At 68.0% G+C, this 47,574-nt stretch carries 44 protein-coding genes and 1 pseudogene (1 of these 45 cut by a window edge); 18 read left to right on the forward strand and 27 right to left on the reverse strand.

All coding sequences use genetic code 11. The annotated features are described in order from the left end of the window. On the forward strand, positions 1-755 hold the final stretch of the coding sequence (locus tag AC3WUT_RS25475; protein WP_492349860.1) for a xanthine dehydrogenase family protein molybdopterin-binding subunit. The gene continues 1,492 nt to the left of window position 1, outside the view; the window shows 755 of its 2,247 coding nt (coding positions 1,493-2,247); its start codon lies beyond the left edge, outside the window; the stop codon is at positions 753-755. A 20-nt stretch (positions 756-775) separates the two neighbouring features. Here AC3WUT_RS25475 and AC3WUT_RS25480 read toward each other — a convergent pair whose 3' ends face one another. The 8 genes from AC3WUT_RS25480 to AC3WUT_RS25515 form a co-directional block, all read right to left on the reverse strand. Next, entirely contained in the window at positions 776-2,476 is a 1,701-nt protein-coding gene (locus tag AC3WUT_RS25480; protein ID WP_492349861.1) for a diguanylate cyclase domain-containing protein, read from the reverse strand. 74 nt (positions 2,477-2,550) lie between these two features. Further along, positions 2,551-3,540 carry a ribose-phosphate pyrophosphokinase gene (locus AC3WUT_RS25485; protein WP_492349862.1) on the reverse strand — a complete coding sequence of 330 codons (990 nt, stop codon included), beginning with the start codon at positions 3,538-3,540 and terminating at the stop codon, positions 2,551-2,553. Beyond that, entirely contained in the window at positions 3,521-5,104 is a 1,584-nt protein-coding gene (locus AC3WUT_RS25490) for a thymidine phosphorylase family protein (protein ID WP_492349863.1), read from the reverse strand. Before AC3WUT_RS25490 ends, AC3WUT_RS25485 begins: the two co-directional genes overlap by 20 nt. A gap of 126 nt (positions 5,105-5,230) precedes the next feature. Then, positions 5,231-5,782, reverse strand: coding sequence for an outer membrane lipoprotein YfiB (gene yfiB / locus AC3WUT_RS25495; RefSeq protein WP_492349864.1), 552 nt, complete (start codon positions 5,780-5,782; stop codon positions 5,231-5,233). 35 nt (positions 5,783-5,817) lie between these two features. Continuing rightward, a complete protein-coding gene (gene dgcN, locus AC3WUT_RS25500; protein ID WP_492349865.1) occupies positions 5,818-7,137 on the reverse strand; it encodes a diguanylate cyclase DgcN/YfiN in 1,320 nt (439 codons plus the stop codon). Further along, positions 7,134-7,730 carry a YfiR family protein gene (locus AC3WUT_RS25505; protein WP_492349866.1) on the reverse strand — a complete coding sequence of 199 codons (597 nt, stop codon included), beginning with the start codon at positions 7,728-7,730 and terminating at the stop codon, positions 7,134-7,136. Before AC3WUT_RS25505 ends, dgcN begins: the two co-directional genes overlap by 4 nt. Before the next feature lie 175 nt (positions 7,731-7,905). Next, a complete protein-coding gene (fahA, locus tag AC3WUT_RS25510) occupies positions 7,906-9,222 on the reverse strand; it encodes a fumarylacetoacetase (protein ID WP_492349867.1) in 1,317 nt (438 codons plus the stop codon). Positions 9,223-9,297: 75 nt separating this feature from the next. Then, positions 9,298-9,837, reverse strand: coding sequence for a VOC family protein (locus tag AC3WUT_RS25515; RefSeq protein WP_492349868.1), 540 nt, complete (start codon positions 9,835-9,837; stop codon positions 9,298-9,300). A 149-nt stretch (positions 9,838-9,986) separates the two neighbouring features. Between AC3WUT_RS25515 and AC3WUT_RS25520 the strand changes: the two genes are divergently transcribed. Continuing rightward, positions 9,987-10,892, forward strand: a complete 906-nt coding sequence (locus tag AC3WUT_RS25520) for a LysR family transcriptional regulator (protein ID WP_492349869.1) — start codon at positions 9,987-9,989, stop codon at positions 10,890-10,892. 36 nt (positions 10,893-10,928) lie between these two features. On the opposite strand, the gene AC3WUT_RS25525 is transcribed toward AC3WUT_RS25520, so the two are convergent. From AC3WUT_RS25525 to AC3WUT_RS25545, 5 genes are all read right to left on the reverse strand, one after another. Next, positions 10,929-11,969, reverse strand: coding sequence for a PDDEXK nuclease domain-containing protein (locus AC3WUT_RS25525; protein ID WP_492349901.1), 1,041 nt, complete (start codon positions 11,967-11,969; stop codon positions 10,929-10,931). Then, entirely contained in the window at positions 11,966-12,103 is a 138-nt protein-coding gene (locus tag AC3WUT_RS25530; RefSeq protein WP_492349904.1) for a hypothetical protein, read from the reverse strand. Before AC3WUT_RS25530 ends, AC3WUT_RS25525 begins: the two co-directional genes overlap by 4 nt. 146 nt (positions 12,104-12,249) lie before the next feature. Then, positions 12,250-12,453, reverse strand: coding sequence for a DUF2783 domain-containing protein (locus AC3WUT_RS25535; protein WP_492349870.1), 204 nt, complete (start codon positions 12,451-12,453; stop codon positions 12,250-12,252). A 20-nt stretch (positions 12,454-12,473) separates the two neighbouring features. Further along, positions 12,474-14,165, reverse strand: coding sequence for an FAD-dependent monooxygenase (locus tag AC3WUT_RS25540; RefSeq protein WP_492349871.1), 1,692 nt, complete (start codon positions 14,163-14,165; stop codon positions 12,474-12,476). Between the two features lie 43 nt (positions 14,166-14,208). Beyond that, positions 14,209-15,201 carry a Bug family tripartite tricarboxylate transporter substrate binding protein gene (locus AC3WUT_RS25545; protein ID WP_492349872.1) on the reverse strand — a complete coding sequence of 331 codons (993 nt, stop codon included), beginning with the start codon at positions 15,199-15,201 and terminating at the stop codon, positions 14,209-14,211. A 316-nt stretch (positions 15,202-15,517) separates the two neighbouring features. On the opposite strand from AC3WUT_RS25545, the gene AC3WUT_RS25550 reads away from it, so the two are divergent. The 12 genes from AC3WUT_RS25550 to AC3WUT_RS25605 all read left to right on the forward strand — a co-directional run bounded on the left by AC3WUT_RS25550 (position 15,518) and on the right by AC3WUT_RS25605 (position 26,858). Further along, the gene (locus AC3WUT_RS25550) at positions 15,518-16,543 is read left to right on the forward strand and encodes a sulfate ABC transporter substrate-binding protein (RefSeq protein ID WP_492349873.1); all 1,026 of its coding nucleotides are present in this window, start codon (positions 15,518-15,520) and stop codon (positions 16,541-16,543) included. Between the two features lie 75 nt (positions 16,544-16,618). Continuing rightward, positions 16,619-16,834 (forward strand): TOBE domain-containing protein, encoded by a 216-nt coding sequence (locus tag AC3WUT_RS25555; RefSeq protein ID WP_492349874.1) that lies wholly within the window; start codon positions 16,619-16,621, stop codon positions 16,832-16,834. A 38-nt stretch (positions 16,835-16,872) separates the two neighbouring features. Continuing rightward, positions 16,873-18,264: an LLM class flavin-dependent oxidoreductase gene (locus AC3WUT_RS25560; protein WP_492349875.1), complete on the forward strand. Its 1,392-nt coding sequence runs from the start codon at positions 16,873-16,875 to the stop codon at positions 18,262-18,264. A gap of 66 nt (positions 18,265-18,330) precedes the next feature. Then, on the forward strand, positions 18,331-19,236 hold the full coding sequence (locus tag AC3WUT_RS25565; protein ID WP_492349876.1) for a TauD/TfdA dioxygenase family protein: 906 nt from the start codon (positions 18,331-18,333) through the stop codon (positions 19,234-19,236). A 22-nt stretch (positions 19,237-19,258) separates the two neighbouring features. After that, positions 19,259-20,296: an ABC transporter substrate-binding protein gene (locus tag AC3WUT_RS25570; RefSeq protein ID WP_492349877.1), complete on the forward strand. Its 1,038-nt coding sequence runs from the start codon at positions 19,259-19,261 to the stop codon at positions 20,294-20,296. Between the two features lie 13 nt (positions 20,297-20,309). Further along, on the forward strand, positions 20,310-21,152 hold the full coding sequence (locus AC3WUT_RS25575; RefSeq protein WP_492349878.1) for an ABC transporter ATP-binding protein: 843 nt from the start codon (positions 20,310-20,312) through the stop codon (positions 21,150-21,152). Then, on the forward strand, positions 21,149-22,033 hold the full coding sequence (locus AC3WUT_RS25580; protein WP_492349879.1) for an ABC transporter permease: 885 nt from the start codon (positions 21,149-21,151) through the stop codon (positions 22,031-22,033). The genes AC3WUT_RS25575 and AC3WUT_RS25580 overlap by 4 nt, the downstream gene beginning before the upstream one ends. Positions 22,034-22,185: 152 nt before the next feature. Then, positions 22,186-22,656, forward strand: coding sequence for a rhodanese-like domain-containing protein (locus tag AC3WUT_RS25585; protein ID WP_492349880.1), 471 nt, complete (start codon positions 22,186-22,188; stop codon positions 22,654-22,656). Between the two features lie 41 nt (positions 22,657-22,697). Then, positions 22,698-23,669 carry a serine O-acetyltransferase EpsC gene (epsC, locus tag AC3WUT_RS25590; RefSeq protein WP_492349881.1) on the forward strand — a complete coding sequence of 324 codons (972 nt, stop codon included), beginning with the start codon at positions 22,698-22,700 and terminating at the stop codon, positions 23,667-23,669. After that, a complete protein-coding gene (locus AC3WUT_RS25595) occupies positions 23,666-23,938 on the forward strand; it encodes a helix-turn-helix domain-containing protein (protein ID WP_492349882.1) in 273 nt (90 codons plus the stop codon). Before epsC ends, AC3WUT_RS25595 begins: the two co-directional genes overlap by 4 nt. Positions 23,939-24,007: 69 nt before the next feature. Continuing rightward, the gene (locus tag AC3WUT_RS25600; protein ID WP_492349883.1) at positions 24,008-24,937 is read left to right on the forward strand and encodes a family 2A encapsulin nanocompartment shell protein; all 930 of its coding nucleotides are present in this window, start codon (positions 24,008-24,010) and stop codon (positions 24,935-24,937) included. After that, positions 24,912-26,858, forward strand: coding sequence for a family 2A encapsulin nanocompartment cargo protein cysteine desulfurase (locus AC3WUT_RS25605; RefSeq protein ID WP_492349884.1), 1,947 nt, complete (start codon positions 24,912-24,914; stop codon positions 26,856-26,858). Before AC3WUT_RS25600 ends, AC3WUT_RS25605 begins: the two co-directional genes overlap by 26 nt. 85 nt (positions 26,859-26,943) lie before the next feature. Here AC3WUT_RS25605 and AC3WUT_RS25610 read toward each other — a convergent pair whose 3' ends face one another. The 11 genes and pseudogenes from AC3WUT_RS25610 to AC3WUT_RS25660 all read right to left on the reverse strand — a co-directional run bounded on the left by AC3WUT_RS25610 (position 26,944) and on the right by AC3WUT_RS25660 (position 39,054). Next, on the reverse strand, positions 26,944-27,954 hold the full coding sequence (locus AC3WUT_RS25610; RefSeq protein WP_492349885.1) for an ABC transporter substrate-binding protein: 1,011 nt from the start codon (positions 27,952-27,954) through the stop codon (positions 26,944-26,946). Between the two features lie 38 nt (positions 27,955-27,992). After that, positions 27,993-28,976 (reverse strand): D-isomer specific 2-hydroxyacid dehydrogenase family protein, encoded by a 984-nt coding sequence (locus tag AC3WUT_RS25615; RefSeq protein WP_492349886.1) that lies wholly within the window; start codon positions 28,974-28,976, stop codon positions 27,993-27,995. Beyond that, on the reverse strand, positions 28,976-30,355 hold the full coding sequence (locus AC3WUT_RS25620) for an LLM class flavin-dependent oxidoreductase (RefSeq protein ID WP_492349887.1): 1,380 nt from the start codon (positions 30,353-30,355) through the stop codon (positions 28,976-28,978). The genes AC3WUT_RS25615 and AC3WUT_RS25620 overlap by 1 nt, the downstream gene beginning before the upstream one ends. A gap of 123 nt (positions 30,356-30,478) precedes the next feature. Beyond that, positions 30,479-31,537, reverse strand: coding sequence for a CysB family HTH-type transcriptional regulator (locus AC3WUT_RS25625; protein ID WP_492349902.1), 1,059 nt, complete (start codon positions 31,535-31,537; stop codon positions 30,479-30,481). Between the two features lie 238 nt (positions 31,538-31,775). Then, positions 31,776-32,924 (reverse strand): acyl-CoA dehydrogenase family protein, encoded by a 1,149-nt coding sequence (locus AC3WUT_RS25630; RefSeq protein ID WP_492349888.1) that lies wholly within the window; start codon positions 32,922-32,924, stop codon positions 31,776-31,778. Continuing rightward, entirely contained in the window at positions 32,921-33,736 is an 816-nt protein-coding gene (locus AC3WUT_RS25635) for a class II aldolase/adducin family protein (RefSeq protein ID WP_492349889.1), read from the reverse strand. Before AC3WUT_RS25635 ends, AC3WUT_RS25630 begins: the two co-directional genes overlap by 4 nt. Positions 33,737-33,749: 13 nt before the next feature. Beyond that, positions 33,750-34,853 (reverse strand): LLM class flavin-dependent oxidoreductase, encoded by a 1,104-nt coding sequence (locus AC3WUT_RS25640; protein WP_492349890.1) that lies wholly within the window; start codon positions 34,851-34,853, stop codon positions 33,750-33,752. Between the two features lie 129 nt (positions 34,854-34,982). Further along, complete coding sequence (locus tag AC3WUT_RS25645) at positions 34,983-35,999, reverse strand: c-type cytochrome (RefSeq protein ID WP_492349903.1); 1,017 nt, start codon at positions 35,997-35,999, stop codon at positions 34,983-34,985. A 190-nt stretch (positions 36,000-36,189) separates the two neighbouring features. Beyond that, positions 36,190-36,995, reverse strand: a pseudogene (locus AC3WUT_RS25650) (ABC transporter ATP-binding protein). After that, positions 36,989-38,014: an ABC transporter permease gene (locus AC3WUT_RS25655; RefSeq protein WP_492349891.1), complete on the reverse strand. Its 1,026-nt coding sequence runs from the start codon at positions 38,012-38,014 to the stop codon at positions 36,989-36,991. Before AC3WUT_RS25655 ends, AC3WUT_RS25650 begins: the two are co-directional and overlap by 7 nt. Before the next feature lie 11 nt (positions 38,015-38,025). Continuing rightward, positions 38,026-39,054: an ABC transporter substrate-binding protein gene (locus AC3WUT_RS25660; protein ID WP_492349892.1), complete on the reverse strand. Its 1,029-nt coding sequence runs from the start codon at positions 39,052-39,054 to the stop codon at positions 38,026-38,028. A 222-nt stretch (positions 39,055-39,276) separates the two neighbouring features. On the opposite strand from AC3WUT_RS25660, the gene AC3WUT_RS25665 reads away from it, so the two are divergent. Together AC3WUT_RS25665 and AC3WUT_RS25670 are read left to right on the forward strand one after the other, a co-directional pair. Beyond that, a complete protein-coding gene (locus AC3WUT_RS25665; protein ID WP_492349893.1) occupies positions 39,277-39,906 on the forward strand; it encodes a cysteine dioxygenase family protein in 630 nt (209 codons plus the stop codon). Positions 39,907-39,964: 58 nt separating this feature from the next. After that, positions 39,965-41,572 carry a rhodanese-related sulfurtransferase gene (locus AC3WUT_RS25670; RefSeq protein WP_492349894.1) on the forward strand — a complete coding sequence of 536 codons (1,608 nt, stop codon included), beginning with the start codon at positions 39,965-39,967 and terminating at the stop codon, positions 41,570-41,572. A 58-nt stretch (positions 41,573-41,630) separates the two neighbouring features. On the opposite strand, the gene AC3WUT_RS25675 is transcribed toward AC3WUT_RS25670, so the two are convergent. Genes AC3WUT_RS25675 through AC3WUT_RS25685 form a run of 3 tightly spaced genes read right to left on the reverse strand, consistent with a single transcriptional unit; the run spans position 41,631 to position 45,041 of the window. After that, on the reverse strand, positions 41,631-42,620 hold the full coding sequence (locus AC3WUT_RS25675; RefSeq protein WP_492349895.1) for a Bug family tripartite tricarboxylate transporter substrate binding protein: 990 nt from the start codon (positions 42,618-42,620) through the stop codon (positions 41,631-41,633). A 47-nt stretch (positions 42,621-42,667) separates the two neighbouring features. Then, positions 42,668-43,933: an acyl-CoA dehydrogenase family protein gene (locus AC3WUT_RS25680; protein ID WP_492349896.1), complete on the reverse strand. Its 1,266-nt coding sequence runs from the start codon at positions 43,931-43,933 to the stop codon at positions 42,668-42,670. A gap of 40 nt (positions 43,934-43,973) precedes the next feature. After that, entirely contained in the window at positions 43,974-45,041 is a 1,068-nt protein-coding gene (locus AC3WUT_RS25685) for a phosphotransferase family protein (protein WP_492349897.1), read from the reverse strand. Positions 45,042-45,169: 128 nt separating this feature from the next. On the opposite strand from AC3WUT_RS25685, the gene AC3WUT_RS25690 reads away from it, so the two are divergent. Both AC3WUT_RS25690 and AC3WUT_RS25695 read left to right on the forward strand, forming a co-directional pair. Next, positions 45,170-45,922 (forward strand): FadR/GntR family transcriptional regulator, encoded by a 753-nt coding sequence (locus tag AC3WUT_RS25690; RefSeq protein ID WP_492349898.1) that lies wholly within the window; start codon positions 45,170-45,172, stop codon positions 45,920-45,922. A gap of 132 nt (positions 45,923-46,054) precedes the next feature. Beyond that, positions 46,055-47,308 (forward strand): GGDEF domain-containing protein, encoded by a 1,254-nt coding sequence (locus AC3WUT_RS25695; protein WP_492349899.1) that lies wholly within the window; start codon positions 46,055-46,057, stop codon positions 47,306-47,308. Positions 47,309-47,574: the final 266 nt, after the last annotated feature.

Raw genomic sequence — 47,574 nt, forward strand, 5'->3', positions numbered from 1 at the left:
TGGCAGGCTCGCCCTTCGAGCCCATGATGGTCAAGAACGGCATCGACGGCACCGCAGTGGAAGGCATGAAGGAGCCCTACGAGATCCCGATGCGCCTGACCGTGCAACACCCCAAGGTGAATGTGCCGGTGCTGTGGTGGCGCAGTGTGGGCTCGACCCACACCGCCTTCGTGATGGAAACACTGATCGACGAGATCGCCCGCACCACCCGGCAAGACCCCGTGGCCTACCGCATGAAGCTGATCGGCGAACAACACCCGCGCCACAAGGCCGCGCTGCAACTGGCGGTCGAGAAGTCAGGCTACGGCAAGAAGAAGCTGGCCCCGGGTCGCGCCTGGGGTGTGGCGGTGCACGAGTCGTTCAACTCGGTGGTGGCCTATGTGGTCGAAGCCTCGCTGAAAAAGGGCGTGCCCACGCTGCACAAGGTGACGGCCGGCGTGCACTGCAACCGGGTGATCAACCCGCGCAGCCTGGAAGCCCAGGTACAGGGCGGCGCGCTGATGGGCCTGTCGATGTGCCTGCCCGGCGCCGCCATCACCCTGAAGGACGGCCAGGTCGAGCAGAGCAACTTCGGTGACTACGCCGTGCCCCGCATCACCGCCATGCCGCAGATCGCCGTGCACACCGTGCTCAGCGACGACGCCCCCACCGGCATGGGCGAGCCGGGCCTGCCACCGCTGGCCCCGGCCTTTGCCAATGCCGTGGCCCGACTCAGCGGCAAGCCCGTGCGCGAACTGCCCTTCAAGCAGGGTTGAGAAAGGGCCGGGCCGCCCCCTCAACCAGGGGGGCGGGCCTGTGCCTTCTTGCGGGCGTACATCGCCAGATCGGCCTGGCGCAGCAAGGCATCGGCCTGGTCGGCATCGTCAGGGCACAGGGCCACGCCGATCGAGGCCCCCACCTGGAAGGCCCGCGATTCCACGCTGATCGGCTGGCTCAGGGCCTGGTGCACCCGTTGCACCAACTGGCGCGCCTGCTCGCGGCTTTGCACCCCGCGCTGCAGCACGGCAAATTCATCGCCCCCCAGGCGGGCCACAAAGTCGGCCTCGCGGGCGATCGAGTTCAGGGCCTTGGCCACCCCGACCAGCACCAGGTCTCCCACCGCATGACCGTATTGGTCATTGATGGGCTTGAACCCATCCAGATCCAGGTAAAGCACCGCGCAGCCCACGCCGGTGCGACGGGCCAACGAGACCTCGGCCTCCAGGCACTCCATGAACATGGCCCGGTTGATCAGGCCGGTCAGCGCATCATGGTGGGCGGCAAAGCGGATGCGTTCCTCGTCGAGCTTGCGCTGGGTGATGTCGGTCACGGTGCGCAACAGGCCGCCGTCCTCAATCGGAAGGTTGCGCACCTCGATCACCCGACCATTGGCGCGCCGGCGCTCATAGCGTGGCAGATGAGGCGAACGCCCGCCCGCCTGGACATACTGCTGCACCCTGTCAGGCGCCCCCTCAAACTCATGGTGGGCACGCTGGTAGTCCAGCACCTCGGACAGGCTCATGCGCTGCCCCATCCACTGCCGGGGCAGCTCAAGCAAGTCCAGGAAATTCAGATTGCACAACTCGATCATGCCGTCGGCGCCAATCAGGGCAATGCCCTGGTCCAGGTTCTCGACAGTGGCCTCCAGCAGCACCGACTTGTGACGCAGTTGCTGCTCGCGCTCACGCGCCAGGCGCTCAGCCGCTTCCAGGCGCTGTTGCTGGCGCTTGATCTCGGTGATGTCGACGTGGGCATAAAAAGCCTCGCCGCCCCCGGTGGGACGGGCAATCACACGGCAAAAGCGGTTGCCCGGCAAGGGCAGCTCAAACGGCGCCCCCGAAAAACGCAAGTGGTCCTTCAGCACCTGCAGGCCGGCGGCATACAGTTCGTGCTGGGACGTGTTGAGCGCCAGATCCTGCTGCCAGGCCGCCTCGAACACCTGCTCGAAACCGCTGCCCAGGGCCGAATGTCGATCACGCAAGCCATACATCAGGACAAATGATTCATTGACCCACTCGATGCGCCCGCCATCCAGCCCACACACCATCAAGGCATCAGGCACCTTGTCCAGCAGCACAGGCCCGCCGACCGGGAGCACGGCGGGCGATCCCTCCGGCGCGGCCGCCTGAGGGGCCAAAGGTGCTTCGCTGCGCCACAGGCGCATGCGCCCCACCCCGGGCACCGGCAGCGACGACACCCGCAGGTGCCGCCCCAGGTGCTCAAACTCATACGGTTGGTTCTGTTGCTGGTGGCGCGCAATGCCTGCCTCGATGTAGTGCTCGATGCCGCAGAGTTCTTGCGGGCTCAGGCGCCCGCTGTAGAAACGCCGCAGGTTGAGGCTGTAGTGCTCTCCCTCGTGCACCTGCCCATCGTGCTCCGGAAAGAAGCGAAAGAAGCAGCGATTCCAGGCCAGGGCCCGGTCCTGGTCGTCGAAGACGCACATGGCGATCTCCAGACCATCGAGAATTTCGCCAAAGGTTTTCAGTTGCTGCAGCATCGGGTTCCCGGTCCGAAGGACCCCAGGCCGGTCTGCCGGGGGTTTGAGCCCCATGATAAGCGCCGTTCGTCGGTTCAGGTCTCAGAAATGACCCTCTGTCCATCATCGCGTGGCACCAGGTCCAGGCGCTGATAAAGCCCGGCCAGGGCCTGGGCCACCGCGCCCACCACCGAGACGGCGTTGCTCGGGTGGGCAATGCAGTCGGTGCTCCAGACCTGGCCCACGCCGGCGGCCTGCAGGCGCTGCAGCGCGTCGCCGGCAAACAGCGCATGGGTGACGGCCACATCCACCGATTGGGCGCCGGCCGCCAGCAGCAGTCGGGTGGCCTCGATCAGGGTCTGGCCCGAGCTGGCCACGTCGTCCATCAACACCACCGCCCGCCCGGCCAACGCCGGCGCCAGCCCCGCGGGCAGCGCGATCTCGACATGCCGGTCGCCGTGGCGCAGCTTGCGGCACACCGCATGGGCCCAGCCGTGGGCCTGGGCTGCGCTGCTCACCCATTGCAGCGATTCTTCATCGGGGCCCAGCAGCAGCACGTCCTGGCGCTGCGAGGCGATCCAGGCCCCCAGCAAGGGGGCGCCACTGAGCACGATGGCATCGGCCAGCGGCACAGCCTCTTGCAGCGTGGCGACCCGGTGCAGGTGCGGGTCGACCGTGATCAGGGCATCGAACAGGCCGGCCAGAAAGCGGCCCACGATGCGCTGGCTGACGGCCTCACCCGGCTGGAAGGCGATGTCCTGGCGCATGTAGGCGAGGTAGGGGGCCACCAGGCACAGGTGCCGGGCCCCGAGCTGGCGTGCGGTGTCGGCCAGCAGCAGCAGCTCGACCAACTTTTCGTTGGGCTGGTGCAGCGAACGCCACACCACCACCCGTGGCGGCAGGGCGGGCGGCAGGCGCAAGCGCCACTCGCCGTCCGGAAAGCGGTGGCGCTCCACCACCGCAAGCGGCAGGCCGGCGGCCTCGGCAGCGCGGCGGGCCACGTCCTGTTCATCGTCAAAACAAAGCAGCACCGGGGTGTCTTCTGCAAAGGGCATGGTCGGGTCCTCAGGATTCAACAAAGACATGAGGCACGGCCTCCACCGCACCGATCTGGTAGCCATGGCCGCGCTGGCAGGCCTGACGGGCAAACTCCAGGTCGGCACCAAAGCCCGCGTGCACCCGGTACAGCAAGTCGCCCGGCGCCACCGGATCACCCAGTTGGCGCATCAGGTCCACCCCGGCCCCCTGCACATGAGGTGCCCCGGCCAGGCGGGCGATGCGCGCAATCTGCAGGTTGTCGATGCTGGTGACCACACCCGCCTCCGTGGCCCGAGCCTCAAAGCTCAGCGCCCCCAAAGGGGGGTTCTGGTAGTCGAAGGCGCAGGCGCCCTGGGCCTCGATGATGGCGTTCATCTGGGCCAGGGCGCGGCCGGACTCCAGGATGTCACGCGCAATCGCATAGCCCTCGCCCCCGCGCACGTCGGGGTGGCATTCGATCAGCCGGCCGGCCAGGCGCAGCGATTTCTGGCGCAGGTCCTGCGGGGCCTCGGGGTCGTTCTGCAGCACCTGCATCACGTCGCGCGCCTCCAGCACCGGCCCGATGCCGCGGCCGATGGGCTGACGCCCGTCGGTGATGACCACGTCCAGCGACAGGCGCATGCGGGTGGCCACGTACTCAAACAGGCGGCGCAGGCGCTGCGCCTCGGGCATGGAGCGTACCTTGGCGGTGGGGCCGATGGGGATGTCCAGCACCAGATGGGTGGCCCCGGCGGCGATCTTCTTGGACAGGATGGAGGCCACCATCTGCCCTGGCGAGTCGATGGACAGCGGCCGCTCGACCGAGATCAGCACATCATCGGCCGGCGACAGGTCGGCCGTGCCGCCCCAGGCCAGGCAGCCGTGGTGCTGGCGCACGATGTCGGTCAGGCGATCGAAGGGCAGCTCGACCCGGGCCAGCACCTCCATGGTGTCGGCCGTGCCCGCGGGCGAGGTGATGGCTCGTGACGAGGTCTTGGGAAACACCAGCCCGTAGGCCGCCACGATGGGCACCACCAGCATCGAGGTGCGGTTGCCCGGAATGCCGCCGATGCAATGCTTGTCCACCACCACGGGCTGGCGCCAGTCGAGCCGGCGCCCGGTCTTGACCATGGCTTCGGTCAGGAAATAGACCTCTTCGCGGTCCAGTTCGCTGCGGTTGCTGGCCACCACGAAGGCGGTCAACTCGATCTTGGAATACCGGTGCTGGGCGATGTCACGGATGATGGCGTCGAAATCGGCCTGCCCCAGGCGCTCGCCGTCCAACTTGCGGAACAGCGCCGGGATCGACTCGGGCGGTTCGGCCTGCGACACCGTGGCCGGGTGCCCGTCCTCGACGCCCAACTGGGCAAAGGCATCCTGCGACAGGCCCACCTCGCCGCAGCCCACCAGCCCGGGGTCGTCCACCACGTTGAGGGTGGCCAGGATGCGCCGCCCGTTGGTGCGCACCTCGACCTTGGACAGGGCCTGAAAACCCTCGGCGCGGTAGACCTCGCAGTCGCGGTGGAGGTAGGCGACGTTCTCGCGGTAGGTGTCGATGGCCAGGCGCCGCAGCTTGAGGCTGGGGCTGAGGGGCACTGTGGCCGTGGCCGGTGCAGACACGGATTCGCTCATGCGGACTCTCCTTGAATGGCCCGGGCCTGCTGCCCGGCACCCGTCCATTGTCCACCCGGAAAACCGACGAACGGGCCTAGCATGGCACCCACGTGACGCGCCGGGCGCGCCTCAGGCCGATACCGCTCAGAGTGAGCTCACGATGATGGTGACGCGGCGGTTCTGCTGGCGCCCGGCCTCGCTGCGGTTGTCCTCGATCGGGCGGCTGAAGCCGAAGCCCTGGTGCCGCACCTGGGCCGGTTCGAAGCCGCGCTCCACAAAGGCCTGGGCCACCACCTGGGCGCGCCGCTCGGACAGGCGCTGGTTGTAGGCCGCCGCACCCTGGTTGTCGGTGTGCCCTTCGACGGTAAGGCGGGTGATACCCAGGCTTTGCAGCGTGCGGGCCAGGCGCTCAATCGCCGCGATGGCGTCGGCGGACAAGGAAGCGTCGTTCACCGGGAACACCACACGCCCGGCCAGGTCCAGCTCCCAGCCCTGCTCGGTGGGCCGGAAGCCCAGTTCGCGCAGCGCCGTCTCGCGGGCCTCAGGGGCCGCCACGGCCACCGGCGGACCCAAGGCGGGCGTGGGGCCGGCACAGCCGGCCAGCAGGCTCGACAAGCCGACCAGGGCAGTGACCAGCCCCAAGGACAGGGTGGCAGGGCATCGGATCGGCGGGTTGGATTGGCCAGCCAAGGTCATGGGGGTCTCCAGTCAGATCAGGCAGGGGCCCAGCGTCATGGTGACGCCGGCTCGGCTTGGGGCATGGCCCGGTCATGCGCCACGGAGGGACGCACCTTGTCTCGGTACATGGCGGCATCGGCGGCGCGCACCAGCTCGTCCACGCTGGTGCCCTGGGCCGGGAACAGGGCCACGCCGATGCTCACACTCAAAGGCAGGGTGAGGCCGTTGTCCAGCTGAAGCGGCTGGGCCAGGGCGCCGCGCAGCCGGTCCACGCACAGGCGCACCTCCGCCTCGTCCCCAACCGGGAACAGCACCGCCAAAAACTCGTCGCCACCGTGGCGGGCCACGAAATCGGACTCGCGCACGGCCGACTGCAGGCGTTGCGCCAGCTCGACCAGCAGCGCATCGCCCACCGCATGGCCCAGGGTGTCGTTGACCTGCTTGAACCGGTCCACGTCGATGAACAACACCGCAGCCTGGCCACCCTGACGCTGGCAGCGCTCGAACACGGCCGCCAGGTGTTCAAACAGGTGGCTGCGATTGGGCAGCCCGGTGAGCACGTCGTGCTGGCTGGCGTGGCGCAGCGATTCATTGCTGCGGCGCAGATCGTTGTGGCGCGCAGCGATGCGCCGCTGCTGTCGCTGCAGTTCAACCAGCAGCGCGTTGAAATCGTCGGCCAGGGCATTGAGCTCCAGCACCGAGGTGGGCGCCGCCCGGCGCTCGAAGCTTCGGCTGGCCCGCACCGCCCGGGTCAGCTCCACCATGGCCCGCAGGGGCTGCACAATCAAGGCGGTGAGGCGGCGCGACACCGCCCACACCGCCAGCGCTGTCACGGCCACGCAACCCAGCAAGGCGAGCAGCAGCCAACCCAGGTCAGCGAGCAGAACGCGGCCATCCGAGCGCAGCTGCACTTCGCCCAGCCCGCCCGCGCCGGGCCCACCGCCCTCCACCGGGGCCGTCACCGGCTGGGGCAGAAACACGGCGGCCACCCGACGCGCCAGGCCGTCGAAGGCGCCCAGCCCGGGGCGCTCCACCTGCAGCAGGCGCTGCCCGCGCGCATCGAGCACCGTGACCGAGGCCAGTTGCTCGCGTTCGGCCAGTTGCTCGGCCAGCTCACGCAACGCTTCAAGATCACGAAAGCGGATCGCGGGTTCGCCCGCAAAGGCCAGGGAATGGGCAGCCATGACCAGGGCATGCCGGGCGTATTGCTGCAGCGAATACAAACTGGCCGCACTCATGAACAGCCCGGCACAAGCAAGGGCCACACCGGCGCTGCGCCACTGCCCCAGGCGCACCAGGCGGGCCACGCTGCGCACTGGGCGACGACCTGAGCGCAACGGCCTGCTGCGGGGGGTTGGCAGGGGTTGGCTCATGGTCGCCCCCCTGTCGGTCTGACGGTCAGTTGCAACAGCCGGGCATTGACCCGCAGGCCGCCATAAGCGATCGCATCGAGGTTGGCCTTGATCTGCCAGCCCTGCGGCCCCTGCAACAGGCAGAACTTGCCGCCATAGGAGCAGAAGTCGTCGCCCAGCCCCAGAGTCAGGATGGGGTGGCGGTTCAGGCGCAGCAACAGCGGCTGCAGACCGCGCACCGGCAGGGCGCCAAAGTAGATGGCCTGGCAGTCGAGCAGGCTGTCGGCCAGCTCGGCGCGCAGGCTGCGCAAGCTGCTGTGCACCGGGGGCAGGGCCTGGGCGCCCAGGGCATCCAACTCACGCGCCAGGGCCACCGAGTCGGCATCGACCTCGTTGAGGCACAGGCGGTGGCTGGCCAGGGGCTGAGGCCAACGGGTGTAGTGAAGAATGCCCAGCAGCAGCTCGGGCAAGGCCGGCGGGCGGGCCGTCGGTGAAACCGGGCCGGCCGGGGCCGCCTCAGGGTTGACCTGGGCGGGGGCCGGCGTGGCACAAGCCGACAGGGCCATCGCCAGGGTGGCCCATCGCCAGGTCAGGGATCGCAAACGGGTCAACATCAATCGGAACCAGGCCCGGGGCGGAAGCCCGGGCATCTGTTGCCGATTCTAGGAAGGCCCCCTCAGAAACCACCCCCAGCCACGCGAAGGAAACGGGCCGCCATGCGCACAAGTTCACGCAGAAAGGCGCCCTTTGGCGCTCTGTGGCGGCCAAAGCCCAGGCCAGGGCCCAGGCTCAGGCCCGGGCCGGCAGCACCGTGCCCACGCACTCGCCGAAGCCGATGCGCGCTGCACCCGCCTTCTCGCACCAGCCACGCAGCACCACGGCATCGCCGTCTTCCAGGTACACGCGCTGCTCGCCATTGGGCAGTTGCACCGGGTTCTTGCCGCCCTGGGTCAGCTCGATCAGTGCACCGGCCTGGTCCAGCGTGGGGCCCGACAGGGTGCCACTGCCAAACAGGTCGCCCGGCTGCAGGTTGCAGCCATTGACAGTGTGGTGCGCCACCATCTGGGCCACGGTCCAGTAGGCATGGCGGTAGCTGGTGCGGCAGATCACGGCCACGGCCTGGGCGGCCTCGCGCAGGCGCGGAGTCTGCAGGCCGACCTCCAGCTGGATGTCGAAGGCGCCTTGCTCGCGGTTGGGGGCCGAATCCAGGTAAGGCAGCGGCTGCGGATCCCCTTCGGGCCGCGTGAAGGCCACCCGGTAAGGGGCCAGGGCCTCCAGGGTGACGATCCACGGCGAGATCGTGGTGGCGAAGTTCTTCGACAGGAAGGGGCCCAGCGGCTGGTACTCCCAGGCCTGGATGTCGCGCGCCGACCAGTCGTTGAGCAGGCAGATGCCAAACACGTGCTGCTCGGCCTGGCCCATGGCCACCGGTTCGCCCTGGGGGTTGCCGGCGCCCACGAAGATGCCCAGCTCCAGCTCGATGTCGAGCCGCTTGCAGGGCCCGAAGCCGGGCTCGGTGGCGCCGGGCGCCATCGTCTGCCCCTTGGGACGCGGGAAGGCCTGACCCGAGACACCGATGCTCGACACCCGGCCGTGGTAGCCGATGGGCACCCACTTGTAGTTGGGCAGCAACGGGTTGTCCGGGCGGAATTGCTTGCCGATGTTGGTGGCGTGGTGCACCGAGGTGTAGAAGTCGGTGTAGTCGCCGATGCGGGCGGGCACGTCGTATTCGGCCTCGGACTGGGGCACCAGGGCCGGCTGCAGCGCAGCCTGCTCGGGTGCGCCTTCGCGCAGCGCACGCGACAGGGCCAGGCGCAGCGCGCTCCAGGCCGGGGCACCCAGGGCCATCAGGGCGTTGAGTTTGTCCTGGGCAGCGGCCTGCAAGGCCTGGGCGGCCGCACCTTGGAACACGCCGCTGGCAGCCAGCGCCGCCAGATCGACAATCTGGTCGCCAATGGCCACGCCACCGCGCCAGGCCTCCTGGCGCCCGGTGCGACGGAACACGGCAAAGGGCAGGTTCTGGATCGGAAAATCGGTCCCGGCCACCTGGGCCGAGGCGACCCAGCTGCGCAGGGCCGGGTCATGGGTTTCGTTGAGAAGGGTCATCGTTCAGTGCAGGTTCGCCTGGGGCGGGTGCGGGTGGGTGGGGTCGGAGAGCAGGGATGGCCAGCGCCCAGGTCTTCAGGCCTGGCTCATGCTGCCGTCGTGCATCCAGGCGGCGTGCTTGGGCGCGCGCTTGGTCTGCGACCATTCTTCGATCATCTCCCACTTCACTTCGTCGAGCTTCTTCATCATCTCGGGGGTACCGGTGTCGGCGGCCAGTTCCAGGCGGTGGCCATTGGGGTCGAAGAAGTAGATCGACTTGAAGATGGTGTGGTCGGTGGGGCCGATCACCTCGATGCCGGCGGCCTCCAGGCGGGCCTTGGTGGCGATCAGGGTGTCCACCGAATCGACCTTGAGGGCCAGATGCTGCACCCAGGCCGGGGTGTTGCGGTCACGGTCCATGGGGGGCTGGCTGGGCAGCTCGAAGAAGGCCAGCACATTGCCGTTGCCCGCGTCCAGGAAGATGTGCATGTAGGGATCAGGGGCCTTGGTCGAGGGCACTTCGTTCTCGGCGATGGCGAGCACGAACTTCATGTCCAGGTGCTTTTCGTACCACTGCACGGTTTGCTTGGCATCGATGCAGCGGTAGGCGACGTGGTGAACTTTTTGAACCAACATGGTGAGGTCTCCGTGAGCGTTGTGTCTGGCGATGATCGTCGGGGGTTTTGTCGTCGGGCACTCGCCATGAGGCCCGGGGCAACGCCATTGGACTGGATCACCAACTATCATGCAAGCCGTTTTATTCGATCAATTTATAGGTTAATCCGATGAATGTGACCTTGCGGCAGTTGCGGGCCTTTCTGGCGGTGGCGCGCACCGGCAGCTTCACCCTGGCGGCCGAAAGCCTGTACATCTCGCAATCAGCCTTGTCGGGCCTGGTGAAGGAACTGGAGCAGTCGATGGGCGTGCGTTTGATCGACCGCAGCACACGCCGCGTGCACCTCACCGAGGCTGGCGAGCGCCTCAGCCCGATGCTGGCAACCGTGCTGCATGACCTGGACGAGGTACTGCACCGCGCCGTGGATGACACCACCAACAAGAAAGGGGTGGTGCGGGTGGCGGTGTCGCAGTTGCTGGCCTCCACCCTGATGCCCGAGCTGATCGCCCGCTTCCAGGCCGATCACCCGGGGGGCTCGGTGAAGCTGGTGGACGTGCCGGTCGAGGATGTGATGGCGCGGGTGTTCTCGGGCGAGGTCGACATCGGCATCGGCCCCGAACGCGAGCCCAACTCCGACATCACCTCGGCCCACCTGTTTGACGGGCCCTTCATGGCCGTCTTTCCGCCCGGCCACCCGCTGGCCCAGAAAGCCAGCCTGCGCTGGGCCGATCTCAAGCCCTACCCCGTGATCGGCCTGCAAGGCCAGTTCACCGAGCGCCTGGCCCAGGACCTGCGGGCCGCCGACCCCGACTTCCAGTTTGCGCCGAGCACCGAGGTGGCCTACATGTCCACGGCCTTGTCGATGGTGCAGGCCGGTCTGGGCGTGGCGCTGTGCATCCCGTACGCCGCGCCGCTGGTCTCGCTGTATGGCCTGAACATGCAGCCGCTGCGCCAGCCCGAGGTGCGCCGCAGCTTCGAGGTCTTCACCCGCCGCGGCCGATCACTGTCCCCCCTGGCCCAGGCCTTTCTCGACGACATCGGGCCGCAGATACGGGGGATGGCGTATTTGGGGTGAGGGGGTGCCGGCGGCTCCCTCAAAAAACCACACCGATCAGGCCTCACCGCCTTGCAATTCGCGCTCAATCTGTTCGATGCTGGGCAAATTGGTTCTGAGTGGATCAGGGAGCGATTCGATCAGCTTGTATTCGGCGATGCCCATCGGTTGGCTTTTATCGCCCAAGGCGTATTCGGCAACCACCTTGTTTTTGCTTTTGCACAGCAACAAGCCAATGGTGGGGTTGTCGAGATCATGCTTCACCTGCCGGTCTATCGCCGTCATGTAAAAGCCCAGTTGCCCAAGGTGCTCCGGCTTGAACTTGCCGCCCTTGAGTTCAATCACGACATAACAGCGCAACTTCAGGTGGTAGAACAGCAGATCGATGAAAAACTCGTCGCCGCCGACATCCAGCAAAACCTGCCGCCCGACAAAAGCAAAGCCCGCCCCTAATTCCAGCAGGAATTCGGTGACATGTTGGGTCAGCGCATGCTCCACCTCGTGCTCTTGCGCCTCGTCGGTCAAGCCCAGAAAGTCGAAGCGGTAGGGGTCCTTCAGTGATTCGCGCGCCAGATCGGACTGTGGTTTGGGCAGACTCACTTCGAAGTTGGTCACGGCTGAGCCGCTGCGCTCCAGCAAGCGGGTTTCGATTTGCATCACCAGCACATTTCGAGACCAGTTGTGCTCGATGGCCTTGGCGGCGTACCAGCGACGCGCGTCAGGGTGGGATAGCTTGTCCAGCAGCGCCAATTGGTGGTACCAGGGCAATTGTGCAAGCACCGCTTGCACAAATTCGGTGTCGGGCCAAGCTTGGGCAAAGGCGCGCATGTATTTGAGGTTGCGCGGCGAAAACCCTTTCATGTCAGGGAAGGCGCTGTGCAAATCATGCGCCAGCCGTTCAATCACCTTCGCCCCCCAGCCTTGCTCATGTTGCTTGGTCAGTATGTCGCAGCCGAGTTGCCAGTACAGCAGCACCAGTTCGCGATTGACCGCCAGCGTGGCCCGTTGCTGAGCGCTGTGGATTTTGATTTTCAGCTCGCTCAGCCAGTCAACATAGCCCGTGGGCGTGGGCATCAGAGAGGTGGGTTGATCACTCATCCATTTGCTCCCCTGTTTTCGATTTTGACCAAAATGACATGCTTGGAATCCCAGCCGTCGACGGCGCCACACACGTCGTTGGCAATTTGCCAGTTGCGGCACTGCAGTTCGGCGCGTTGTTGGGTGCTTGTCATCGTCAATGTCCCGTTTCGATTCGGTTCAGGCTGAGAGCATGAGGCAACCAATGGCCTGGCCACACCCTGCTCCAGTGCTGTTGCCAGCGATTGTTACCCCAATCCAGAGGCCTTCTGGCGAATCCCCCCTCCACCGGCACCGAGCCTCAAAGATCCCTCAACGCCGCCTCAATGTGCTCGCGCACCAGGCTGGCGCTGCCCAGCCGCTGCGCGTTCAGCAAGGCCAGCTTGACCAGGAACAGCTCGGCCTTGTCGGGGCCGGCCTGGTCGATGGCGGTGGCCAGGGCGTCGTAGACGTCTTCCAGGCCGGGCAGTGAGAGGATGTCGGGTTGGGTGGATTGGGCGGTCATGGCAGCGATCTTGGGTGGGTTCATTGCGGCAGGGCGGTGTGCAGGGCGGCCTGCAGGCGGTGGGCATCCAGCGTGAGCCAGCGGGCGCACACGTGCTGGTCGGGGCGCAGCAGGTAGGCGGCGCCGCTGGCGGGCACGCCATAGCCCTGGCGGAAGTGGCCGTCGGCATCGGGCAGACAGAGGTCAGCACCGGCCACCGGGCCCGTGGCGCCCACGGCGATCACCTTCAGGGGCACACCCCGGGCCCGGGCGGTGGACACCACCTGCTGCAGGGCCTCGGGCAGGGCCGGGGCTTCGGTGAAGTACAGCAGGTCAAAACCGCCGCCCAGGTGGTCGAGCAGAAAATCATCGGCCGAGAGGCGAATGTTGCGTGGCGGCGCGCCGTGCGCCGGGCCGGCGGTGAACAGGGCGTTGTCGTCGCCCATGCTGTTGAGCGCCGAGGCGCTGTACTCGTGCGGGCGTGAGGTGCGCCAGTGGTAGAGCGGGCGCACAAAATCCTGGCTCAGCGACAGCGACAGCACGGCGTCGCGCAGCAGGCGGAAGCCGCGGCTGGGCGGGGTCATGAAGCGGGTGCTCTTGCCCGCCTCGTCGATGATCTCGCGGGCGGCGCCCACGCGCTCGGCGCTGTAATTGGCCAGCAGTTTCTCGCCGGCCAGGCCCTTGACCACCAGGCCCAGTTGCCAGCCCAGGGCCTGGGAATCCTGGAACGCAGTGTTGGCGCCGCGCACCCCGAAGATGGGCAGCAGGTGGGCCGCGTCACCGGTGAACAGCACGCGCCCGTGCACGTAGTCGGGCAGCGTGAGGGTGCGGGCCGAGTAGACCGAGCTCCAGTCCATCTCCCAGGGCGTGCCGGCGTGGCCGATCATGGCCAGTTGCGCATCGATGCGGGCCTTGAGCGACTCGGGCCGCAGCGCCTGCTCGGGCGTCTCGCCCGGGGGCAACTGGTAGTCGACGCGCCAGATACCGTGCGGCTCGCGGTGCATCAGGATGGTGTTGCCGGGGTTCCACTCGGGGTCAAAGAAGGCCAGGCGCTCGGTGGGCAGGGGCAGGTCGATGCGGATGTCGGCGATCACGAAGAAGCCCTCGTACGAGGCCCCTTCCATCTTCAGGCCCAGGGCGGTGCGGATCTCGGAGCGCCCGCCATCGGCTGCCACCAGCCAGTCGGTGTCCAGGGCATACGGGCCCTCGGGCGTGTCGATCTGCAGGTGGGCCACGCCCTCTTCCTGGGTGATCTGCACCAGCTTGTTGCCCCAGCGGAAATCAATCAGGGGCTGGGCCGCGCAGGCGTCCAGCAGGTACTCCTCCATGTACTGCTGCTGGATGTTGAGCATGGGAAAGAAGCGGTCGTCGCTGTCGTGCGGCGCTTCCATGCGGAACACGCGTTGGCCCCGGTAGTACGAGTTGCCGAAGCGCCAGGGCAGGCCCTGCTCGCTCATGCGGTGGGCCACCCCGACCTGCTGCAGGATCTCCATCGAACGGCGCGTGAACACGATGGCCCGGCTGCCCTGCGACACCTGCAGCTCGCTCTCCAGCACCACGCTGGGCACGCCATGGCGGGCCAGCTCCAGCGCCGCCACCATGCCGGCCGGGCCCGAGCCCGCGATCACCACGCGCTGGCGCGCCTGGGGCGGGTGGGCCGAGGGCAGCCAGGGGGCAAACACCTGGTAGGGGTAATAGATCGAGGGCCGGGCTTCGGTGGTGGGCTGGTGCATGGTGATGTCAGTGCTCAGAAAAAGGAAAGGGCGGGCAGGCGGCTCAATCCAGCTTGATGCCGCTGGTCTGGATGACCTGGCCCCACTTGGCGCGCTCGGCGGCGGCGTAGTCGGCCATCTGCCGTGGCGTGCCGGGAATGGACTCCAGCCCCAGGGTCTGCAGGCGGGCCTTGATGGCGGTCGAGCCCAGGGCGCCGAGCAAGGCGCTGTTGAGCTTGGCGATCACCTCGGGCGGCGTGCCCGCCGGGGCCACCAGGCCCTGCCAGGCGTAGGCCTCGAAGCCCTTGAGCCCCTGCTCCTGCAGCGTGGGGATGGTTTCGAAATTGGGCACCCGTCGCGGGCTGGCCACGCCGATCGGGCGCAGCTTGCCGGCGGCAATGAACTGGTAGCCGCTGGCCGTGTCAACAAACATGAACGGCACCTGGCCGGCCACCACGTCCTGCACCGCCGGGGCAGCGCCGCGGTAGGGCACATGGGTGAGCTGCAGGCCCGCCTGGGCCCGGAACAGCTCGGTGGCCAGGTGGTGCGGGCTGCCGGCGCCCGGGGTGGCGTAGTTGGCGCCGTTCTGGGCCTTGGCCCAGGCCTTGAACTCGGCCAGGGTCTTGACCGGCACCTGGGGATTGACCACCAGGATCATCGGAAAGCGCACCGTCAGGCCGATGGGGGCGAAGTCTTTTTCGGCGTTGTAGGCCAGCTTGGTGTACAGAAAGGGGTTGGCTGCCAGGGTGGCCGTGTCGGCCGACAGCAGCACGTGGCCGTCGGCCTTGGCATGGGCCACGTACTCGGCCCCGATGTTGGTGGCCGCGCCGGGCTTGTTGTTGATGATGATGGGCTGCCCCAGCGCCTTGCCCATGGCCTCGGCCAGGGTGCGGGCCACCACGTCGGTGCCGCCACCAGCCGGATAAGGCACCACCCACTCGATGGGCTTGGAGGGATAGGGGTCGGCCGCCAGTGCGGGCGTGGCCGGGGCGGCCACGCCGGCCAGGGCCAGAAGCAGCCAGGCGCGTCGGCGCAGGGTTGGGTGGGGCAGGTGCATGGTCAGTCTCTTGTGTGGGTGGGGAAAGCTGGGTCTTGCCGTTCGCGCCCACGGCGTTCTGCCCTGGATCAAACGACAGGCTGAAATTTAAGCCATTTAGTTGCGTGTGCAACTAGGTGATTGCCCTGATGGTTGCGAGCACAACTTGAATCGTGATGCTCAACCGACCAGATCGCCCAAAAGACCGCTCCTCTTCGTTAACTACAAAACCGCATAAGAACCATTGTTCTTATTCGTTCACGTTTGGATCGGGGGTTTTCAGAATCAAGGCCAGTCACCAAAACAACCCAACCCCCATTCGATCGGAGCCTCCACCATGTCCAGCCGCCGCTCTTTCTTCCGCGTTCCCCTGCTCGCCGCCGCCGTGCTGGCCGCGGGCACCCTGACGGCCCTGCCGGCCGCCGCCCAGACCGTGAACCTGCTCAATGTGTCCTACGACCCGACGCGCGAGTTGTATGTGGAGTACAACGCCACCTTCGCCAAGTACTGGAAGGCCAAGGCCGGCCAGGACGTGTCGGTCAAGCAGTCGCATGGTGGCTCGGGCAAGCAGGCCCGCTCGGTGATCGACGGCATCGATGCCGACGTGGTCACGCTGGGCCTGGGCGGCGACGTGGATGCCGTGGCCAACCACGGTGGTCTGATCGCCAAGGACTGGGTCAAGCGCCTGCCGCACAACAGCTCGCCCTACACCTCGACCATCGTGTTCCTGGTGCGCAAGGGCAACCCCAAGGGCATCAAGGATTGGGACGACCTGATCAAACCCGGCGTGGCCGTGATCACCCCCAACCCCAAGACCTCGGGCGGCGCCCGCTGGAACTACCTGGCCGCCTGGGAATACGCCAAGCGCCAGTACGGCGGCGACGCCAAGGCCAAGGAATTCGTCGGCAAGCTCTACAAGAACGTGCCGGTGCTGGACACCGGCGCCCGCGGCTCGACCATCACCTTTGTGCAACGCGGCGTGGGCGACGTGCTGCTGGCCTGGGAGAACGAAGCCTTCCTGGCGCTGAAGGAGTTCGGTGCCGAGAAGTTCCAGATCGTGGCCCCCTCGATCAGCATCCTGGCCGAGCCCTCGGTGGCCGTGGTCGACAAGAACGTCGACAAAAAGGGCACCCGCAAGGTGGCCGAGGCCTACCTGAGCTACCTGTACTCCGAAGAAGGCCAGGACATCGCGGGCCGCAACTTCTACCGCCCCACCGATGCCAAGGCCAAGGCCAAGTACGCCTCTCAGTTCCCGCCGCTCAAGCTGTTCACCATCGACGAGGCCTTTGGCGGCTGGACTGCGGCCGACAAGGCCCACTTTGCTGACGGCGGCTCGTTCGACCAGATCTATTCACCGCGCTGAGCTGACGACACACCAGCGCACTCCCCTTTGCATGTCCCTTTGCTTCTGACTTCCAACCACTGAAAGAGATCCACCATGTCCATCCAAGCCATCAACGTCCGCAACCAGTTCAAGGGCAAGGTCCGCGAAATCATCCGCGGTGATGTCGTGTCCGAAATCGACGTTGAAACCCCCTGGGGCATCGTCACCTCCGTCATCACCACCCGCTCGGTCGACGACCTGGGCCTGACCCTCGGCTCCGAGGTCGTGGCCCTGGTGAAGTCGACCGAAGTGTCGATCGCCAAGCTCTGATCTCCGGCCTGCGCTGACAAGTAGAAAGCCACCCCGTCATGAGCCCATCCCCTCGCCAAATGCACCTGGGGGCCTTCCTGTTCGGGGTGGGCCACCATCTGGCGGCCTGGCGCCATCCGGACGTCGATCCGGCCGGTGCCGCCAGCCTGGCGCATTACCAAAACCTGGCCCGTCAAGCCGAGGCCGCCAAGTTCGACGCCATCTTCTGCGCCGACAACGTGGGCCTGTCCGATGCGCCCGCCCACCTGCTGGCGCGCAACGCCCTGCCCTACATGCTGGAGCCGCTGCAACTGCTGACGGCCCTGGCCGGCGCCACCGAGCGCATCGGCCTGGTGGCCACGGTCTCGACCAGCTACCTGCCGCCCTACCACCTGGCGCGCAAATTCGCCACCCTGGACCGCCTCAGCGAAGGCCGTTCGGGCTGGAACCTGGTCACCTCGGGCTCCGATTTCGAAGCCCGCAACTTCGGCCTGGACCAGCAGGCCGACCACGCCAGCCGCTACCAGCGCGCCCATGAATACGTGAAAGTGGCCCAAGGCCTGTGGGACAGCTGGGAGGACGACGCCTTCCGCTTCGACGCCCAGGCCGGCCAATTCTTCGACCCAGCCAAGCTGCACCGCGTGCGCCACGAGGGCACGCACTACTCGGTGCATGGGGCCCTGCAGACGCCGCGCCCCATCCAGGGCTACCCGGTGATGGTCCAGGCCGGCTCGTCGGAAGACGGCCAGAACCTGGCCGCCGAAACCGCTGAGCTGGTCTTCACCGCCCAACAGACCGTGGAGGAGGCCCGCGCCTTCTACCAGGGCCTCAAGGCCCGGCTGCCAGCCTTCGGACGCACTCCGGATGCCCTGAAGATCCTGCCCGGCGTGTCGACCTTCGTGGGCCGCAGCGAGGCCGAGGCACAAGACAAGTACGAAGCCCTGCAGTCGCTGATCGACCCAGCACAAGGCCTGGGCCTGCTGTCGGCCTTCCTGGGCGGTGTGGACCTGTCAGGCTATCCGCTGGACGGCCCGCTGCCCGCGCTGCCACGCACCGAGGGCTGGCAAAGCCGGCAAGACCTGTTCAGCGCCATGGCCCGGCGCGAGAACCTGAGCCTGCGCCAGCTCTATCAGAAGGTGATCTCGGCCCGCGGCCACTGGACCCTGGTGGGCACGCCCGTGCAGATCGCCGATCAGCTGGAGCACTGGTTCCAGACCGGCGCCGCCGATGGCTTCAACGTGATGGGCCCCACCCTGCCCCACGGCCTGAGCGACTTCATCGAAGGGGTGCTGCCCGAGCTGCGCCGCCGCGGCCTGTTCCGCACCGACTACACCGGCCGCACCCTGCGCGAGCACCTGGGCCTGCCCCGGCCGGCGCACCCGGCGGCCCTGGCTCGCCAGGCTGCTGCAGCCCCCCAGAACGCGGCCCTGGCCGAGGCCAGCCCGGCCTGAAGCCCCCCGGCCCCGCCGATCGCGCCCCTGGCCCGGCCAGAGGCGCCCAACCCAGAGCCCCGAACCATGTCCGCCACGCTTGCCCCCCACTTTGCTGCTGCTGCCACAGAACCGGCGCAGTCCTTCGACATCCGCCCCCTGGCCGGCCCGCTGGGCGCCGAGGTCATCGGCCTGGACCTGTCGCGCCCGGTTAACACCGAGGATTTCCGCCGCATCCACCAGGCCCACCTCGACCACCATGTACTGGTGTTCCGCGACCAGGCCACTCTGACGCCTGAACAGCATGTGGCCTTCAGCGGGCGCTTCGGCCCGCTGCAGATCCATGTGCTCAACACCTTCGCCCTGCCGGGCCACCCCGAGGTGCTGATCGTCTCCAACATCCTCGAAAACGGCAAACCCATCGGCCTGGGGGATGCTGGCGTGTTCTGGCACTCCGACCTGTCTTACAAGGAAAAGCCCAGCCTGGGCTCGCTGCTGCATGTGCACGAGCTGCCCGCCGAAGGCGGCGACACCCTGTTCGCCAACCAGCACCTGGCCTGGGACAGCCTGAGCGCCGAGCTGAAGAAGACCCTCGCCCCCCTGAAGGCCGAGCACCACTACCTGGCCCGCTATGCCGAGCTGCAAGCGCGCAGCCCCTGGCGCCCCAACCTGAGCCCCGAGCAGGTGGCCCAGGTCAGGCCCGTGGCCCAACCCGTGGTGCGCACCCACCCCGAATCCGGGCGCAAGGCGCTGTTTGTCAGCGAGCACTTCACCACCCGCATCCTGGGTGTGCCCGAAGACGAAAGCCGCGCCTTGCTGGCCGAGCTGTTTGCCCACAGCGTGCAGCCGCAGTTCCAGTACCGCCATCGGTGGCAGCCGCACGACCTGGTGTTCTGGGACAACCGCTCGGTGCTGCACCTGGCCGCCGGCACCCCGGACCACCTGCGCCGCAAGCTTTACCGCGTGACCATCGAAGGCGATGTTGCCTTCTGACGCCCCCCAGCCCATCCTCGCCATGAAACAAACACTCTCCCGTCGCCTGGCCCTGCGTGCCGCCGCCCTGGCCAGCAGCACTGCCCTCCTAATGAGCAGTCTGGCCCCCTTGCAGGCCCAGGCCGCCGAAGGCCAGCTGCGCATTGCCGAGCAATTCGGCATCGTCTACCTGCTGCTCAACGTCGCGCAAGACCAGAAGCTGATCGAAAAGCACGGCAAGGCTGCCGGCATCGACATCCAGGTCGAGTTCATCAAGCTGTCGGGCGGCGCCGCCGTCAACGATGCCCTGCTGTCGGGCTCGATCGAGGTGGCCGGTGCCGGCGTCGGCCCACTGTTCACGCTGTGGGACCGCACCCGCGGCAAACAGAACGTGCGCGGCGTGGCCTCGCTGGGCAACTTTCCGTACTACCTGGTCACCAACAACCCCAAGGTCAACAGCATCGCCGACTTCACCGGCCTGGACCGCATCGCCCTGCCGGCGGTGGGCGTGTCGGTGCAGTCGCGCATCCTGCAGATGGCCGCGGCCAAGAAATGGGGCGACGCCGAATTCGACCGCCTCGACAAGCTCAGCGTGGCCCTGCCCCACCCCGAGGCGGCCGCAGCCATCCTCAAGGGCGGCACCGAGATCACCGCCCACTTCGGCAACCCGCCCTTCCAGGAGCAGGAGCTGGCCGGCAACCCCCAGGCCCGCGTGCTGCTCAAAAGCTACGACGTGCAAGGCGGCCCTTCATCGGCCACCGTGCTGTACGCCACCGAGAAGTTCTACAAGGACAGCCCCAAGACCTATCAGGCCCTGGTCGCCGCGCTGGACGAAGCCGCCCAGTTCATCACCGCCAACCCCGACAAGGCGGCCGACATCTACCTCAAGGTCACACACGCCAAAACCGACCGCGATCTGTTGCTGAAAATCATCCGCAACCCCGAGGTGCAGTTCAAGACCGCGCCGCAAAACACCCTGGGCCTGGGCCAGTTCATGCACCGGGTCGGCGCGATCAAGAACAAGCCGGCCACGGTGAAGGACTACTTCTTCGACGGCAGCCCAGCCCAGTCGGGCAGTTGAGGCCAGGTTCGCCATGGCCAGCCAAGCTTCTCCACTGCACCCCGTACCCCTGTTGCAGCTCGACGGCGTCAGCCTCGACTACCGCAGCCCGCAACGCGTGGTGCGCGCCACCCACCGCATCAGCCTGGACGTGCACCAGGGCGACCGCTTCGTGCTGCTGGGAGCCTCGGGCTGCGGCAAGTCCAGCCTGCTCAAGGCGATTGCCGGGTTCATCCCGCCCAGCGAGGGTGAGATCCGACTGAAAGGTCAGCCCGTGCGCGGCCCGGGCCCCGACCGCATGGTGGTGTTCCAGGAGTTCGACCAGCTGCCGCCCTGGAAGACCGTGCTGGCCAATGTGATGTTCCCCTTGCTGGCCTCACGCCGTCTGGGCCGGGCCGAGGCGCGCGAACGTGCCCTCGACGTGCTCGACAAGGTGGGCCTGGCCGCCTTTGCCCAGGCCTACCCACACCAGCTCTCGGGTGGCATGAAGCAGCGCGTGGCGATTGCCCGTGCCCTGGCCATGCAGCCCCAGGTGCTGCTGATGGACGAGCCCTTCGCCGCCCTCGACGCCCTGACCCGGCGCAAGATGCAGGAAGAACTGCTGGCCCTGTGGGAGGCGCTGCGTTTCACCCTGGTGTTTGTCACCCACTCCATCGAAGAGGCCCTGGTGGTGGGCAACCGCATCGGCCTGCTGTCACCCCACCCGGGCCGGGTGCGCGCCGAAATCAACAGCCACGAATGGGACCTGCACAGCGCCGGCAGCCCAAGCTTCCAGGCCGCGGCCCAACGCATCCACCACCTGTTGTTCGAAGAGAGCCCGCCCAAGGCCGCCCCGTCAAACAGCCATCCGGCCACCCCCTGGAGAAACGCCGCATGAGCGCCTCACCGACCTCATGGCCGACACCGCCGGTGCGCCCCGAATACGAACGCACCCTGCCCCCGCTGGACGACATTCCGCTGGCGCACCCCCTGCCACTGGCCAGCCGCGCCTGGCAACAGCCCGGCCTGCGCCGTGGCCTGATCCTGCTCTTGCTGGCCGGGCTGTGGGAACTGCTGGCCCGCTGGCAAGACAACGACCTGCTGCTGCCCACCTTTGGCGCCACCGCCCGCGCCCTGGCCGACGGCCTGCTCAGCGGCGAGCTGCTGCAGCGCACCCAGATCTCGCTCGCGGTGCTGCTCAAGGGCTACCTGGCGGGCATGGCCCTGGCCCTGGGCCTGACCACCCTGGCCGTGTCCACCCAATTCGGGCGCGATCTGCTGGCCACCCTGACCGCCATGTTCAACCCCCTGCCCGCCATCGCCCTGCTGCCGCTGGCCCTGCTGTGGTTCGGCCTGGGCCAGGGCAGCCTGGTGTTCGTGCTGATCCACTCGGTGCTGTGGCCACTGGCCCTCAACACCTACGCCGGCTTTCAGGCCGTGCCCGAGACCTTGCGCATGGCCGGCCGCAACTACGGCCTGACCGGCATCCGCTACGTGCTGCAGATCCTGATCCCGGCCGCCCTGCCGGCCATCCTGTCGGGCCTCAAGATCGGCTGGGCCTTTGCCTGGCGCACCCTGATCGCGGCCGAGCTGGTCTTCGGCGCCACCTCGGGCAAGGGCGGCCTGGGCTGGTACATCTTCCAGAACCGCAACGAGCTCTACACCGACAAGGTCTTCGCCGGCCTGGCCCTGGTCATCGTCATCGGCCTGGGGGTCGAAAGCCTGGTGTTCTCCAACCTGGAGCGGGTCACCGTGCGGCGCTGGGGGGTGCAGCGCTGACCCAGCGCACACAGTCCGACACCGCTAAGACATTTCCCTCATTAGAAAGAGAGAAATCATTCGTTTGAGTATTGAAAGCCCTTTCTTAGAGTGCTTGTCAGCCGCCGAATCCCCGCGACGCGGCCTCGATAAGACCCAGAAAGGCTTTCAAGATGTCTGTTGCCACCCCTGTCGAAAACACCCTTCCCGAAGCCCTGAAAGCGGCACGTGCCGCGGCGGCGGCGGCCGGCCTGCCCTATGCGGGTGGGGTCACGCCCCAACAGGCCTGGGCCCTGTTTGAAGCCGGCGACGCCGCCCTGGTGGACGTGCGTTCGACCGAAGAGCGCAAGTTTGTCGGCCATGTGCCGGGCAGCCTGCACGTGGCCTGGGCCACCGGTACCGCGCTGACGCGCAACCCCCGCTTCACCCGCGAGTTGGAGGCCAAGGTGCCCAAGCACGCCCCGGTGCTGCTGCTGTGCCGCAGCGGCAAGCGCTCGGCACTGGCGGCCGAAGCCGCGGCCAAGGCGGGCTTCACGGCCGTCTTCAATGTGCTTGAAGGGTTTGAAGGCGAGATCGATGCCGCCCAGCACCGCGGCGGCAGCGATGGCTGGCGCTTCCGCGGCCTGCCCTGGGTGCAGGACTGAGCCCGCCCCCTTTTCTTTTCTTGCCCTGAGCGCGCTCCCCCATGACCTTGCATGCCCTGCCCCTGCCCCACACGACGGACGCGCCTGAAGTGCGCCCGTCCCCCTTTGACGTGCACCAGGTGGTGCGCGAGTTGGCCGAGGCGCGACGGCGCTGGCGCGAATCGCAGCAGCGCTCCAACGAGCCCGGCGGCCGCGAGCTGCCCTCGCGTGAAGCGCTGACCCACATCCTGGACCTGCTGCGCGGCGCCCTGTTCCCGATGCGCCTGGGCCCCCCCGACCTGCGCCAGGAGGGCGAGGATTTCTATGTGGGCCACACGCTGGACACCGTCCTGCAATCGCTGCTGGCCCAGGTGCAACTGGAGTTGCGCTACGCCCACAAGCACCAGCCCTTGGTCGAGGCGGCCACGCTGGACCTGCGTGCCGAACGGATCGTGCGCGACTTTGCCCACTCGTTGCCGCAGCTGCGTGAGCTGCTCGACAGCGATGTGCTGGCCGCCTACGCGGGCGACCCGGCCGCACGCAGCGTGGACGAGGTGCTGCTGTGCTACCCCGGCATCCAGGCCATGATCCACCACCGCGTGGCGCATCGGCTTTACGAGCTGGGTGTGCCACTGCTGGCGCGCATCGTGGCCGAGCTGGCGCACAGCGAGACCGGCATCGACATCCACCCCGGCGCCCGCATCGGGCCGGGCTTCTTCATCGATCACGGCACGGGCGTGGTAATTGGCGAGACGGCGGTCATCGGCGAGCGCGTGCGCATCTACCAGGCCGTCACGCTGGGGGCCAAGAGCTTTCCCACCGATGAGCAGGGCAACCCCCAGAAAGGCCTGCCGCGCCACCCCATCGTCGAAGACGAGGTGGTGATCTACGCTGGCGCCACCGTGCTGGGCCGCGTCACCCTGGGCCGCGGCGCCAGCGTCGGGGGCAATGTGTGGCTGACGCACGACCTGGCACCGGGCACGCACATCACCCAGGCCCGCTCGCAACATGCGCCCGCCGGAGCGGCGTCATGAGCGCCCGCCTGCCCGAGCTGTTCGGCCTCGCCGTGCGCCAGCAACGCGAGCGCCTGGGCTGGTCACAGGAGCGACTGGCCGAGAGCGCCGACCTCAACCGCAGCTATGTGGGCGAGCTGGAGCGCGGCCAGGCCGTGCCCTCGCTGATCACGCTCGACAAGCTGGCCCGTGCGCTGGGGCAAAGCCCCAGCAACCTGCTGGCACAGACCGAACGCCTGTCGCAACAACGGCTGATCAACGGTCTGCGCTTGACGGCTATAGCCTGTTGAACGCCGCTCCGCCCCGCCAGACACTGCCCGCTGACCTTTTTTCTCTTTTCAACCACTGCGGAGTCTTCCATGTCGGAACACCAAAACGCCCAGGCAGCCCTCAGCGACAGCGCTGCACGGCAACTGGCCAATGCCACCAAGACCGTTCCGGTCCTGTCCACCATCAGCCCCCGCTGGCTGACGCACCTGCTGCAATGGGTGCCTGTCGAAGCCGGCATCTACCGACTCAACAAGGTCAAGAACCCCGAAGACGTGCTGGTGGCCTGCGCCAAGCGCGATGAATCGGAACTGCCGCAGACCTTCGTCGACTACGAAGACGCCCCGCGCGAGTACTTCCTGAACGCGGTCTCCACCGTGCTTGACGTGCACACCCGCGTCAGCGACCTCTACAGCAGCCCGCACGACCAGATCAAGGAGCAGCTGCGCCTGACGATCGAGACGATCAAGGAAAAGCAGGAAAGCGAACTGATCAGCAACCCCGACTACGGTCTGCTGGCCAATGTCGCGCCCTCGCAGATCATCTACCCTCTGACCGGCGCCCCCACCCCGGACGATCTCGACGAGCTGATCACCAAGGTCTGGAAAGAGCCCGCCTTCTTCCTGACCCACCCGCTGGCCATCGCCGCCTTCGGCCGCGAATGCACCCGCCGTGGCGTGCCGCCGCCGACGGTGAGCCTGTTCGGCTCGCAGTTCCTGACCTGGCGCGGCATCCCGCTGATCCCCAGCGACAAGGTACCGGTGGCCGACGGCAAGACCAAGATCCTGCTGCTGCGCGTGGGCGACAAGCGCCAGGGCGTGGTCGGCGTCTACCAGCCCGGCCTGGCCGGCGAGCAAAGCCCGGGCCTGTCGGTGCGCTTCATGGGCATCAACCGCAGCGCCATCGCCAGCTACCTGATCAGCCTGTACTGCTCGCTGGTGGTGCAGTCGGAAGACGCCCTGGCGGTTCTGGAAGACGTTGAGATCGGCAAGTTCCATGACTACCCTGACACCTACAAGTGAGCTCGCACTGCCGGGCGGCTCGGCGCCGCCGGGCCTGCCTGATGTGGCGACGCTGACGCGCCTGGCCGGCGAGTTCTTCTCGGCCCTGCCCGGTGGGCTGCCCAAGCCCGCGCCGCCGCAGGCCCTGGGGGGCGTGCCGGCACCGGCCAATGTGCTGCCCGGCGGCAGCTCCACCGGCCCGCTGACGCAAGGCCCCCAATTGCCCGGCACGCTGGCGCCAGGGGCCAATGTGGCGCCCAACAACCCGCAAAGCGTGCTGTCGCTGGGGGCCTCCGCGCCCTCGCTGCAGCCGCATGCGGCCGCGCCCAACGGCCTGCCCGACAGCGCCGTGGTGGCCGCGCCAGCGCTGGACAGCCGCCTGGGCGGCCAGGCGTTGGGCGTGCCCCAGGTGGCTGCGGCGCCGAGTGCCCAGCCCCATTCGACGCCCTCCACGCCGTACTACTTCCTCGGCGAAGCCAGTGGCTACCCGAGCACCGGCCCGGCGGCGGCCGCCCCGCGGGACGACCGCGTGAGCGCCCAGTCCTTCGGCCTGCCCGGGGCCGACGAGCTGCGCGCCCTGCTGAGCAGCAAGGGCCCAGCGGGGTCCCAGGCCACCTCTGCGGCGGGCCCGGGCTCCAGCTACTACTTCGTGCCCAGCGCGGGCGACAGCGTGGCCGGCCCGAGCGCTGCCCTGCCCCACCAGCAGGCCGCACAACGGCCGGAGGGGCTGGACGTGAACGCGGTGCGCCGCGACTTCCCGATCCTGCAGGAGCGCGTCAATGGCAAACAGCTGGTGTGGTTCGACAACGCCGCCACCACGCACAAGCCGCAGTCGGTGATCGACCGCCTGGCCTACTTCTACGCCCACGAGAACTCCAACATCCACCGGGCCGCGCATGAGTTGGCCGCCCGCGCCACCGACGCGTACGAAAGTGCGCGCGAAAAGGTGCGTGCCTTCATCGGCGCCCAGTCGGTGAACGAGGTGATCTTTGTGCGCGGCGCCACCGAGGCCATCAACCTGGTGGCCAAGACCTGGGGCGTGCAGAACGTGGGCGAAGGCGACGAGATCATCGTCTCCCACCTGGAGCACCACGCCAACATCGTGCCCTGGCAACAGCTGGCGGCGCAAAAAGGCGCACGCATCCGCGTGATCCCGGTGGACGACACCGGCCAGGTGTTGCTCGACGAGTACCGCAAGCTGCTGAACCCGCGCACCAAGATCGTGGCCGTGACCCAGGTCTCGAACGCGCTGGGCACGGTGGTGCCGGTGCGCGAGATCGTGGCCATGGCCCACGCGGCCGGGGCCCGCGCCCTGGTGGACGGGGCCCAGTCGGTCAGCCACCTGCGCGTCAATGTGCAGGAGATCGGGGCCGATTTCTTTGTGTTCTCCGGGCACAAGATCTTTGGCCCCACCGGCATTGGCGTGGTCTACGGCCGGCGCGAGTTGCTCGACACCATGCCGCCCTGGCAAGGGGGCGGCAACATGATCGCCGACGTGACCTTTGAGCGCACGGTGTTCCAGCCGCCGCCCAACAAGTTCGAGGCCGGCACCGGCAACATCGCTGACGCGGTGGGCCTGGGTGCCGCCCTCGACTATGTGCAGCGCATCGGCCTGGACAACATCGCGCGCTACGAGCACGACCTGCTGGCCTATGCCACCCACCTGCTGGCCCCTCTCCCCGGGGTGCGCCTGATCGGCACCGCGGCCGACAAGGCCAGCGTGCTGTCCTTTGTGCTCAAGGGCTACACCACCGAAGAGGTGGGCCGGGCCCTGAACGAAGAAGGCATTGCCGTGCGCTCGGGCCACCACTGTGCCCAGCCCATCCTGCGCCGCTTTGGCGTGGAGGCCACGGTGCGGCCCTCGCTGGCGTTCTACAACACCTGTGAAGAGGTGGACCGCTTCATCGCGGTGGTGCGGCGCCTGAGCAGCGGCCGCGGCTGATACCAAGCCGCCCAAGACAAAGCCGACCCGGACAGACGCCCGGGTCGGCTTTTTTTCATGGGGCCAGGGGCCGCAGCCCCGGGCGTCAGACCTTGAACAGCTTGTCGAAGCGGCGGTCCCACAGCGGGGCCACCTCGGCCGGGCCGTCCAGCACGCCCAGCTTCTGGAAGGTGTCGGCCACTTCCTGGTGCCCCTTCACCACACTGTCCGACACCGCACGCAGATCGAAATCGGTGCTGCGGTTGTTCCACAGCTCGATCAGGTCGCCCACCGGGATGCGGGTCTCTTCAGAGATCACACGCGCGTACTCCAGGTAGTTCTGGTTGGCCCACAGGTAGGCGCGGCGCAGGCGCAGCAGGTAGTCACTGATGGCGGCCTGGGTGGCAGGCTGGCTGATCGACTTGGGGTTGGCGTAGATGGGGAAGTTGCCCGTCAGGTAGCCCACCCCGGTCTTGAGCACCCGCGCCCCGTACTTGAGGCGGGCGATCTGGCCGTTGTAGCCATAGATGGCCCAGGCATCGAGGTCGCCCCGGTCAAAGGCCGACAGGCCGTCTGCCGGGCTCAGGTTGATGGCCTGGATGTCCGAGAAGCTCAGGCCGGCCTCGGCCAGCTGCTTGCTCAGAAAGTAGTGCGCGGTGGTGGCACGCACATAACCCACCCGCTTGCCCTTGAGGTCGGCGATGCTGCGGATGGCGGTGTCCTTGCGGGCCAGCGTGACCTGGTTGTTCAGGTCTTCGCGCACCACGGCCACAAAGCGCACCTGCGCCTTCTGGCGCGCCGCGAACAGCGCCGGGATCTCGCTGCCCGAGCCCAGGTCCAACGCGTCGCCGTTCAGGGCCTCGATGTGCAGCACGCCGTTGTTCAGCTCGCGCCATTCGATCTTGTAAGGGGTGTCGGTCAGCTTGGCCGCCACCAGCAGGGCCCGCCAATTGCCCTTGTAGGTGCCGATGCGCAAGGTCACCTTGGAGAGTTCGGCCGGGTCCACCGCTGGGGCCGGACCGGCGGCCTGGGCCAGGCCGGCTTGCAGCCAGGCGGGTGCGGTGAGGGCGGCACCCAGCAGGTGGCGGCGGGAAAGCGAAGCGTCGATTTTGTTCATGGTTTGGGAGTGGGGAAAAAGAACGGTAAGGCGGGCGCTCAGTAGCCACGCTGGGCATCGACCAGATCAGCCAGGGGCTCACCCTTGAAGTAGCGCTGGAGCTGGTCAATGAACTTGTCGGCCGTGGCGGTCTGCACCTCGCCCGCCGCCCATGAGATGTGCGGCGTCAACCGCACCCCAGGGTGGGTATAGAGCGGGTGGCCGACCGGCAGCGGCTCGGGGTCGGTCACGTCCAGGGTGGCGGCGCCCAGGCGACCGCTGTCCAGGGCCTGCAGCAAGGCCTGCTGATCGACCAGCGCGCCGCGGGCGATGTTCACCAGGTGCAAGCCGGGCCGGGCATGGGCCAGGGCCTCGGCGTTGATCACATGGCGCGACTCGGCCGTGATCGGCAGCGCCAGCACCAGGTGGTCCACCTGGGCCAGCAGTTCGGGCAGCGAGCGGGCCTGGGCCACGCCCGGCTCGCCCAAGGGGGCCGCACTGCGGCGCAGCGCCGTGACCTGCATGCCAAAGGCCAGCGCCCGCCGGGCCACGGCCTGGCCGATGGCGCCAAAGCCCAGCAGGCCCAGGTGCTGGCCGGCCAGCAGGCGCAGCGGCTGGGCCTCGGCACGCTCGAACTCGCGCCGCCAGGCCTCGGGGCTTTGGACGCGCCGATCCGCCCAGGGCTGGTTGTGTGCCAGCAGGGCCGACAGCACATAGTCGGCAATCGGGGCCGCAGCCACGCCGCGCGCGCAGCTCACCTGGGGCACCTGCAGCAGCCAGGGCGGAAAAAAGTCCACCCCCACCGAGGCGGTGTGCACCCAGCGCAGCGTGCCCGGCCAGCCGGCCGGGGCCTGCGCTGGCGCCTGGCGCCAGCCGTGGCCGGGCGCGGTCAGCAGCACATCCACCTCGTGGGCCCGGGCCCAGCCGGGGGCCTCGCGGTCGTTGATGACCACCAGGCGCGGGTCGACGGCGGCAATGCGCTCGCCCACCGCCGCGCCCAGCGGGTTCAGCACCACCAGGCGCTCAAGGCTTGGCGCGCCCATCAGGCCACCACCGCCTCGCCGGCCGCTTCGTGCACGGGCTCAGCGACCTTCTGGGCCTGTTCACGCGCCACGGTGTAGCGGTTGGCCGGCACCGGCAGGCCCAGGTGGGCGCGGAAGGTGTCGTGCGGGTAGTCGGTGCGGTAAATGCCGCGCGCCTGCAGGATCGGCACCACCAGCGACACGAAATCCTTCAGCGAGGTGTTGGGCAGGGCTTCGAAGAAATTGAAGCCATCGGCGCCCTCGTTCTCGAACCAGCGCTGGATCTCGTCGGCCACCTGCTCGGCCGTGCCTACAAAAGTGCGCTTGGGCGCCGCATGCCACTGGGCCACCTGGCGCAGCGTCCACCCCCGCTCACGCGCCACCTGCTTGATGCGGTCGCTGGCGGCCTGCTGGCTGTTCTTGCCGATGTCCCCGAGGTCCGGAAAGGGCTGGTCGAGCGGGTAGACCGAAAAGTCGTGGTCATTGAAGGGCCGGGCCAGGGCGGCCAAGGCGTTCTCGATCGGCACCAGCGAGGCGGCGATCTGGTACTTGGCCTCGGCCTCCTCCGCGGTGCGGCCCACGATGGGCCGGATGCCCGGCAGCAGGAAGACCTGGGCCGGGTCACGCCCGGTCGCAGCCACCCGGGCCTTGACGTCGCGGTAGTAGGCCTGGGCGTCTTCCAGCTGGTCGGCATGGAAGAAGATCGCATCGGCGCGCTGGGCTGCGAAGTTCTTGCCATCCTCGGAGGCGCCGGCCTGGAAGATCACCGGCTGGCCCTGGCGCGAACGGGCAATGTTGAGCGGCCCCTCAACCTGGAAGAACTCACCCTGGTGGTCCAGCCGGTGCAGCTTGGCCGAGTCAAAGAACTGGCCGGTGGCCTTGTTGCGCACCAGGGCGTCGTCTTCCCAGCTGTCCCACAGGCCTTGCACCACATCGAGGTGCTCGCTGGCCAGGCGGTAGCGCACGTCGTGCGCATAGTGCTCGGCCTGGCTGTAGTTGCGCGCACTGCCATCGAGCCACGAGGTGACCACGTTCCAGCCAGCACGTCCACCGCTGATGTGGTCCAACGAGGCGAACTGGCGGGCCACGGTGTAGGGCTCGCTGTAGCTGGCCGTGACGGTGGCCACCAGGCCGATCTTGGAGGTGACGGCCGCCAGGGCCGACAGGATGGTCAGCGGCTCGAAGCGGTTCAGGTAGTGCGGGCTGGAGCGCTCGGTGATGTGCACGCTGTCGGCCACGAACAGGAACTCAAAGCGCCCCTGCTCGGCCAGTTGGGCCTGCTCGGCATAGAACTTGAAGTTGACGCTGCCGTCGGCCAGTGCGGCCTCGTGGCGCCAGTCGCCCCAGCCGGCGCCCACGCCATGCAGCACAAAGCCGAATTTGAGTTGTCGTGTTGTCATGAAAAGCCTTTCGGAGAATGAATGCGGGAAGGGTTGCGACACCGTAGGCGCCACGGTGCCCCATGCCAACGAAGATTTGCGGTGATCGATATGTGCCGGGCACACAGGGGCCGCAGCCGTTCTTCAGACCACCAACGCCGGTCGGGTCGCCGGCACCGGCGCTGCGGGCGAGGCGTTGCCCAGCAAGGGCCAGGGCTCGGGCGGGGGTGGCGGTGGTGGCGGCGGCGGTGCCGTGGCAGCCAGGCGGGCGGGCGCCCGGCCTTCGTCGAGGGCCATGCGCACCACGCCGGCCGTCAGGCTGGGGGCAAAGGCCTCGATGAACGACTCTTCGTACGAGCGCAAATAGGTGCCGGCCCGCACGGCGAGCCGGGTCAGGTTGAAGCCGAACAGGTGGCTGGCATCCAGCGCACGCAAGCCCTTGTCGCGCAGCGGGTCGAAGGCCATGCTGGCCACGATGCCCACCCCCATGCCCAGCTCGGCGTAGGTCTTGATGACGTCGGCGTCCATGGCGGTCAGCGCGATCTCGGGCTGCACCTGGTGGTGGGCAAAGGCCTCGTCGATGTGCGAGCGGCCGGTGTAGCCGGTGTCGTAGGTGATCAGCGGAAACTCGGCCAGGCGGCTCAGCGTCACCGGGCCGTCGTGCCGCAGCAGCTCGTGTCCGGGCGGGACCACCAGTGAGTGGCTCCAGCGGTAGCAGGGCAAGGCCACCAGCCCGTCGAACTGGGCCAGCGCCTCGGTGGCAATGCCTACATCGGCCTCACCCGCCAACAGCATGGCAGCCACCTGCTGGGGCGTGCCCTGGTGCAGGTGCAGGCGGATCTCGGGGAAATGCTGCGAGAACTGCTTGACCGCCCTGGGCAAGGCGTATCGGGCCTGCGAGTGCGTGGCCGCCACCGACAGTTGGCCGCTGCGCGGGGCCACGTACTCCTGCCCTGCCTTGCGCAGGTTGTGGCTGTTGAGCAGGATGCGCTCGATGATGGGCAGCACATGGCTGCCGGGCTCGGTCAGCCCGGTCAGGCGCTTGCCGACCCGCACGAAGAGCTCAATGCCGAGTTCGTCCTCCAGTTCACGGATCTGTCGGCTCACGCCAGGTTGCGAGGTGTTCAAGGTCTGGGCCACCTCGGTGAGGTTGAAGCCGCGTCGCACGGCCTCTCGCACCGAACGGAGTTGCTGGAAGTTCATGGCGGATGCGTCCTGGGGGTTGGGTCCCATCGAGCGCTTCGATGGCCTCGACAGTTTCAAGAGGGTCTGAAAAGGACGCGATTCTTCGCCGGTTGCCCGCCGCAGAAAACGAATATTTGGGCAGCACCTTATCCCCAAAACGAGGATGCAAAGGCCCCCTGCCAGCGCCAAAAGCCAGGCCCCTCACGGGGCCCGGCCGGGGCGTTCGCGGGCAGCGCCGAGGCTGCGCCGAAAGGCGTCAAAGCCCCAGCGCGCGTCGGCCCGCCGCGATGTGCACGCTGTCGTCCTGCGGGGTGTGCACCACGCCGCACTGCGCGTCGCGCAGGTGGCGCTCCAGCGGGTTGCGCCGTGCCAGCCCGTGGTTGCTGCTCAGGGCCACCGCCTGTTGCACGGCCTGCAGGGCGTTGTGCGTGGTGACCGACTTGACGATGCCGCTGTCGGCAAAGCTGGGCTCCAGGCCGGCCTCCAGGTCGGTCACCAAACTGTCGATCAGGCGTTGGTTCACGGTGAGCAAGGCTTCGATCTGGCCCAGGTGCTCTTGCGCTCTTGGCAAGGTGGCCAGCGCCGCACCCAGGCTGCTGGGTTGGCGGTCGTGCAGAAAACCCACCACCCAGTCGCGGGCGGCGCGGGCCACGCCGGTGTACAAAGCGGCAAAAAAGGCGGCCATTTCAGCTTGCATCAACAGGTCGCCCTGGCCCCAGTCGGTCGGGGCTCGCAGCTCCAGCGGTGCGTCCGCGGGCAACAGCACGTCTTCAAACACGATGTCGTGGCTGCCGCTGGCGCGCAGGCCCAGGTGATCCCAGGTGTTCTCGATGCGGGTGCCGGGCAGGTCAGCCGGCACCAGGAAAGCCCCCGTGAGGGGCTGCTCGTCATCGGTGCGGGCCCACACCAGGTACCAGCTGAGGATGGGCGCCCCGGTGGAGTAGATCTTGCGACCCGACAGGCGCCAGCGGCCATCGGGCTGACGCCGGGCGATGGTGGCCGGCAGGCCGCCGCGCGCCGGTGTGCCCAACTCGGGCTCGACACGCAAGGCGTTGGCCAGGCTCACACGCTGCAGCGAATCCTGTACCACCCGGCGCGCCAGGGCTTCGGGCCAGGGCTTGTGGCGCCGGCCCATGCCACGGTGCTGCATGTACTGCATGGTCAGCACCAGGGCCGTGGCCGGGTCGCCGTGCGCCACGGCGCCCACCACATCGGTGAGCTGACCCAGGCTGGCGCCCTGCCCGCCGTAGGCCACCGGCGCGGCCAGGGTCAGCAGGCCGGCCGCGTGCAGATCGTCGAAGTTGCGGAACGGAAAGCTGCCATCCCGGTCATGGGCCGGCGCTCGGACCGCGAATTCGACGGCCAGGGCGCGTGCGGTCTGGCCCCAGCTCAGCGGGGCGTTCACTGCAGCACCTCGGGTTGCTCGCGCACGATGATGTCGTAGAAGCCCTTGAACGAGAACTCGGCGCCGCCCGGGCGGCCGACCTGGCTGTGGGTCAGCAAGGCCACCTCGTGCGGGATCGGCTGCGGCTTGCCGGCGGCCTCGGCCAACAGTTGGGTGTGGCAGGCGTTGTCCAGCGCGATGTACCACCAGGCGGCCGACTCGACCGAGGGGCCGGCCGTCAAAATGCCGTGGTTCTTCAGGATCACGGCCTTGCGCTGGCCCAGCGCCTGGCCAATGCGAAAGCCCTCATCGGTTTCCAGCACCACGCCGCTGAAGGTGTCGAACAGGGCGTGGTCCTGGTAGAAGGCGCAGCCGTCCTGGGTCAACGGGTCCAGCTCACGGCCCAGGGTCGACCAGGCCTTGCCGTAGGTCGAATGGGTGTGGGCGGCGGCGACGATGTCGGGGCGCGTCTCGTGCAGCGCGGCGTGGATGGCAAAGGCGGCCCGGTTGAGCGGGCCCTGGCCCACCACGATCTCACCTTGCGAGTTCACCAGCAGCAGATCCGACACCTTGATCTGCGAGAAATGCAGGCCCAGGGGGTTGACCCAGAAATGGTCGCTCAGCTCGGGGTCGCGCGCCGTGATGTGGCCGGCCAGGCCGTGGTCGAAGCCAAAGCGGGCGAACAGGCGGAAAGCCACGGCCAGGCGTTCCTTGCGGTGGCGGCGCTCGGCCTCAACCGTCGGACGGGCCGGGGTTTCATCAAACCAGTCCTTGCGTTGCGGGTGGGGGTTGCGCACCAGGGTGAGCGAAGGGGTTTGCAGAACAGCAGACATGGATGAACTTCTTTCAAGCGGCTTTGAGTTGGGCTTGGGCTGCGGCGGCGGCCTCGCGCTCGGCCACCTTCTGGCGCACCAGCGGCAACAGTTCACGGCCGTAGTCGATCGCGTCGGGCAGGGGGTCGAAGCCGCGGATCAGGAAGGTGCTGATGCCCAGGTCGTAATACTGGAGCAACGCATCGGCCACCTGCTCGGGCGTGCCCACCAGGGCCGTGGTGTTGGAGCGGCCGCCGGTCTCGCGGGCAATCGCCGTCCACAGGCGCTCGTCCACCCGGTCGCCCTGGGCCGCATCGGCCAACAGGCGACGCGCCCCCTCGCTTTGCAAGGGGCCGCCGCGGGCAAAGCCCTGCAGCGAGCGCACGCGGCGCGTGTCTTCCAGAATGCGTTCGGCGCGGGCCCAGGCCTCGTCCTCGGTGCGGCCCAGGATGGGGCGGAACGAGATGCTGAAGCCGATGTCGCGCCCGTGCTGGGCGGCAGAGGCCCGCACGCGGCGCACCAGATCACCGGCCTGGGCCAGCGACTCGCCCCACAGCGCATAGACGCTGGCGTGCTTGCCGGCCACTTGCAGTGCGGCCTCGGAGGCGCCACCGAAATAGATCGGCAGGTGCGGCTGCTGCAGGGGCTTGACCTCGGACCAGCCGCCCTCGATGCGGTAGAAGCGGCCTTCGTGGTTCAGGGGCTTGTCGGCGGTCCAGATCTGGCGCAGCACGCTCAGGTACTCGTCGGTGCGGGCATAGCGGTCGTCGTGGCCCAGGAAGTCGCCGTCGCGGCGCTGGTCTTCGTCCGAGCCGCCGGTGATGTAGTGCACGGCCACGCGGCCGTCGGTGTACTGGTCCAGCGTGGCCAGTTGGCGCGCCGTGACGGTGGGTTGCTGCAGACCCGGGCGGTGCGCCAGCAAGAACTTGATGCGCTGGGTGACCGAGGCCGCGTAGGTGACCGCCAGCAGGTTGTCGGGGCTGGTGGCATGCGCCGGCACCAGGATGCGGTCAAAGCCGGCGTGCTCATGGGCCTGGGCGAACACGCGCACAAAGTCGCGGTCGATCACCGGGCCACGGCGGGGGAAGGTTTCAGAAACTTCGTGCGGCTGGATCATGCCGATGAACTGGACACTCATGGGGGGCTCCTGGGTTGGAAGAACGGTGAAAGGCTTCGCGGATGGCTTCACGATAGGCCGCCCCCGCCCGCGCAACAACGAAGCAAAACGCGTGAGGACATGCGCTTTCGGCATGTCCGCCCCACCAGCTCAGTGCGGGATGCCCCCGCGGCGCGGAGCGACCGGGTCGGCGTCCATGGCGGCCACCAGGGCACCGAGCGGATCGGTCGGGGCGGGCAATTCCGGGGCTGGTGCGGCCGGGGCTGGGGCCTTCTCCGACCGGCACACCAGATCGGCGGCCGACCAGCTCTGGCCAGGCAGGGCCCGGGCACGCAACCAGCCTTGCCGGTCCACCAGCACCTGCTGGCCCTGCAGGCGAGCGACGGGCTGGCCCAACACCAGGGCCAGGGCCTGGCGGAAGTCGGCCGCATCGGCCTCCACGAGACGGCAATCAGTGCCGGCCTCGGCCAGACCGCTGCCCTGCCCGATGCCCAGCACGCGCGGGTCCAGCACCAGCGGTGTGCCGGGCGAAGCGGCCACCAGCAGGCGCTGCCCTTGCATGCCACGAAGACTGCGTAGCTCGCTTGCGACACCGCAACGCACCCGGGCATCGGGCAGGCGCACCGGCAGCTCCCAACGCCCTTCGCGGGCCAGGGTCTGGCCTGAGGCCTGGGCCTGCAGAAAATCGAGCACGTTCCAGGTGTCGGCCTCACTCAAGGCGTCGGCAAAGCCGGGCATGGTGGTCTGGCCATCGCGGTCTTGCAGGCCGTGGCGCACTCGCCACCACAGCTCCCCCTCCAGGCGCTGCCACAGCAGACTGCCGTTGAGCCGCGGGGGCCACATGGGCAAAGCGGGCGCATCGGGCCCCTCACCGCCGCCATCCGCCGCATGGCAGCGCTGGCAATGCCGCTGGTACACGGTCTGGCCGCGCACGATGGTCTGGGCGCTGAAGCCGCTGTCACTGACATGGAAACTGCTGGGCGTTGCCGGCCCGGCCAACAGGCCGAACACGCCCCAGGGGGCCGCCGCCAGCAAGGCCACCGCAGCGGCCCACGCGGGCCAGCGGGCGCGCCGCCAAAAGACCGCCAGTCCAGTCAAGGGCAATGCGATTGCCAGGGCCGCCGCGCACAGCAACAGGCGGCGCGCCTGCCCGGGCTCAAACACCATCAGTTCGCCATGCAGCCGCTGTGCCCAGGGCCACACCGGCTGCCCGGCCAGGCTGTCGCTCAGGCCCAGGGCAAACCACAGACGGTGCAGGGCATCCTGCACCGCGTACAGGACGCCGAGCACGGTGTTGACCTGCTCGGGCGTGGGGGTCCAGTCGATCACGCGCTCAGCCCGGCCCCAAGCACAGCCCTCACCAGCTCGCGTCCAGGCCCAGGTGGGCCAGGGCCTGGTGGCGCACAGTTCGGCCAGGCGTGGGTCACCGCGGTGGCGCGGGTAGGGCAACTCATTGACCAGCTCGGCCACGATGCGCGAGGGCCGGTCGGACAGCACGATCACGCGCTGAGCCAAAAAGAAGGCCTCTTCCACGTCGTGCGTGACCAGCAGGGCCGAGAAGCCCTGGCGCTGCCACAGCGCCAGCAGCTCGGTCTGCATGGTCAGGCGGGTCAGCGAGTCGAGCTTGCCCAGGGGCTCGTCGAGCACCAGCAGGCTGGGGTCGTTGACGATGGCACGCGCCAGCGCCACGCGCTGGGCCATGCCGCCCGAGAGTTGGTGCGGGTAGGCCTTGGCGAAGTCTTGCAGGCCCACCAGCTTGAGCGCGGCCTCGACACGCGGCTGCAGCGCCGCCAGCGTGCCGCGCGCCTGCGGGCCCAGGGCCACGTTGTCGCGCACAGTGCGCCAGGGGAACAGCGTGGGGTCCTGGAACACCACGATGCGCGACGGGTCAGGCCGGGCGACCGGCTCACCATCGTGCAGGATCTGCCCCGCGCTCGGCGGCTCCAGCCCCGCCACCAGACGCAGCAGGGTGGACTTGCCGCAGCCACTGGGACCGAGCAGGGCCACGAATTCACCGGGGCGGATGTGCAGGCTCACGCCATCGACCACCGGCAGCGTACCGGCCGGTCCGTCAAACTGATGGCTGACCTGCTCGATGCGGATGTCCGCACCGTTGGACGCGCCTGCCTGCGGCTGGCGGACGGCATTCGACGAGCTCACCATTGCACCACCCCCTTCTGCCACGACAGCACGCGGTCGCGCACGGTGAACAGCAAGGTGATCACGCCCGAGAACAGCAGGGCCATCACCAACAGCGCCCCATACATATTGGGGTAGCTGGCCCAGCCCTGGGCCCAGGTGAGGTACCAGCCCAGGCCCGATTTGACGCCCAGCATCTCGGCCACCACCAGGGTGGCAAACGCATGGCCCAGGCCCATGAACAGGCCCACAAACACCTGCGGCATGGCCGCCGGAATGGCCACCCGGAACACCAGAAAGGCGTTGGAGGCCCCCAAGGTGCGCGCCACGTCATAGAACTGGCGGTTCACCGTGGCGACGCCCGACCAGGTCAGGATGGCGACCGGAAAGCCCGTGCCCATGGCGATCAGGAACACCGCGGTGGACCAACTGGAGGGGAAGAAATAAAACGAGATCGGCAGCAGCGCGGTGGTCGGGATCGGGCCCAGCACGCGCAGCACCGGGTGAATCCAGTAATGCGCCCGGCGCGACCAGCCCATCAGCACGCCCACCACAAAGCCCACCGCCGCCCCTGAGCCGATGCCCACGCCCAGCAGGATCAGCGAGTTGGCCGCACTGTCACCCAGGCGGCGCCAATCGCTGACGTACACCTCGGCCAGACTTTGCGGCGGCGCAAAGAACGGCGTGGGCAACCAGCCCAGCTTGGCCGTGACCAGCTCCCAGGCCAGAAAACCCAGGCCCAGCACCGTGAGCCAGGGGCCGAAGCCGCGCAGGCGCTGCACCACCGGCGCGGCCAGCGGGCCACCCAGGCTCAGCACGGCCAGCGCGGCCGCCAGCCCCAGGCTGACCCAGCCGAACTCGGCGGTGTAGTTCCAGTCGCTGAAGCCAACCTGCTTGTTCGGCCAGCCCAGGGTGAGCGCGCCCAGGGCCGCCCAGGCCACGGCGGCGGCCAGGCCGGTGGCCCACCAGGCCGAGGGCGCGGCCGCCTCGCGCCGCAGCGGCAGCGCGGCCGAAGCCGGGGGGGAATGCACGGTGCTGTTCATGACACGCCTCCTCAGGACAGCACGTCGGCGTGCACGAACTCAGCAAAGCGCACCGGGTCGGTGCTGGGCTTGAGCACCCCCACCAGCTTGAAGTCGCGTGCAAAGAACTCGATCTCTTTCTTCAGCGCCACGCCGCTGGGGTGGTGCTTGTGGGTCAGCGTGCCCAGCACGGTGCGCAGGTCTTCCACCGACACCTTGGAGTAGGGGCTGTAGATCTTGGCGGCTTCGTTGGGGTTGCTGGCCACAAAGTCGGAGGCCTCGTTGATCGAGCGGGCCAGCGCGGCGGCGGTGGGGCGGTCTTCGCGCGCCAGCTTGCCGCTGACCCCCAGCACGCAGCAGGTCTTGTCGGCGTACTCGCCACTGAGGTTGGTGGCCAGCTCGATCAGGCCCTTGGTCTTGCGCTCGATGATGAACAGGTTCGGGTCGCCGTCGGCGATCGCGTGGGCCTCGCCCTTTTCCACCGCCACGCCCAGCAGGTCGCCCGGGAACTGGCGCCAGGTCACATCCTTTTCGGGGTCGATGCCGGCCTTGGTGAACAGCACCGAGAAGAAGTTCTTGCCTGGGCTGTTCAGGTCCGACACCGCGATGGTCTTGCCCTTGAGCTTTTGCAGGCTGGTGACGCCGGCCGGGCCATAGCCCACCAGGCGGGTGCAGCCGCCGTGCGAGCTGCTGACCAACTTGACGTCAAAACCCGACTCCAGTGGTTTGATCCAGCGGTGGATCATGCCCACGCCAGCATCGGCCTTGGAGGTGGCGATCGACTCCAGCAGTTGGTCGGTCGAGCCGGTGTAATTGATGAGCTCGACATCCAGCCCGTTTTTCTCGAAGATGCCGCGGGTGATGGCCACGGGCACCGGGGCCAGGCAGACCGCGTTGGCGTTCCAGGCCAGCTTGATCGGGCGGCGCTTGCCGGCGGCCAGCACCTGGCTGGCCCCCACGCCGGCCACGGCCGACAGTCCCAGGGCCCCCACCGAGCGCAACAGGCGCCGGCGCGATGGCACGATGATCGAAGAAGCAGAAGATGGATGAGGTGTGGTCATGAGAGGCTTTCTGTCGAGGCAGGGCGTTCAGGGCGTTGGGGCCGTTGCGGACCACGGCATGCGCCGCAGGCTCCGCTGTTGAGCGCATTTGACAGAAATCATTCGCGCCATGGAAATGAGAAAACCAGCCATGCTTATGAAGAAGTCAGCCAGCACGCTTTGGCGCTTTGCGCTTCAATACAGGCTGCCCCTCAGCCCCAACAGCTGTCCCTCCCAAAGCCCATGAGCCACCAAGACCCCACCCCGCCCCAGCTGCCGCGCCTGCGCGATTTCGTGCAGCAGTTCACCCGCCTGACCGACACCCACCCGGACGAGGCACGCCTGCTGCAAGAAGGCGGCTCGCTGCTGGCGGCCCTGGTGGCCCATGACGACTGGCTGCCCGCCGAGCTGAGCCAACCCCACCCCGAGCACTACCAGCAGTACCTGCTGTACGCCGATGCCCGCGAGAACTTCTCGGTGGTCAGCTTTGTATGGGGGCCGGGCCAGGCCACGCCCATCCACAACCACACGGTATGGGGCCTGATCGGCATGCTGCGCGGCCAGGAACGCTCGCAAGCCTACGCCCGCGATGCCGCCGGCCACTGGCGCCCCACAGGCGAGGCTCACGAGCTGCACCCCGGCGAGGTCGATGCCGTGTCCCCCCGCATTGGCGACGTGCACCGCGTCAGCAATGTGCTGGCCGACCAGGTGTCGATCAGCATCCATGTGTATGGCGCCAACATCGGGGCCGTGAAGCGCTCGGTGTTCCTCGAAGACGGCACCGAAAAGCCCTTTGTGTCGGGCTACAGCAACCGCAGCCTGCCCAATCTGTGGGACCGCTCGGCCGAGGTGCGGGCCAGCCTGGCCGGCTGAACTGCATGGCCCCCTTCCTATTTTTTGAATTCCTGCCCCCCACAAGAAGAGCCCCACCGTGACCATTGCCCTGCCCACAACCCCCTACGCCCAAGTCCGCGAGCACCTGCTGGCCGGGCGCGAGATCGCCCTGCTTGATGTGCGCGAAGAAGACCCGTTTGCCCAGGCCCACCCGCTGTGGGCCGCCAACCTGCCGGTGGGCCGCATCGAGCTGGACGCCTGGACCCGCATTCCGCGCCGCGACACCGTGGTGGTGGTGTTCGATGACGGCGAGGGCCTGGCCGACACGGCCGCACGCCGCCTGCAGGCCCTGGGCTACACCCAGGTGTCGCTGCTGGCCGGCGGCCTGCAGGGCTGGCGTGACGCAGGCGGCGAGCTGTTCCGCGACGTCAACGTGCCCAGCAAATCGTTTGGTGAGCTGGTCGAGGCCAAGCGCCACACCCCCTCACTGCCCGCCGAAGAGGTCAAGGCCCTGATCGAAAGCCAGGCCAATGTGGTGGTGCTCGATGCGCGCCGCTTCGACGAGTACCAGACCATGAGCATCCCCAGCGGGGTGAGCGTGCCCGGGGCCGAGCTGGTGCTGCGCGCCGCGGCCCTGGCCCCCGACCCGGCCACCCACATCGTGGTCAATTGCGCGGGGCGCACACGCAGCATCATCGGCACCCAGTCGCTGGTGAACGCCGGCCTGCCCAACCGCATCACCGCCCTGCGCAACGGCACCATCGGCTGGCTGCTGGCCGGCCAGACGCTGGAACACGGTGCCGCCCGCCGCGCCCCCGAGGTGAGCGCCGAACAACAGGCCCGCGCCGCCGCCCAGGCCCGCGCCGTGGCCGACCGCGCCGGGGTGCGCCGCGCCACGCTGGCCGATCTGCCCGCGTGGGCGGCAGAAACCCAGCGCACCACCTACCGTTTCGATGTGCGCACCCCTGAAGAATTCGCCCGGGGCCACCTGCCGGGCTTCCGCAGCGCCCCGGGGGGGCAACTGGTGCAAGAGACCGACCACCAGGCCCCGGTGCGTGGCGCCCGCATCGTGCTGAGCGACACCGATGGGGTGCGCGCCAACATGAGCGCCTCGTGGCTGGCCCAGATGGGCTGGGAGGTGCACGTGATCGACGCGCTGCCCGCCCAGGCTTTGACCGAGAGCGGGACGGCGCCAACCGCCGTGCCCCCGCCCGAGCAACCGATCCCGCTGACCTCGGTGGCCACGCTGCAGGGCTGGCTTGCCGAAGGGGCCGACACGGTGGTGATCGACTTCACCCCCAGCGCCAACCACGTGAAACGCCACATTCCGGGCGCCTGGTGGGCGCTGCGCTCGCAACTCGCCCAGGGGCTGGCCCAGATCCGCGCTCAGGTGCCTGGCGTGCAACGCCTGGTACTGACCTGCGGCAGTTCGGCCCTGGCCGCCTACGCCGTGGCCGAAACCGCCCGCCTGAGCCCAGGCCTGAGCGTGTCGCTGCTCGATGGCGGCACCCAGGCCTGGATCGAAGCCGGCCTGCCGCTGGAAAGCGGCGAAACCCACCTGGCCGCCCCGCGCATCGACCGCTACCGCCGCCCTTACGAGGGCACCGATGCGCCCCGCGCAGCCATGCAAGGCTACCTGGATTGGGAGTTTGGCCTGGTCGAACAACTGGGGCGCGATGGCACGCATGGCTTCCAGGTGATCTGAGCCGGATCGCGACAGGCGCGCTAACGCCTGGGGCCCGGGCATTCAATCGTTCAATCTTTCAATCGGCTTGAAATCCCGAGGCCTTGATCACCGGTTCCCAGCGTTTGGCCGAGGCGGCACCACGGCTGGCCAGCTCTTCGGGCGACTTGCCCACCGGCAGAAAGCCCATGGTGGCCAGGCGCTCGCGCACATCGGGCAGGGTCAGTACCTTGGCCAGGGCCTGGCTCCAGGCGGTCACCACGGCGGCCGACGTGCGGGCCGGGGCATACAGGCCGTTGAAACCCATGCCCGAAATCGTGGGGTAGCCCTGCTCGGCAAAGGTGGGCACGTCGGGCAACTGGGGCACGCGCTGCTCGGATGACACCGCCAGCACCCGGATCTTGCCGGCGCGGTGGCCCTCGACCAGCGAGCTCATGACATCGATGTCGGCACTGATCTGCCCGCCCATCAGGGCCAACACGGCCGGAGCGCTGCCCTGGAACGGGATGTCTTCCATCTTCACGCCGATGGCCTCGCCCAGCACCATGCCGAAGAAATGGTGCGGCGCGCCCCGTGCCGGAATGCCGTAATTGGCCTGGCCCGGGTTCTTGCGCGCCCAGGCCACGTACTCGGCCAAAGTCTTGGCCGCAGGGGCCGTGCCCACGGCCAAGGCAAAGGGAAACTCCGACACCGTACCGATGGGCTGCAGATCACGCTGCGGGTCATAGCTGAGTTTGCGCAGGGTGTAGGGGTAGAGCGCCACCAGGGCATCGGGCCCGAGCATGACGACACTGCCGTCGGTGGGTGCATTCTTCAGCACCTCCATGGCCAGCCGGCCGCCGGCACCAGGCTTGTTGTCGACCAGCACAGGTCGCTTGAGTTCGTCCTTGAGCTTTTCAGCCAGCACGCGGGCCAGGGCGTCAAACGAGCCGCCAGCCGGAAAGCCGACCAGGATGCGGGCCGCTTGCCCTTCAGGCTGGGCCAGCGCCGGGGCCGCCAGTGCGAGCCCCAGCAGGCCCAGGGCACCGAAGGCCAGCATGCGACGGGTGTAGGAATGGATTTTTTTCATGGTTTGTCTCCTTGCAGATGGGTCGTGAAAGCGAAGTCAGGCAGATCTCAGCAACCGCGCGTGATCGGGGTCTGCACTGGCTTGTGGCGCAGGCCCAGGCGCAGCAGTTCAAGCTTGGCCAGAGCCTGGCGGTGCACCTCGTCGGGGCCGTCGGCCAGGCGCAGGGTGCGCTGGTCGGCATAGGAGAAAGCCAGCGGAAAGTCCTCGCAGACACCGCCACCGCCGTGGGCCTGGATGGACCAGTCGATGACCTTGCAGGCCATGCTGGGGGCCACGATCTTGATCATGGCAATCTCGGCCTGGGCGGCCTTGTTGCCCACCGTGTCCATCATCCAGGCGGCCTTGAGGGTGAGCAGTCGGGCCTGCTCGATCAGGCAGCGTGCCTCGGCGATGCGTTCGTGCCAGACGCCTTGTTCGGCCACGGCACGGCCAAAGGCATGGCGACTGGCCAAGCGCTGGCACATGAGTTCAAAGGCCCGCTCGGCCGCACCGATGGAGCGCATGCAGTGGTGGATGCGGCCCGGCCCCAGGCGACCCTGGGCGATTTCGAAGCCACGCCCCTCGCCCAGCAGCAGGTTGGCCACGGGCACACGCACATCGGTCAGCGAGACCTCCATGTGGCCATGGGGAGCATGATTGAAGCCAAACACCGACAGGGCCCGCTCCACCTTGACGCCAGGGCTGTTGGCCGGCACCAGGATCATGGACTGCTGCTGGTGGCGCGCCGCCTCGGGGTTGCTCTTGCCCATCACGATGAACAGTTCGCAGTGCTGGCTGCCAGCCCCTGTGGACCACCACTTGCGCCCGTTGATCACATAGTCCTCGCCCTCGCGGCGGATCTCGCACTGGATATTGGTGGCGTCTGACGAAGCCACCTCGGGCTCGGTCATCAAAAAGGCCGAGCGGATTTCGCCGCGCAGCAAGGGTTCGAGCCAGCGGTCTTTCTGGGCTTCGGTGGCATAGCGGTCCAGGGTCTCCATGTTGCCGGTGTCAGGCGCCGCGCAGTTGAAGACCTCGCTGGCCCAATGCACCCGGCCCATCACCTCGCACAGCGGCGCATATTCAAAATTCGACAGCCCCTCGGCTGCGCGCGGCGAATGCGGCAGAAACAGATTCCACAGGCCTTGTGCGCGCGCCATCGCCTTGAGGCGCTCGACCGTGGGGCAGTGGCCCCAGCCCTCGCCGGTGAAGTCGCCCTGGGCCGCGGCTTCGCGTGCCACCTGGGCCTCGTTGGGCAGGATGTGCTCGTTCATGAAGGCCTGCAGGCGCTGGCGCAGCGCGGTGGTCTTCTCGGGTTCCTGGAACAGGTTCATGGGATTCTTTCAGGGGAGGGAAGAAAAAGAAGGGAAGGCCTCAGCCGCCCACCAGGCGCCAGCCACGTTCGGCCACGGCCCCGGCCTGGGCCGACACCTCGCGCGCGATGGGACTGGCGGCGGTGCCGTCTTGCACGCGGCGGGCAATGCCCTGCAGGATGGCGCCCAGGCGGAACAGGTTGCAGGCGAGGTAGAAAGGCCAGTCGGCCTGAACTGCGGCGAGGTCGTCGCGGCCCATGCGGTCGAGGTAGCGCGCCACAAAGTCCTGCTCGCTCGGGACGCCCAGCGTCGCCAGATCCAGCCCGGCCAGGCCCTGCAACGGGCCTGGGGGGTGGTGCCAGGCCATGGCGTGGTAGGCCAGATCGCTCAAAGGGTGACCCAGGGTGGACAGCTCCCAGTCCAGCACGGCCAACACCCGCGGTTCGCTGGGATGGAACACCATGTTCTCGATGCGGTAGTCGCCATGCAGCAAGGCCAGCGCCTCGGTGTCATGCGCCGAAGCGGGGATGTGGGCGGGCAGCCATTCGATCAAGCGCTCCATGGCGGGCAGATCGTTCGTCTGGCTGGCCCGGTACTGACGCGTCCAGCGTGCGATCAAGCGCTCAAAGTAGCCTTCGGTACGACCAAAGTCCTGCAGGCCCTGGGCCCGCCAGTCCACCCGGTGCAAGGCCGCGAGCACCCGGTTGGCCTCGTCGTGAATGGCCGCACGCTCCGCCACGCAGAGACCCGGCAGCGAGGCCTCGCGGAATACCCGGCCCGGCACAAAAGCCATCAGGTAGAAGGCGGCACCGATCACCGACTCGTCGGCGCAGAACTGGTGCACCCGGGGCACCGGCACCTCGCTGCCCTGCAAGGCCTGCAAGACCGCGAACTCGCGCTCGATGGCGTGGGCTGAGGGCAGCAGCGCCGCCTGCGGCCCAGGCTTGGCACGCAGCACACGCGGCTCGCCATGTGCAGGCGTCAGCAGCCAGGTGGGGTTGGACTGACCGCCCGCCAGACGACTCAGCTGCAGGCCGGCTGCCGCTGCCGGCCAGTGGGGTGCGAGCCAGGCCTGCAGAGCAGGTCCATCGGGCGACAGCGGGCTTTTGGCATTGTTTTCTGGGGGCATGATTCGTCCTTTTGTCGCATTGTCGGACAATTGGACAATAAGACCCAATCCGGAGGAAACCCTGAGCGTCACGGCCGGGACAGCGTCCAGCCAGGGCGGTAGCACGGGCTACACTGCGCAACCCCTCCGTGATTCGCCTTGTCAAACCCCTGCCCATGGACATCGAAAAGCTGCAGTTCTCACCCGCCTACCGACTGGTTTCGGAGGACCTGAGGCGGCGCATCGTGAGTGGGTCCCTGCAGCAAGGCGATGCCCTGCCTACCGAGACCGAGTTGGCCACGGGCTTCGGTGTGCACCGATCCACCATCCGTGAGGCCCTGCGCCAGCTGGAACAAGACGGCCTGCTGCGGCGCGACGGCAAACGCCTGCTGGCGGCCACGCCCGAGCACAGCGCGCTGTCGCAGGCCGCCGAACGTGCCCTGCGCATGCGGCAGGTGAGTTTTCTCGACGTGTGGCAGGTGGCCTCAGCCCTGGAACCCCTGTGCGCCGCTCTGGCGGCCGCCCAGATCACCGACGATGAGCTGGACGCGCTGGAGGACAACCTGCGCCGCACCCGAGACCTGCTGCAGGCCGGCGGCTCGCCGGTGGAAATCGACATCGAGTTCCAATCCCTCGTGGCGCAGGCCACGCACAACCAGGCGCTGCTGCTGGCCCGCGGCCCGATCAGCCAACTGATGCTGGCGGGCTATGCCGCGATTGCGCCCAAGTTGCCCCAGTCGGGCGCCCGCCTGCTGGAGGTGCACGAGCAGGTGACCGCCGCGCTGCGCCGCCACGATGCCGCCGAGGCCGAGGCCTGGACACGCAAACACCTGCAGGATTACCGCCGCGGCTGCGAGATTGCCGGCCTGGACATGCGCCAGCCCATCCCGCCCGTGGGTTGATCCAGCGCTGAAATATTTTTCTCAATCGTTGCGTGGGGTTTTTGGGCTCTCGCGTCAAAACGGCCCCACGATGGATGCTGTTACAAACATGGACAGACCGGGTCCACACTGACCCATGCATCGGGGGGCCTCTTGAACCTGTTCGCCGGCCTGACGTTGGACACACCCACGCTGGTGTTCTCGATTGGCGCATTGGCGCTGTTCATGGCCGTGTTCGCCTGGAACACGGCCTATGGCCTGCCAGCCGCCGACATGGGCCTGCGCAGTTGGGGGCTGGCCATGCTGTCGCTGTGCGGGGGGTTCATGCTGTTCTTCCTGCGCGGCCATGCCCCGTTGGTCCTGACCTTTGTGCTGGCCAACACGCTGGTGCTGCTCAGCTCGGTGATCTGCGTGGATGCGCACGCGCGCCTGCTCGAACAGCCCACCCCCTGGCGCACCCTGGCGCTGGCCAACCTGCTGGGGGTGCTGGGCACCATGCCGGTGTACCTGGGCTGGCTGCCCCGAGGGGTGGCCATCCTCACGGTGTCGCTGGCTCTGGGCGGCAACTTTGCCATCAGCGCCCAGTTGATCTGGCGCCGCCATCGCAGCACCGGCTCCCGTGCCGGCCTGCTGGCGGCCGGCATTCTGGCCGCCATGGCAACCGGCTCGGCGCTGCGCGGCATTTACAACATCACCGGTGAGCGCGCCAGCCTGCTGATCAGCTCGCAAATGCTGCCCCAGGTGGGGTCGCTGCTGCTGGGGGCCTTGTTCACCGTGGGCAGCTCGCTGGGTTTTCTGGCCATGGTCAATGAACGCCAGCGGCGCGAACTGGAGACCCACTCCCGCCGTGACGGGCTGACCGGACTGCTCAACCGCACCGCCTTTTTCGAGGCCGCGCATGCCTATGTGGCCGGACCGGGTGGCGAGCGCTTCGGCGTGGTGATGATGGACATCGACTGGTTCAAGAAGATCAACGACCGCCATGGCCATGCTGCTGGGGACACCACGCTCACTCAGCTGGGGCGGCTGATCACCCAGCACACCCGACTGACCGACCTGGCCGGACGCTATGGCGGCGAAGAGTTCTGCCTGTTGCTGAAGGATTGCACGCTCGCCGAAGCCCAGCGGGTGGCCCAGCAACTGGTGAATGAGGCCGCCCGCCAGAGCGTGCGCCTGCCCGGCGGCCAAGCCCTGCACTTCACGCTGTCAGCCGGGTACGCACAGCGCCAGGGCCCGCACGAGAGCCTGGAGCAGGTCATCAACCGGGCCGACCACGCCTTGTACGAAGCCAAGCACGCGGGGCGCAACCGGGCCGTGGCGGCCTTGCCCGCCGAGCCCCCCGACTCGGTGCCCGCGGCACCACAAGGCAGCACCGACAACGTCGGCACCGCCTCCCAGGCGGCCTGACGCACGCCTGCCGGGCCCCAGCCCGGACCGGGTTCAGGAGACAAGCCTGTCAGAAAAAACCTGACAAGCACCCGACACAAAAGAGACAAGCAGCACAGGCAGAGGCCGACTTAATTTTTGATTGGGGGGTATTCACAATCCATTTCAACAGATCGACATTGCTTCATGCCCCCGGGTGAGGCGCCTCAGAAGGAGTTTGACCATGACCAGCGAACAAATGCTTGCCGAGATCCGCGAAGCCAACCTCACCTACCTGATGCTGGCCC

The organism is Curvibacter sp. EU05-FHT14A10, from assembly GCF_058791075.1.

Bases quoted from the DNA above. Each gene is read 5' to 3' on its own strand.
- dgcN (WP_492349865.1), bottom strand. From the start codon at position 7,137: ATGAGCCAACCCCTGCCAACCCCCCGCAGCAGGCCGTTGCGCTCAGGT.
- epsC (WP_492349881.1), top strand. From the start codon at position 22,698: ATGACCTTGCATGCCCTGCCCCTGCCCCACACGACGGACGCGCCTGAA.
- AC3WUT_RS25550 (WP_492349873.1), top strand. From the start codon at position 15,518: ATGTCCAGCCGCCGCTCTTTCTTCCGCGTTCCCCTGCTCGCCGCCGCC.
- AC3WUT_RS25490 (WP_492349863.1), bottom strand. From the start codon at position 5,104: ATGAGCGAATCCGTGTCTGCACCGGCCACGGCCACAGTGCCCCTCAGC.
- AC3WUT_RS25655 (WP_492349891.1), bottom strand. From the start codon at position 38,014: ATGAACAGCACCGTGCATTCCCCCCCGGCTTCGGCCGCGCTGCCGCTG.
- AC3WUT_RS25675 (WP_492349895.1), bottom strand. From the start codon at position 42,620: ATGAAAAAAATCCATTCCTACACCCGTCGCATGCTGGCCTTCGGTGCC.
- AC3WUT_RS25665 (WP_492349893.1), top strand. From the start codon at position 39,277: ATGAGCCACCAAGACCCCACCCCGCCCCAGCTGCCGCGCCTGCGCGAT.
- AC3WUT_RS25585 (WP_492349880.1), top strand. From the start codon at position 22,186: ATGTCTGTTGCCACCCCTGTCGAAAACACCCTTCCCGAAGCCCTGAAA.
- fahA (WP_492349867.1), bottom strand. From the start codon at position 9,222: ATGACCCTTCTCAACGAAACCCATGACCCGGCCCTGCGCAGCTGGGTC.
- AC3WUT_RS25615 (WP_492349886.1), bottom strand. From the start codon at position 28,976: ATGGGCGCGCCAAGCCTTGAGCGCCTGGTGGTGCTGAACCCGCTGGGC.
- AC3WUT_RS25505 (WP_492349866.1), bottom strand. From the start codon at position 7,730: ATGTTGACCCGTTTGCGATCCCTGACCTGGCGATGGGCCACCCTGGCG.
- AC3WUT_RS25660 (WP_492349892.1), bottom strand. From the start codon at position 39,054: ATGACCACACCTCATCCATCTTCTGCTTCTTCGATCATCGTGCCATCG.
- AC3WUT_RS25600 (WP_492349883.1), top strand. From the start codon at position 24,008: ATGTCGGAACACCAAAACGCCCAGGCAGCCCTCAGCGACAGCGCTGCA.
- AC3WUT_RS25680 (WP_492349896.1), bottom strand. From the start codon at position 43,933: ATGAACCTGTTCCAGGAACCCGAGAAGACCACCGCGCTGCGCCAGCGC.
- AC3WUT_RS25525 (WP_492349901.1), bottom strand. From the start codon at position 11,969: ATGAGTGATCAACCCACCTCTCTGATGCCCACGCCCACGGGCTATGTT.
- AC3WUT_RS25485 (WP_492349862.1), bottom strand. From the start codon at position 3,540: ATGTCTTTGTTGAATCCTGAGGACCCGACCATGCCCTTTGCAGAAGAC.
- AC3WUT_RS25685 (WP_492349897.1), bottom strand. From the start codon at position 45,041: ATGCCCCCAGAAAACAATGCCAAAAGCCCGCTGTCGCCCGATGGACCT.
- AC3WUT_RS25545 (WP_492349872.1), bottom strand. From the start codon at position 15,201: ATGCACCTGCCCCACCCAACCCTGCGCCGACGCGCCTGGCTGCTTCTG.
- AC3WUT_RS25520 (WP_492349869.1), top strand. From the start codon at position 9,987: ATGAATGTGACCTTGCGGCAGTTGCGGGCCTTTCTGGCGGTGGCGCGC.
- AC3WUT_RS25625 (WP_492349902.1), bottom strand. From the start codon at position 31,537: ATGAACTTCCAGCAACTCCGTTCGGTGCGAGAGGCCGTGCGACGCGGC.
- AC3WUT_RS25560 (WP_492349875.1), top strand. From the start codon at position 16,873: ATGAGCCCATCCCCTCGCCAAATGCACCTGGGGGCCTTCCTGTTCGGG.
- AC3WUT_RS25645 (WP_492349903.1), bottom strand. From the start codon at position 35,999: ATGGTGTTTGAGCCCGGGCAGGCGCGCCGCCTGTTGCTGTGCGCGGCG.
- AC3WUT_RS25575 (WP_492349878.1), top strand. From the start codon at position 20,310: ATGGCCAGCCAAGCTTCTCCACTGCACCCCGTACCCCTGTTGCAGCTC.
- AC3WUT_RS25540 (WP_492349871.1), bottom strand. From the start codon at position 14,165: ATGCACCAGCCCACCACCGAAGCCCGGCCCTCGATCTATTACCCCTAC.
- AC3WUT_RS25570 (WP_492349877.1), top strand. From the start codon at position 19,259: ATGAAACAAACACTCTCCCGTCGCCTGGCCCTGCGTGCCGCCGCCCTG.
- AC3WUT_RS25530 (WP_492349904.1), bottom strand. From the start codon at position 12,103: ATGACAAGCACCCAACAACGCGCCGAACTGCAGTGCCGCAACTGGCAA.
- AC3WUT_RS25555 (WP_492349874.1), top strand. From the start codon at position 16,619: ATGTCCATCCAAGCCATCAACGTCCGCAACCAGTTCAAGGGCAAGGTC.
- AC3WUT_RS25605 (WP_492349884.1), top strand. From the start codon at position 24,912: ATGACTACCCTGACACCTACAAGTGAGCTCGCACTGCCGGGCGGCTCG.
- AC3WUT_RS25620 (WP_492349887.1), bottom strand. From the start codon at position 30,355: ATGACAACACGACAACTCAAATTCGGCTTTGTGCTGCATGGCGTGGGC.
- AC3WUT_RS25515 (WP_492349868.1), bottom strand. From the start codon at position 9,837: ATGTTGGTTCAAAAAGTTCACCACGTCGCCTACCGCTGCATCGATGCC.
- AC3WUT_RS25640 (WP_492349890.1), bottom strand. From the start codon at position 34,853: ATGAGTGTCCAGTTCATCGGCATGATCCAGCCGCACGAAGTTTCTGAA.
- AC3WUT_RS25480 (WP_492349861.1), bottom strand. From the start codon at position 2,476: ATGCTGCAGCAACTGAAAACCTTTGGCGAAATTCTCGATGGTCTGGAG.
- AC3WUT_RS25535 (WP_492349870.1), bottom strand. From the start codon at position 12,453: ATGACCGCCCAATCCACCCAACCCGACATCCTCTCACTGCCCGGCCTG.
- yfiB (WP_492349864.1), bottom strand. From the start codon at position 5,782: ATGACCTTGGCTGGCCAATCCAACCCGCCGATCCGATGCCCTGCCACC.
- AC3WUT_RS25580 (WP_492349879.1), top strand. From the start codon at position 21,149: ATGAGCGCCTCACCGACCTCATGGCCGACACCGCCGGTGCGCCCCGAA.
- AC3WUT_RS25595 (WP_492349882.1), top strand. From the start codon at position 23,666: ATGAGCGCCCGCCTGCCCGAGCTGTTCGGCCTCGCCGTGCGCCAGCAA.
- AC3WUT_RS25565 (WP_492349876.1), top strand. From the start codon at position 18,331: ATGTCCGCCACGCTTGCCCCCCACTTTGCTGCTGCTGCCACAGAACCG.
- AC3WUT_RS25635 (WP_492349889.1), bottom strand. From the start codon at position 33,736: ATGTCTGCTGTTCTGCAAACCCCTTCGCTCACCCTGGTGCGCAACCCC.
- AC3WUT_RS25610 (WP_492349885.1), bottom strand. From the start codon at position 27,954: ATGAACAAAATCGACGCTTCGCTTTCCCGCCGCCACCTGCTGGGTGCC.